This is a genomic window from Siccirubricoccus soli, from assembly GCF_024178315.1.
Taxonomy (GTDB): Bacteria; Pseudomonadota; Alphaproteobacteria; order Acetobacterales; family Acetobacteraceae; genus Siccirubricoccus; species Siccirubricoccus soli.
In genome coordinates this window covers 1-54,680 of sequence record NZ_JAMZIK010000136.1, presented here as the reverse complement: position 1 = coordinate 54,680, position 54,680 = coordinate 1, and the positions used below count along the sequence as shown (strand labels likewise).

Below are 54,680 nucleotides of genomic sequence, written 5' to 3'. Positions count from 1 at the left end.
GAGCCCGCGGCGGCCGAGCCGGCCATGGCATCGCCGGCCGCCGAGGCGCCGCGCCGGCAGGCCCCGCTGGTGGCCCAGCCGAGCGTCGCCCCGCCGCCGACGCCCGCCTCCGGTGGGCTGCGGGGGCTGTTCCAGACGGTCACCGGCCGGGCCGGCCCCTCCGCGCTGCTGAAGCGGACCCTGACGGAGCCGACCCCGCCCCCGGTCGCGCCGCGGGTGGAGCCGACGCCCGTCCGCGCCCAGCCGCGCCCCTCGCCGGAGGCCGAGGTCGGGCTGGAGATCCCCACCTTCCTCCGCCGCCAGTCCAACTGAGGCTGCCGGCCTGATGCCCGGCCCGGCGGGCCGGGATCGTCACGCTGCCACTTCCTGTCGTGCATGGTCCTCGGCCGCATCCCGGTGCCTTCCCGGCATCGGATGCGGCCGAAACCTTGTCTGGCCGGAGCGATGCCTGAGGAAGCCGCCGGCTTCCCTTCACGTACCGGAACGGTGTCCACGCGCCGGCGCCAGCCGCGGGCGCTGCCATTTTTTCGCCACTTGGCAGCCGCATTGCACTGCAAAAAAAGCTGATTCTTCAGGATCTTGCAGCGAAATATGAGGAAATAAGGCTTGACTCGCGGCCGGCCGTGCAGGGTGGCATGACCACCCTGGGCGGCTGCCATGGCAGCGCCCCAAGGCATACCGGGAACGGGTTACCAGGGCCTGGATGCCCGGCACAGGACAGGGGTTGGCATGGACGGTTTCTTCCCGCTCGAGACAGGTCGCCGCAAGACGCTGAAGGCCGCCATCGGCTGCGTCGGCACCGGCCTGCACAGCGGCCGCCGGGTCCGCCTCACCCTGCGCCCGGCGGAGCCCGGCACGGGCATCCGCTTCCGCCGCACCGATATCGGCCTCGAGCTGCCCGCGCTCTACGACCATGTGGTGGATACCCGCCTCTGCACCGCCCTCGGCATCCCCGGCGAAGACGCCGGCCGCCGCATCGGCACGGTGGAGCATGTGATGGCGGCGCTGGCCGGCAGCGGCGTGGACGATGCGCTGGTGGAGCTGGATGGGCCGGAAGTGCCCATCCTGGACGGCTCCGCCACCCCCTTCCTCTTCCTGCTGGACTGCACCGGCCTCATCGCCCATGGCGGCGGCGCCGTGCCGGCCGAGGCGATCGAGGTGCTGCGCCCGGTCCGCGTGACGGAAGGCGAAGGCCCCGACGCGGCCTGGGCCGAGCTCTCCCCCCTCCCCGGGGAGCGGCTGGAGGCCAGCCTGACCATCGACTTCCCCAACACCGCCATCGGCCGGCAGAGCCTCTCGCTGCGCCTGACGCCGCAGGCCTTCCGCGGCGCGCTGGCGGATGCCCGCACCTTCACCCTGGCGGAGGAGGTGGCGCGCCTGCGGGCCATGGGCCTCGCCCAGGGCGGCAGCCTCGCCAATGCCGTGGTGGTGGACGGCCCGCTGGTGCTGAACCCGGGCGGGCTGCGCCGGCCGGACGAGTTCGTGCGCCACAAGCTGCTGGACGTGGTGGGGGACATGGCGCTGGCCGGCGCCCCGCTGCGCGGCCGCTTCACCGGCCACCGCTCCGGCCATGCGCTGAACAACCGGCTGCTGCGGGCGCTCTTCGCGGACCGCGCCAATTGGCGCGCCGTGCCGGGCATGAGCCTGGGCGAGGGCGCCGCGCCGCGCCTGCCGGTCCCCGCTGCCGCCGCGGCGGCGGTGGCCTGAAAAGCGCGATCGGTTGCGGTCGGATCGACCGAAACTTGGATCACGGAGGATGAGCCGGGCGGGGCGGGTGAGCGGAGCTGGGCCAATCCTGCTCCAGGCCTCATCGCGCCGTACGGACTCGCCCGGCGCCCCGGACAGGCGACAAGGCAGAGCCCGCGGCGCGCCACGCCGGCTGTGGAGGGTTGCCTGTCCCGCAGTCCTTGCACCGCCCGCTGCGGCAAGGCCGCGCCAGGGCGCGGGCGCAGCAAGCGCCGAAGGCCCTGGGGCCATGCCGGGCGAGCGCCTGCAAGACGGCGCATCTCCGGCCCTGCGTCAGGAGGCGAACACCCCCCGTGTGCGGCCCCGCGGGAGCCATGCTATAGGGCACCCCTGCATAGCATGACCGGCCCCTGATGATCCGTCGCGCCCACCTCCTGCTTTTCCTCGGCCTCGCCGTGCTGCCGGGCTGCGGCATGTTCAGCGCCTGGGACGGCCGCAGTTCCAGCCTGGCGCCACGCGGCCAGGACCTGACGCGCGACCAGTCGGCCGAGGGCCTCTACGGCGCCGGCATCGAGGCGCTGCAGGCCCGGCGCTACCAGCAGGCGGTGGATTATTTCGACCGGGTGGAGCGCGACCACCCCTATTCCACCTGGGCCACCAACGCCAAGCTGATGGCCGCCTATGGCGAGTACCAGCGCAACCGCTACACCGAGGCCATCGGCGCGCTGGACCGCTTCATCCAGCTTCACCCGGCGCATCGCGACATCGCCTATGCCTATTACCTCCGCGCCCTCTGCTACTACGAGCAGATCAGCGACGCCCAGCGCGACCAGCGCGGCACGGAGCAGGCGATGGCGGCGCTGCAGGACGTAGTGAACCGCTACCCGGACACCGCCTATGCCCGCGACGCCCGGCTGAAGATCGACCTCGGCCGCGACCATCTGGCGGGCAAGGAGATGAATGTCGGCCGCTTCTACCAGCGCCAGCGCCTCTACGGCGCGGCGATCGGCCGCTTCAAGCGGGTGGTGGAGGATTACCAGACCACCAACCACGTGCCCGAGGCGCTGCACCGCCTGACCGAGATCTACCTCGCCCTCGGCCTGACCGAGGAGGCGCGGCAGACCGCCTCGGTGCTCGGCCATAATTTCCCCGGCAGCCCCTGGTACCAGGACAGCTACGCGCTGCTGGTGGATGACCCGAGCCTGGCGGCGCCCACCGGCGAGCGGCCGGGCTTCCTGCGCCGGACCTGGAACTGGCTGTTTTGACCCCGCCCGGCTGAGCACCCGCCGATGCTCGCCTCCCTCGCCATCCGCGACGTGGTGCTGATCGAGCGGCTGGACCTCGCCTTCGGCCCCGGCCTGACGGTGCTGACCGGCGAGACCGGCGCGGGCAAGTCCATCCTGCTGGACAGCCTCGGCCTCGCCTGCGGGGCGCGGGCGGAGGCGGGGATGGTGCGCGCCGGCCAGTCGCAATGCTCGGTCAGCGCCGAATTCGCGCCGCCGCCCAACCACCCTTCCTTCGCCATCCTCGCCGAGCAGGCGATGGAGCCGGAGGAGACGCTGGTGCTGCGCCGCGTGGTGCAGGCGGATGGCCGCAGCCGCGCCTTCGTCAATGGCCAGCCCGTGGCGGCCGGCGTGCTGCGCCGCCTCGCCGCGACACTCGTTGAGGTGCAGGGCCAGCACGACCAGGTCGGCCTCGCGGACCCGACGACGCATGGCGGGCTGCTGGACGCCTTCGGCGGGCTGGAGGGCCAGCGCCAGCAGGTGGCCGCCGCCCATCGCGCCTGGCGGGAGGCGGAGCGCAGCCTGGCCGCGGCGCGGGAGGCGATCGCCGCTGCGCAGCGGGACGAGGAATTCCTCCGCCACGCGGTCGAGGAGCTGTCCGACCTCGCCCCCGAGGAGGGCGAGGAGGAGCAGCTTTCGGCCGAGCGCCAGAAGCTGCAGCAGGGCGAGCGCCGGAGCGAGAGCATCGCCGCCGCCCTGGCCGAATTGCAGCCGCGCGACCGCCGCCGCGGCGGCCCCGCGGAGGCGCTGCGCAGCGCCGCCCGCTCGCTCGAACGCCTGCCGGCGCCGAATGAGGAGGCGCAGCCGATCCTCGCCCTGCTCGCCCAGGCCCAGGATGCGGTGGCCGAGGCCGAGACCCTGCTGGAGCGGATGCTGCAGGAAGGCGCGCCGGATCCGCGCCGCCTGGAGCAGCTGGAGGACCGGCTGTTCGGCCTGCGCGCTGCCGCCCGCAAGCATGCGGTCGCGGTGGTGGAACTGCCGGCGCTGCTGGCCAGCCTGAAGGACAGGCTCGGCGCGCTGGATGCCGGCACCGGCCGCGTCGCCGCGCTGGAGGCCGCCGCCGCCGCCGCCCGCCGCGACTATGTGGCGGCCGCCGAGGCCCTCTCCGGCGCCCGCCGCGCCGCCGCCGCGCAGCTCGAAGCCGCGCTGGGCAAGGAGCTGCCGCCGCTGAAGCTGGACCGCGCCAGGGTCTTCGTCGAGGTCGCGCCGCGCGAGGAATCCGCCTGGGGCGCCGATGGCATGGACCGCGTCACCTTCCTCGTCGCCACCAATCCTGGCCAGGCGCCGGGACATCTGCAGAAGATCGCCTCGGGCGGCGAGCTCTCCCGCCTGATGCTGGCGCTGAAGGTGGTGCTGGCCCGCGGCTCGCCCGTGCCGACCCTGATCTTCGATGAGGTGGATGCCGGCATCGGCGGCGCCACCGCGGCGGCGGTGGGGGAGAGGCTGGCCCGCGTGGCGGAACGGCTGCAGGTGCTGGTGGTGACGCACAGCCCGCAGGTCGCGGCGCGCGGCACGCAGCAGCTTCGCGTGGCGAAGCAGGTGAAGGGCGAGCGCGCCGCGACCACGGTGGAGCCGCTGGGCAAGCGCGAGCGGCGTGAGGAGATCGCCCGGATGCTGGCCGGCGAAAGGGTGACGGATGCCGCGCGGGCGGCGGCGGACAGCCTGCTGACCGGAGGGCTGCTGTGATCCGCGCGGCCGGGCCGCAGGACGCGCCGGCGCTCGCCGCCATGCTGCGCGCCCTGAATGACGAGCCGGGCCTGGCACCCGAGCGCATCACGCCGGAAGGCGTGGCGCGGGACCTGATCGGCGATGCGCGCTGCCGCGTGCTGCTGGCGGTGGAGGCCGACCGGCCGGTTGGCCTCGCCACGGCGCACCCCACCTATGACAGCGGGCAGAGCCGCTGGGGGCTGTTCCTGAACGATCTCTACGTGGTGCCGGCGGCGCGGCGGCAGGGCCATGGCCGGGCGCTGGTCGCCGCCATGGCGGCGGCGGCGCTGGCCGAGGGCGGCGGCTTCCTCTGGTGGAATGCGGATGAGGGCGACACCCTCGCCCGCGCCTTCCACCGGCGCCTGGGCGCGGGCAGCGCCATGGTGGAGGATTTCACCCTGGATGGGGAGGCGCTGGCCCGGCTGGCGCGCACGGCATGACCCCCTCCCCGCTCCGCGCCCGCCGCGTCGAGGACCTCACCGAGGAGGAGGCGGCCGGGGAGCTGGCGGCGCTGGCCGCCGAGATCGCCGCCGCGGACATCGCCTACCACCAGAACGACGCGCCGGAGATCACCGACGCCGAATACGACGCGCTGCGCCGCCGCAACGCCGCCCTCGAGGCCCGCTTCCCCGAGCTGAAGCGCGCCGACAGCCCGAGCGAGGCGCCGCCCGGCGCCGCCCCCGCCGCCGGCTTCGCCAAGTCCCGGCACGGCACGCCGATGCTGAGCCTCGACAACGCCTTCGAGGCAACGGATTTCGCGGAGTTCACCAGAACCATCCGCCGCTTCCTCCGCCTGGCTGACGCGGAGGTATTGCGATTCGTCGGCGAGCCGAAGATCGACGGCGTCTCGGTCAACCTCACCTATGAGAACGGCGTCTTCCTGCGCGGCGCGACGCGCGGCGACGGCACCGAGGGCGAGGACATCACCCGCAACCTCGAGACCTTCCCCGACTCCGAGCTGCCCCGCCGCCTCGGCCCCGACGCTCCGGCGCAGATCGAGATTCGTGGCGAGGTCTTCATGTCGAAGGCGGATTTCCTCGCCTTCCGTGACGAACAGGCGCGGCTGGCGGAGGAACGCGAGCAGCGCCGGGAGCGCGGCGAGAGGGTGGGGCCGGAGATCCGCATTCCCGCCAATCCGCGCAACGCCGCCGCCGGCTCGCTCCGCCAGCTCGACCCGAAGGTGACCGCCAGCCGGCCGCTGCAGCTTTTCGCCTATGCGCAGGGCGCCTCCAGCACCCCCGTCGCGGAGACGCACTGGGATTACCTGACGGCGTTGAAGCGCTGGGGCTTCCGGGTGAACCCGCTGTCGAAGCTGCTGCCCGACGAGCATGCGGCGGAGGCGTTCCAGGCGGCGCTCGGCGCCCAGCGGGCAGGGCTCGACTACGATATCGACGGCGTCGTCTACAAGCTGGACCGGCTGGATTGGCAAAGCCGCCTCGGCTTCGTCGGGCGCACGCCGCGCTGGGCCATCGCCTGGAAATTCCCTGCCGAGCAGGCCACCACCACCCTCCTGAAGATCGACATCCAGGTGGGCCGCACCGGCGCGCTGACGCCGCGGGCGGTGATGCAGCCGGTCAATGTCGGCGGCGTCATGGTGCAGCACGCAACGCTGCACAACGAGGACGAGATCGCCCGCAAGGATGTCCGCATCGGCGACACCGTCATCCTCCAGCGCGCCGGCGATGTCATTCCACAGATCGTCGGCATCCTGCCGGAGAAGCGCCCGGCGGACAGCACCCCCTTCGCCTTCCCGGAGATCTGCCCCGCCTGCGGCAGCCACGCCATTCGCCCGCCCGGCGAGGTGGTGCGGCGCTGCACCGGCGGCCTGATCTGCCCGGCCCAGACGGTGGAGCGGCTGAAGCATTTCGTCAGCCGCAACGCCATGGATATCGAGGGTTTGGGCGAGGAGAACATCATCGCCCTGCACGAGGCCGGGCTGGTGAAGAGCCCGGCCGACATTTTTCGTCTGAAGGGCCATGCCGAGACCATCCGGCAATGGGAGGGCTGGGGCCGCGCCTCCCGCGCCGAGTCGCGGAAGCTGGCCAATCTGCTGGCCGCCATCGAGAGCCGCCGGCAGCCGCCGCTGGAGCGCTTCATCTTTGCCCTTGGCATCCGCCGCATCGGGGCGCAGAACGCCAAGCTGCTGGCCCGCCACTACCACGATGTGGCGCATTGGCGCGCCCGGATGCTGGCCGCCACCACCATCGGCTCCGAGGCGCGGGAGGAGCTCGGCTCCATCCAGGGCATCGGCCCGGCCATCGCCACGGAGCTGGCGGAATTCTTCAAGGAGGCGCGCAACCTCGCCGCCCTCGACGACCTGCTGCGCGAGGTCTCGCCCCTGCCCGCCGCCAGCTTCGGCGACAGCGCCAGCCCCTTCGCCGGCAAGGTCATGGTCTTCACCGGCACGTTGGAACGCACCTCCCGCGACGAGGCGGAGGCGGTGGCGGAACGGCTGGGGGCGAAGGTGACGAAGAGCGTTTCGAAGAAGACCGATTTCGTCGTGGTCGGCGCGGAGGCCGGCAGCAAGGCGGCCAAGGCCGCCGAGCTCGGCATAAGGACGCTGACGGAGGCGGAGTGGCGCGAGATGGCCGGGCTGGAGGGCTGAGGCGACAGCCGATCAGGCAGGATCGCCTGACCGGATGCCTCGCTCCGGACGGAGCTCTGCCCAGGGCCGGTGCCGGCATGGGGCGCGGCCCCCGTCAGGCCGCATCCCCTAGCCCGCCGCGCCCGCCGATCGTCAGCCGCGGCCCGTTGCCTGGCAAAGGCGGGCCGCCCCGAGGGGCGCCCGCCTGCCGATCAGTTCCCGTGAACGCGCGGCTGCGGGGTCGGCGGAATGCCGGTGCCGCCCACGCCGCTGGACGCCGGGCCGGAATAGGTGATGGAGGGCCCGCCGCCGCGGCCATCGGCGCCGCCGCTGCTGCCGGTCACACTCGGGACGCCGGCGGAGGCGTTGGGGCTGCTGCCGCCGATGTCGCGCACCTGCTGCTGGATGGCCGGGGCGCCCGGGCCGGCGGCGGCGCCGGCCGGCGGCGGGCCGCTCGGCGCAGTCACCTGGGTGCAGGCCGAAAGGGCAAGCCCGGCGGCGAGGCCGAGCAGAAGCTTGGTTGGCTGCATGGCTTTCTTTCTCTCTCCTTCCCGCCCGCACGGATCCTGGCTGGCGCGTAACCAGGCAAGGACTCGGTCGGTTACCAGTATGTCATCCGGCGACGTCAGTCTGCCGTGAAATAGGCGGCGTTACTACCCTCCTGGCCGCAGAAGGATTCGCGGACGCACGAAGTTCGGCGCCTGTGGCCCGGCTGCGCCGGTGTCTGCCCCTTCCGCTGCCGCCGAATCGGCCCGATCTAGTGTCCTGCCCGCGAAGTCCGTGGGATTTCCCACGAACGCAGCGGATCAGCAGGCCACTGAAAACAATGCTAGTGGCCTGAGGACGAAGTCCGCAGGACTCCGAAATCAGGACAGTAGCGAAGGACAGGAAAGGAGACCTCCATGGCCGAGACCAACCTGCAGGTGCTGCTGCGCCGCCGCCCGAAGGGCGCCCCGGTGCCCGAGGATTTCGAGATCGTCGAGACGAAGCTGCCGGAGCCGGCGGAGGGCGAGGTGCTGGTGCGCGCCCGCTACCTCTCGCTGGACCCCTATATGCGCGGCCGCATGTCGGAGGCGAAGAGCTACGCCAAGCCGGTCGAGCTGGGCGCGGTGATGGAGGGGCAGACGGCCGGCGAGGTGGTGGCCAGCCGCGCCCCCGGATTCACGCCGGGCGACACGGTGCTGGGCGGCTTCGGCTGGCAGCGATTCTCCTGCGTCAGCCCGGCGCGGCTGTTCAAGATCGACCCGAAGGAAGCGCCGCTCTCCGCCAGCCTCGGCGTGCTCGGCATGCCGGGCCTCACCGCCTGGGTCGGGCTCGAGGATATCGGCCGGCCGAAGGCGGGCGAGACCATGGTGGTCTCGGCGGCGTCCGGCGCCGTCGGCCAAGTGGTCGGGCAGCTCGGCAAGATCCGCGGCTGCAAGGTCATCGGCATCGCCGGCGGCCCGGAGAAATGCCGCTTCGTGACCGAGGAGCTGGGCTTCGACGCCTGCATCGACCATCGTGGCGACCTCAACGCCCAGCTCGACGCCGCCTGCCCGGAGGGCATCGACATCTATTGGGAGAATGTCGGCGGCGCGGTGCAGGCGGCGGTCTTCCCACGCTTCCGCGATTTCGGCCGCATGGTGATGTGCGGCGTCATCAGCCAGTACAACACGGTGGAAGGGGCGGACAGCTTCGGCGGCGCGCCGGGCCCCAATCTCGGCGCCGTGGTGCGCAAGCGCCTGCACATCCAGGGCTTCATCGTCAGCGACAATGGCTGGCCGCGCTACCCGCAATTCCGGCGGGAGATGCTGGGCCACATGGCCGCCGGGAAGATGAAGTGGCGGGAGGATGTGGTGCAGGGACTGCGCAACGCCCCCACCGCCTTCATCGGCCTGCTGCAGGGCGCCAATTTCGGCAAGCTGGTGGTGCAGATCGATTGAACGAAAGGGATGAAGCGCTCGCCGAGGCGCTCTCCGGGTATCGCCTGCTGCTCTGCTACGGGCTGCTCGGGGAGCTGATGGTGCGGCTGCGCGTGGACTATATGGCCGGGCAGTTCACCTGGCTTCGCGGTCTCGGCGCAGCGGTGGAGGTGGTGCCGCTGCCCACCGCCGCGCCGGTCGAGGAGAATGCCGACCGCATCGCCGCCGCGCTGCTGGCGGGCGAGCGGCCGGCGATCCTGGTCGGCCACAGCAAGGGCGGGCTGGAAGCGCTGGCGGCGCTGCTGCGCCCGGGCGCGGCCGGCGCCTGCCGCGGCTTCGTCGCGCTGCAATCGCCCTTCCACGGCTCGCCGGTGGCGGATGCGGTGTGCCAGCAGAAGCCGCTGCACCTGGCCGCGCATCACGCCCTGAAGGCGCTCGGCCTCGGCAGCGGCGAAGGGGTGATGGACCTGACGACCGCGCGGCGCGGCGGCTGGATGGCGGCACATGCGGCGGCGATCGGCCGACTGGCCGGGGCGCTGCCCATGCTCAGCATCGCCACGGTGCTGCAGGCGGCCGAGGATTGGCAGGACAACATCTACCTGCCAGTGGCGCGCTGGATGGAACGCCAGGGCGCCGGGCCGAATGACGGGCTGGTGCCGGTGGCCTCCACCCAACTGCCTGGCGCCCGGCATGTGGTGCTCGCGGGCGGCCACCGGGCGCTGGTGACGGAAGGGCCGGGGCGGGACCCGATCGGCGTGCTGCGGGGAGCCCTGGCCGAGGTGCTGGGGACGCCGGAAGATTGGGGGCTTTGCCCCCAAACCCCCACCGGGGACCGGACCTGGCCCCGGACCCCGGTGTGAGTCTGCATCCGACAGGTCGAACCTGCCGCCTCGGGCGGATCAGGGGCGGAGCCCCCGCCCCTACTCCGCCGCCACCTCCACCATCACCAGCTCCGCATCCTCGGTCGCGGTGATGGCGATCTCCGCCTCATCGACGATGCCGACGCCGTCGCGGCGGTTCACCGCCTGGCCGTTCACCGTCACCGCCCCCTTGGCCGGCACCAGATAGGCGGCGCGGCCCTTGGCCAGCGGCTGGACCAGGGTCTGCCCCGCCTTCAGCGTGGCGGCCAGCACGGCACCGTCCACATTGATCGGCAGCGCCCCGCTCCCCGCATCGCCGGGGCGGCCGCTCGCCAGCACCTCGAACGCCGTGACGGCGGTGCCGTCACCGCGCTGCTCCTTCGGGAAGCGCTTGGCCCCCCAATTCGGCTTGGCGCCGCGGCGGTCCGGGATGATCCAGATCTGGAAGATCCGGGTCGTCTCGTCCTCGAGGTTGTACTCGCTGTGCACCACGCCGGTGCCGGCGGACATGATCTGCACGTCGCCGGCCTCGGTGCGGCCCTCATTGCCCATGTTGTCGCGATGGGTGATCGCGCCCTCCCGGACATAGGTGATGATCTCCATGTCGCGGTGCGGGTGCGGGTCGAAGCCGGTGCCGGCGGCGATCTCGTCATCGTTCCAGACGCGCAGCTTGCCCCAGTTCATCCGCGAGGGGTCGTGGTAATGCGCGAAAGAGAAATGGTGGCGCGCCTTCAGCCAGCCATGGTCGGCGCCGCCGAGGCTCTTGAAGGGCCGGATGTCGATCATCTTCGGTCTCCGTCGGACGGGTTTGTCGTCCGTTGGGTCGGAAGATGGGCGGGATGCCCTGCCGCCGCCATGCCGGCGCGGTGATCGCGGTCATTGGCCGCGCCTATTGGGCACCCACCCGGAATGATGGCGCCACGGTGCCACCCGCTGGCCTGAGGCGGCCTCGCCGCTTCAGGCCCGGCGCCGCGCCGCCGGCCGGGCGGCCTCCCGCGGCGTCAGCGGCACATCAATACCGGCATGTCGCTGTTCTCCAGCACATGCCGCGTCACGCCGCCCAGGATGAGCTGCCGCAGCCGGGAATGGCTGTAGGCGCCCATGCAGAGCAGGTCCGCGTTGAAGTCCCGCGCCGCGCCCAGCAGCCCGGCGCCGACATCCTTGGTCTGCGGCTTGAACATCACCGGCTCCGCCTCGATCTCGTGCCAGCGGAGATAGGCGCGGATGCCCTCCACCTGCGGCCCGCGGCGCTGGTACTCATCGGCATAGAGCAGCCGCACCGCCTGCGCCCGGTGCAGCCAGGGCAGCGCGGCGGCGACGGCGGCGGCGCTCTCGGCGCTGCCGTTCCAGGCGCAGCACACCCGCGTGCCGATGGTCTGGGGCACATGCCTCGGTGCGATCAGCACCGGCCGGCCGCTGTCGAACAGCACGGCATGCAGCGCGTCGGAGGAGGAGACATCCTCCTCCGCCTCCGGATGCGGCACCACCGCCATGTCGTAGAGGCGCGATTGCTGCGCCACCACATCCTCCTCCCGCCCCGCGATGCTCTCGAAGGACAGGGTGGGGCCGTCATGCTTCAGCGCGGTCTCCGCGCTGTTGGCCAGGGCGACGCCGCCGGCATGCTCGGTGAAGCGCTCGAACAGCGCGCGCACGCGGCCGGCGCGCTCGCCGCTCTCGCGCTCGGTCGCCGCCATCATTTCCTCGATCATGGCGCCGGACAGGCCCTCGCCGGCCAGCGGCGCCACGTCCCGCGCATCCACCCGCACATGCAGGCAGTGGACATGCGCATTCCAGATCCGTGCCACCATCAGCGCGGTGGCAAGGGCGGCTTCCCCGGCGGCGGTCCCGGTCAGCGGCAGCAGCAGGCGACGATAAGCCATGGCGCGTCTCCCCAACGGCGCTTCCGCAGACAGGCTAGAGCATTTTCCCGCCCGGCGGAAACGCTTGCCGTTTCGCATCAGGCCAACGATGCAGCCGCCCCTGCCGTTCCATGCCGTGACGCTGCGCCCTGCCGCAAGGCGGGATAGCGGCAGGGGCGGGGCGAATCGGGCGGGCTTCGCCCACGCGCCCGCTCCGGTCATACGACCGATCGCGCGCTTCAAGCCTTCCGGCGAGGGTGGTTCAGCACCCACGCTCCAGCGCGGCGCGGGCGGCGGGCAGTGGATCCTCCGTCGCATCCAGCCCATGCCAGGTGCTCTCGCCCATCTCCCGCGCCGCGGTCGCCGCCAGCACCGCCGCATCGGCATCCGAGGCGTCGCCGCGCCGCGCCGCGATGCGCGCCTCCAGCACCGCGCGCGGCGCGGTGAGCCAGAAGCCGGTGAAGGGCGCGCCGCCGGCGGCGCCTTCCAGCGCGGCGCGCTCGGATGGACGACCGAACACCGCATCCGCCACCACCGCATGCCCGGCGCCGATCACCGCCGCCGCCTGCGCGGTGAGTTCGGCGAAGACCGCCTCGTTCGCCGCCGGGGTATAGGCGGCGGGCGGCAGCCGCTGCTCCGGCGGGACGCCAGCCTGGCGCTTACGAATTTCGTCGCTGCGCAGCACCAGCGCCCCGGGCGCGGCGCCCAGCGCCGGCGCCAGCGCCCGGGCAAGGCGCGACTTGCCCGTACCCTGCAGCCCGCCCACCGCGACCAGGCGCGGCGGCGGCGGCGCCAGATAGGCCTCGGCCCGCGCCAGATAGGCCAGCGCCTCCTCTCCCCGCCCCCGGGCGCCCGCGACATGGGCGCGGATGATCGCCCGCAGCGAGAGCCAGGCCGGCAGCCCGGCCACCAGCCCGGCATCGCCGCTGCGCGCCACGTAGCGGTTCAGCACCCGGTTCGCCGCCGCGCGGCCGAGGCGATACTCAAGGTCCATCAGCAGGAAGGCGAGATCGTAGCCGGTGTCGATGGTCGCCAGCGCTTCGTCGAATTCCAGCGCGTCGAAGGGACAGACCCGCCCCTGCCAGAGCAGCAGATTGCCGAGATGCAGATCGCCATGGCAGCGCCGCACCCGCCCCGCCGCCTGGCGTGCCGCCAGCACCGGGGCCAGCGCTGCCAGCCGCGCCGCCAGCGCCGCATCCCAGGCGGCAATGCGCCCCGCCGGCAGCCCGGCGGCCAGCGCGGCGCGGCGATTCCCCTCCCGCACCGCGTCGAACTCGCCCAGCGGCGCGGCCGGGGGCAGCGCGTCGTGCAGGGCGAAGACGGCATCGGCCAGCGCATCCAGCCGGGCCCCGTCCAGCCCGCCCGCCGCGGCCACCGCATCCAGGAAATCCCCGGGCGGGACCGCGGCCATGCGCAGCACCCACTCCACCACCTCGCCATCCCCGTCCAGCTCCACCCCGCCCTCGGCGGTGCGGGTGACGGGCAGCACCGCCTGGTAGAGGCCCGGCGCATGCGGCGCGTTCAGCGCCAGCTCCCGCCGCAGGAAATGCTCCCGCGCCGCCAGGGAGGTGAAGTCGAGGAAGCCGAGGGCGACCGCCTTCTTCAGCTTGAAGGCATGGCCCCGCCCGACATGGATGGCGGAGATATGGGTTTCCTGCGGCTCCGCCCCGGTCAGCCGCCGCAGCAGCTCCGCGACGGGGCGCTGCGGCGCGGGGATCAGGGGTAGAGCGCCTCCACCCGCCAGCCCTCGCCCTCGCGGTGGAAGACCTGGCGGTCGTGCAGGCGGAACTGCATGTCCTGCCAGAACTCGATCCGCCGGGGGATCAGCCGGAAGCCGGACCAGAATTCCGGGCGGGGGATCTCGCCCAGGCCGAATTTCAGCGTGTACTCCGCCACCGCCTTCTCCAGCGCGTAGCGGCTTTCCAGCGGCCGGGACTGCTTGCTGGCCCAGGCGCCGATCCGGCTGCCCCGGGCGCGGGAGGCGTAATAGGCATCCGCCTCCGCCGCGGTGACCGGCTCCACCCCGCCTTCCACCCGCACGCTGCGGTGCAGCGACTTCCAGTGGAAGCAGAGGGCGGCATTGGGGTTGGCCGCCAGCTCCTGCCCCTTCCGGCTTTCCAGATTGGTGTAGAAGACGAAGCCGCGGGCATCGACGCCCTTCAGCAGCACCATGCGGGCGGAGGGAATGCCCTCCTTCGTCGCGGTGGCGAGGCAGACCGCGTTCGGATCGTTCGGCTCGGCCTTCGTCGCCTCCGCCATCCAGGCCTCGAAGCGGGCGATGGGGTCGGCGGCGCTGCTGCTCATGGCAAGGTCCCTGCGAGGGTGCTGGCGGGCACGGTCCCCCTTGCCCACCGGGCGGGGGTGTGCCACCACGACCGCCTCCCTGCAACAGTCCGGTCCCTTTCGCTCATGTCCGAAGCGCCGCTCGCAGACGCCCCCACCGGCACGCTCATGGCGGGCAAGCGCGGCCTCGTCATGGGGGTGGCGAATGACCGCTCCATCGCCTGGGGCATCGCCCGCGCGGTCGCCGCCCAGGGCGGGGAGGTGGCCTTCAGCTACCAGGGAGAGGCGCTGGAGAAGCGGGTACGGCCGCTGGCGGAGAGCATCGGCTCCAACCTGGTCCTGCCCTGCGACGTCTCGGACGAGGCGAGCATCGACGGCCTTTTTGCCGCACTGCGGGAGGAATGGGGCAGGCTGGACTTCCTGGTCCATGCCATCGGCTTCGCCAACAAGGACTATCTCCGCGGCCGCTACCTGGACACGCCGCGCGACGTCTTCGCCCAGGCGCTGGACATCTCCTGCTACTCCTTCGTCGCGGTCAGCCAGCGAGCGGTGCCGCTGATGTCCCCGGGCGGCAGCCTGCTGACGATGAGCTATCTCGGCGCCGAGCGCGTCACCCCGCATTACAACGTCATGGGCGTGGCCAAGGCGGCGCTGGAGGCCAGCGTCCGCTACCTGGCGGCCGATCTGGGCGGTGCCGGCATCCGGGTGAACGCGATCTCCGCCGGGCCGATCCGCACGCTCGCGGCCAGCGGGATCGGCGATTTCCGCTACATCCTGAAGTGGAACCAGCTCAACAGCCCGCTGCGCCGCAACGTGACCATCGAGGAGGTGGGCGGCGCCGGCCTCTACCTGTTGAGCGACCTGTCCGCCGGCGTGACCGGGGAGGTGCATCATGTCGACAGCGGCTACCACATCGTCGGCATGAAGAATCCGGACGCGCCGGACATCAGCACCGTCTGATCCCGTGTCCCACAATTCCTTCGGCCACCTCTTCCGCGTCACCACCTGGGGCGAGTCGCACGGCCCCGCCATCGGCTGCGTGGTGGATGGCTGCCCGCCGCGCCTGCCCCTGACGGAAGCGGACATCCAGCCCTTCCTGGACCGCCGCCGCCCCGGCCAATCCCGCTTCGTGACCCAGCGGCAGGAGCCGGACCAGGTCCGCATCCTCTCCGGCACCTTCGAGGGGATGACGACCGGCACCCCGATCGCGCTGCACATCGAGAACACCGACCAGCGCAGCCGCGACTATGGCGAGATCAAGGACCGCTTCCGCCCCGGCCATGCCGACCTGACCTATGAGCTGAAATACGGCATCCGCGACTATCGCGGTGGCGGAAGATCCTCGGCGCGGGAGACCGCCATGCGGGTCGCCGCCGGCGCCGTGGCGCGCAAGGTGCTGGGCGCCGGCGTCACCCTCCGCGGCGCCCTGGTGCAGCTGGGCGCGGACAGGGTGGACCGCGCCGCCTGGGACTGGGCGGAGGTGGAGCGCAACGAGTTCTTCTGCCCGGACCCCGCCGCCGCCGCGCGGTGGGAGGAGAGGCTGCTCGCCGCCCGCAAATCCGGCTCCTCGCTCGGCGCGGTCATCGAGGTGGTGGCGGAGGGCGTGCCCCCCGGCCTCGGCGCGCCGATCTACGGCAAGCTGGATGCCGAGCTGGCCGCAGCGCTGATGAGCATCAATGCGGTGAAGGGCGTCGAGATCGGCGAGGGCTTCGCCGCCGCTTCCCTCTCCGGCGAGGAGAATGCCGACGAGATGCGCATGGGCCCGCAGGGCGAGGTGCGGTTCGGCAGCAACCATGCCGGCGGCATCCTCGGCGGCATTTCCACCGGCCAGCCCATCGTCGCGCGCTTCGCGGTGAAGCCCACCTCCTCCATCCTGACGCCGCGCGCCGCGGTGGACCGCTTCGGGCAGGAGGTGGAGGTGCAGACCAAGGGACGGCACGACCCCTGCGTCGGCATCCGCGCCGTCCCGGTGGGGGAGGCGATGCTGGCCCTGGTGCTGGCGGACCACCTGCTGCGCCACCGTGCCCAGAACCCGGACGCGCCGGACCGCGCCCGCCTGCCGCGGAACTAGAGCAGATCGCCGCAGGGCGGCATCGCCCGAAGGCGTGACTCTGTTCTGCGAACGCTTAGAGCGTTTTCTGGAGCAAGGCATCCGATCAGCTGATTCCGCCTGATCGGATGTCTTGCTCCAAGGCTCAGGCCAGCAGCACATCCCCGGCCGCAAGGCCGGTGACGCCGTTCAGCACCACCAGGTCGCCCTGGCCGAAATCGATGGCACTATTGCCGCCGGCCACCACGAAATGCGCCATCACCTGGGCGAAATCCGCGAAGCCCAGGCCGATGAGCAGCAGCTTGTCCACGCCCGGGGCGAAATCCCCCACCACATCCGCGCCGGTGCCGCGGCGGAAGGCGAAGACATCCGCCCCCGCCTCGCCGAACAGCACGTCACTGCCGGCGCCGCCATCCAGCGTGTCGTCGCCCGCCCCGCCCAGCAGCCAATTTGCGCCGGCATTGCCGGCGATGCGGTTGGCCAGCCCGTTGCCGACGCCGAAGGGCGTGGGGCCCAGCAGCACCAGATCCTCGATCTCCTCATAGAGGTAGTAGCCCGCCCCCTCGATCGAGGCATGAACGGTGTCACTCCCCTCCCCCGCGAATTCGAAGACCAGGTCGGCCGGCGTATCGACGTAGAAGGCATCGCCGCCCGCGCCGCCATAGAGGTAGTCGTAATCGCCGAGGCCGCTCGCGCCCTCCAGCGTGTCATTGCCCTCGCCGCCCACCAGCAGGTCGAAGACGAAATCCGTTCCGCCGGAGAGGGAATCGTCGCCCGCCTCGCCATAGAGCGCATCCGCATCGGCGCCGCCCGCCAGCGTGTCGTCGCCCTCGCCGCCCAGCAGCACATCCAGCCCGGCGCCGCCCTCCATGCTGTCCCGGCCATCGACGCCGTAGAGCACGTCATCGCCCACGCCGCCCAGCAGGGTGTCGTCCCCGCCCCAGGCCATGAGCAGATTGGCGCCCGCATTGCCCTCCAGCCGGTTCGCCAGCGCATTGCCCACGCCGAAGATGTCGCCGGCGCCCTCCGCCAGCACCAGCGTCTCCAGCTCCGCATGGAGGTAGAAGCCGGCAGAGGCGATGACGCTGTCCACCCCGCCGCCCGGCGCTTCGAGGATCAGGTCGCCCTGGCTATCCACCAGATAGGTGTCGTCGCCGGCGCCGCCCGCCAGGGTGTCGTCGCCCGCGCCGCCATCCAGCGTGTCGGCGCCGCCATTGCCCTCCAGCAGGTTCGCCACGGCATTGCCGATGAGATGGTCATCCCCCGCGCCGCCCTTCGCATTCTCGATCACCGCGCCGAAGGCGATGGCGAGGTTGTCCACCCCGTCATAGCCCGGCGTCGGCGCCGCGCTCGCCCAGGCGGGAATCTCCAGCCGCCGCTCGGCCTCGGTCAGCCGCATGGCGATGCTGCTGAAATGCCCGTCCCGCAGGTCGATGACGCTCGGCAGCGCCTGGTTGCTCGCGTCGATGGTGTCGATGCCGCCGCCATCCCAGATGGTCTCGAGGATCCGCGCATCCGCCGCCCAGGCATAGGTGGTGGCGCCGGCATTGGTGGCCATGTTGGCGCCGTAGAGAAGCTGCAGGGCCGCGATGTCGTAGAGCATCGGCCCGCTCGGGTAGAGCGTCTCCGCCACCCAGGCATAGGCATGGGCATCGCCAGTGACGGTGACGATGCCGAGATTGGCTGGGGCGTCATAGGCCATGACGCTGTACCGCAGCGTCGCCTCCGCCGCCGGCAGCGGGTCGGCGCCCTCGAAGGGGTGCTGCAGGCCGAGGGCGTGGCCGATCTCGTGCAGCAGCGCCTGATAGCCATATTCGCCCGCCGCCAGCGCGGCGTTCTCCGGCGCATTGCCGAGATAGATGTCGCCCGCCCAGGGCACGGCGCTGGTGCCGGTGACGATGTTGGTGAGCGGGTCGTAGGTGTAGGCGTAGCCCGGCGCATAGGCGTAGCCGCCGGCATCGGCGATGCTCTCCTGGCCGAAGCGGAGCTGGCCGCCCGCCCCGGCATCGGCCACCTCGGTGAAGGTGAGGTTCGCCACCGCCGCCCAGGCCGCCAGCGCCCGCCGCGCCGCCGCCTGCAGCCCGGCATCCAATCCGGCGAAGCCCGGATGGTCGTCCGGGCTCTCATAGCCCGGCACCGCCGCCATGAAGCTGTAGGTCAGGGCGACGCCGGTGCCGAGCCCGGCCTGCAGCGAGAGCTCGGTGCCCACGGCCAGCGGGAAATTCCACCGCGCCGAGGCCTGGCCCGCCTCCAGCATCGTGAGCAGCGCGTCATAGACCGCCATCGTCCAGCCTCCGCCATTCCGTCGGCCCGGCATGGCGGCCCGGGCTGCGGCGGCGGGGCGGCCAGCCGGGCCTGTTGCCACGCGCCGCTCGCGCGGCCGGAGGTTTTCTCCCGCCCCTCCCCTACGCCCTCACTCCCGAAGATTCCGTTTCCCAGCCATGGCGAAACGCCGCTTGACCTCCGCCGCCGCTTGGCGCTTCTCGCAAACACCGAATTTCCGAACGAGGCTGGCCCATGCCGCGTGCCGTGCAAGCAGCCGCACCCAAGCCCTTGGATGCCTTCATCGCCCTGTGCGGCGAAACCGCCTGGTCGGGGCGCATGGCGGCGCTGGCCGGGCGGATGCAGCCCGGCTCGCTCTCCGCCCGCGCCGCGCAGCACCGTCACGCCCTGGAACTCGCCCTGGCGCGCATGGCGGATGGCCGTGCCCTGGCCCGCGCCGCCCCGGCGGAGCAGCGGCTCTGCGGCTTCGCCCGGGATGCGGTGGCCCTGGCCGAGACCCTGCCGCCCGCGGCGCGGGAGCGGCTGCGTGCCCGGCTGCAGGCCGGGCTCACCGGGGAGGCAACGCTGCTGCCCCTCTTCCACCTGCTGCGCACCGCCGCCCGGCTGCGCGCTCAGGGCTTCGCGCTGCGCTTCGACGGGCTGGCCGAGGAGGCGCCCTACGACCTCCTCGCCCGCCGCGGCGGGGCCACCGCCGAGGTGGTCTGCGAGACCGTCTCCGCCGAGGAAGGCCGCCCGGTGCATCGCGGCGACTGGCTCGCCCTGGTGGACCGCATCCATCCGGAGCTGCAGACCTGGCTGGCCGCGCATCCCGGCCGCTACCTGCTGAAGCTGACCCTGCCGGAGGGGATTTCCGGCCCGGAGCAGCTCGCCGGGCTGCAGCAGCGCATCAGCGAGATGCTGGCCGCGGAGAAGCGCCAGGATGCCGGCGCGGATGCCATGCTGAAGCTCGACCCGCTGGTGCTGGCCGGCGCCCAGCTCCAGGATGCGCCAAGCGGGCTGCCGGCGCGGCTGCGGCAGATCTTCGGGCATGAGGCGCATCTGGCCGTCACCACGGAGGCGAGCAGCGGCAGCGTCTTCGCCATGGCGGCGCGGGCGGGGCGCGGCAACGAGATCAGCGGCGCGGTCTGCCGCCGCCTCACCGCCACCGCCGCCGCCCGGCTGAGCGGCCAGCATCCCGGCATCCTGGCCGTCTTCCTGGAGGAGGTGGAGCGCGGCGAATGGCGCGCCCTGCGCGAGGAGCTGGAGCTGGAAGGCGCCGTGCGCCGCTGGTTCACCGGCGCTGCGGCGGCGGGAGTCGTCGCCGTCTCCTGCACCTCCCGCTTCGAGATGTTCGGCGCGGCGGACGCAGCGGGCGAGGAGGAGCTGCGCTTCCGCAACCCTAGGCACCCGGCAGCGCGGCATCCGGACCTCTCGCCGGCGATCCTCTCCTCCTTGTGACGCAGATCATCCCGGCGTCATCACGGCAACCGGCGCGATTCTGCCACGTTTCCCGGCGGAGATGGTCGCTGCCGACGAGGCCGGCGGCTGGCTGCATGGGGACCCGGATGAGCGAGAGCGAGATGGAGGCGAAGCTGGCCGAGCTGGACCAGCTTCTGAACGACCCTGACACGCGCATGGATCCTGACCGGGTCTGGGCCCTGCTGGCGGAGCTCAGCGGGGCGCGCCAGCCGCAGCTGGCGGGGGGCTGAGGCGCGAGGCCGCGCCGCGATCTCCGGGAAGAAAGCCCTTTGGCCGCGGGACGGACCTCGCCGGTCATGCCCCGCACGGCCGGCGGCACCAAGGGAGGGAGGCGGCGCCTCCCTCACCCCTCACCTGCCCCGCACCATCGCGCTGAACACCCCGTCCCGCCGCACCAGCGCGTGGAACAGCGCCGCGCCCAGATGCAGCAGCACGGTGAGGAAGAGCAGGTAGCCCAGCCAGCCATGCGCCGCCCGCAGCAGGGCGTAGAGCAGCGGGCTCACCGGCAGGATCGGCGGCAGCACGAAGCCGGGCACCACCACCACGGGATAGCCCGCCGCCGAGAGCATCGCCCAGCCCAGCAGCGGCATGGCCAGCATGAGCGCATAGAGCGCGAGATGCGAGGCATGCGCCGCCGCCTTCTGCCAGGCCGGCAGATCCACCGGCAGGGGCGGTGCGCCACGGCGCCAGCGCAGCCCGATGCGCAGCACCACCAGCAGCAGCAGGGCGAGGCCGAGCGGCCGGTGGATCGCCACCAGCGGGACATAGGAGCTGGCCGAGGCGACCATCGCCACGCCGATGAACAGCATGGCGAGGATCAGCACCGCCATCAGCCAGTGCACGCCCCGTTGCAGCGGGGAGAAGCCGCGCCCGCTCATCGGCCGGCTCCCGCGCCGCGCGCCAGCGCCGGCACCTGCCCCAGCTCCGCCTGCCGCCGCAGATAGGAGGCGGCATAGGCAGGCGAGCGCGCCAGCAGGATGGGATCGCGCGAGGGCTCGATGCCGGCGGGCAGCACCAGCGGGTCGTAATTCACGTCCCGGCAGGGGCCGCTCGCCTCCGGCTGCGCCTGTTCCACCACCAGCGTGCCCAGCGTGACCTGCTCGCGCTCCGCCGGCCAGGCCCGCGTCGGGTCATCCACCGGGTCGTCCGGCCCGGCGAGTTGCGCCACCATGCGCCAGCGCAGCGGGCCCTGGCCCAGCCGCGCCACCAGGTCCCGCCCGAGGAAATCCGGCCCCAGCGCCTGCAGCTCGGCCGGGCTCCGCGGCTCCGGCGGCACCGTGCCCAGCACGGCCCAGCGCACGGCGCGCCGCGCCCCCGCCGCATCGACGAAGAAGAAGGCGTTCAGCGCGTGGTAGTCCTCCTCCGCATAGCTCGGCGTCCAGGGCGCGCTGCCGGCCCAGCCAAGGAAGGCCCGCATCTCCGGATGCGCGGCGACGAAGCGCGGCACCGCCTGCGGATCGCGCGGCGTGCCGGTCGCCGGGTCGACCCGCGAGGCCAGGGTCAGCTCGTAGAAGGCCTCCAGCGTCGCCACCGGGAAGACTGGCATGTTGTTCATGCCGGTCCGCCACTCCTGCCCGTCCGGCGCCGCGATGCGGATCGCCATGCTGCGGACCCGGCCGCTGGCATCCGGCGCCACCGGGTCGCCGGTGCCGATGGCGAAGCGCCCCACCACCGGGTAGCGCCCCGCCGCCAGCATCGGCGCGGTGGAGAGGCGCGCCCCCTCCCCGCTCGCCTCGAAGCGGCCGGTGAAGCAGATGCCCTTGGCGTGGTTGCGCCGGTGCCCGGTCGGGTCGCCGCCGCGCTCGCTCAGCGCATCGACGATGCGGCCAGGCGTGATCCGGCCGGGGCTCAGCCAGCCCCCGGCATAGGCGAAGCCGGCGCCGAGCGTGGCCAGCACGGCCCCGATGGCAGTGAGGCGGCCGAGTGGGAAGGAGGGCGGCGCCCCCCGGGGCGGGGTCTCTGGCATGCGATGCTCCTGACCTGCACGGGGCTTGGGCTGCCCGTGAATGCCGCGGCGGGAAGGGAGATGGTTGCGGCGGCCCGGTCGGAAGCTCTTCGCACAGGGGCGGGCCGGGGTTACGGGCGGGACCGGATGCGCATGCCGCCATGGCCGGCCGCCCCGGCGCGGCCGGCGTGCGCCCTGCCCTGTCCCTGGTCAGACGAAGGCCAGCAGCCGCCGCGGATTGCCGACCATGATGGCCTCGATCTCGGCCTCGGCGAAGCCGCGCTCCCGCATCAGCGGCAGGACGTTCTCGAAGATATGGCCATAGCCATGGCCGCCCCAGCGCGTCAGCCGCGTGCGGTAGCAGATGTCGTGGCTGATCACGATCCGCTCCAGATGCCCGCGGGCGATCAGCGCCCGCATCAGCTTCAGCCGCACCGCGTCGTTCGGCATGTCGATCGGCGCCAGCGGGTAGTAGCTCGCCTCCTGCCCGAACAGGTCGAACTCGATGACCACACCGCTATCGGCCAGCCGCAGCAGCCGCGCCTCGTCGAAGACGGTGCGGTCGATATGGCTGATGATGATGCGGGAGGGATCGGCGCCATGGGCGCGGCTGAAGTCGGCGACCTCCTGCGGCTGGTCCGGGTGGCGACCGGGATGGACGTTCACCGCCGCGCCGGTCTCCGCCATGGCCAGCAGGGCGCCGGCCATCACCCGCTTTTCCTGCCCGGTCCAGGGCGCCTGGCAGCCGATCTCGCCGATGATGCCGGCGCGCACCGCGGTGCCCCAGGCGCCGAGCTGCACCTGGTCCACCATCTCCCGCGCGAAATCCTCGGCGCTGCGCCCGGCATTCGCCGCATCCTGGTATTCGTGCACGTAGTGGCCGCAGCCCATGACGATGTGCACGCCCGCCTCCGCTGCCAGCCGCGCCAGCGCCGCCGGGTCGGGGTCGAGGCCGCCGCTGCTCAGCTCCACCAGGGTGCGGCCGCCCGCCGCCTTCATCGCGGCGAGTTCGCCGGCCGCCGTCGGCTCGCAGCGGAAGCGGAGATTGCCCGGCACCTTGCGCTTCCGCCCGTAATTGATGGCGAAGCAATTGCACAGCGTGATCTCCGGCCCCTGGTCGGGATCGGCGCGCATGGCGGGGGTGCGGATGTCCCAGATCAGATGCTCATGCATCAGGGTCGGGCCCAGCGAAGCGGGCTCCACCGGCCCCAGCACCGTCTGCGCCCGCCCCCGCAACGCCTCCCGCGTCATGCGCCCGGTCATGTCCCGCCTCCCTGCCGCGCGGCGATGATCCGGCGGCTGGGCGGTGCTGTCCATGGCTTGCCCGCGCCGCGGCAGGGCGCTTAACCTTCATGGCCCCCCGGCATCGGGGGGCTGGCGGGTGGCACGGCCCCGCTGCGAGACCGGCCCGCAACAGGGCCGCAGGACCGAGGGGGCGCCGCAACAGGACGCGCCCGTGCCGCGGCACGGGTGCGCTGCCGAGGTGCCGCATGCGCTCTGTCCCCCGCCGTCCCCTCCTCCAGGCCACGCTCGCCCTGCCGGGCCTCGCTGCCGCCGGCCTCGCCGCGCCCGGCGGCGCGGGGGCCCAACCGGGCTGGCCGAACCGCCCCGTCACCTTCGTCATGCCGGTCGCGCCCGGCGGCCCCGGCGACGTCATCGGCCGGCCGCTGGCGCAGCACCTGCAGGCGGCGCTCGGCCAGCCCTGCGTCATCGACAACCGTCCGGGCGCCGGCGGCACCATCGCGCTGGACTACGCGCTGCGGAGCCGCCCGGATGGCCACACGCTGGTGGTGTACAGCAACAGCACCTACAGCATCGCGCCGCACCTCTACCCCATGCCCTATGACAACGCGACGGCCTTCGCCCCCGTCGCGCTGATCGCCCAGGCGCCGAGCTTCGTCTGCACCCATCGCAGCGTGCCGGCGGCAACCCTGCCGGAGCTGCTGGCGCTGCTGCGGCGGGAGCCGGAGACGCTGAGCTTCGCCACCGCCGGCATCGGCTTCACCAGCCACCTGGCGACCGAGCTGTTCATGGCGCTGTCCGGGACGAAGATGCTGCACGTGCCCTATCGCGGCGGCGCGCCGGCGGCGCAGGCGCTTTCGGCCGGCGAGGTGCAGGTGAATTTCATGGAGGCCGCACTGGTGCGCAGCCTGCTGCCGGCGGGCCATATCCGGGCGCTGGCGGTGACCAGCCGCACCCGCCACCCGCTGCTGCCCGACATCCCGACCATCGAGGAGGCGGGCGTGCCCGGCTTCGAAAGCGCGACCTACTGGGCGATGGTCGCCCCCGCCGGCGTGCCGGCGCCGGTCCAGGCGCGGCTGGCCGAGGAGTTGCTGCGCTGGATGGCGCTGCCGGCGACGCAGGAACGGCTGACCCAGGCCGGCTTCCTGCCGATCGGCGGCGGCCCCGCCGCCCTCGCCCGCCACATGACGGAGGACACGGCGAAATGGGGCGAGATCATCAGGGCGCGCGGGATCCGCATCGCATGAAGGTCTGCATCTACGGCGCCGGCGCGGTCGGCTGCTACCTGGCGGGGCGGCTGCACCAGGGCGGCGCGCGGGTCTCCATGGTGGCGCGCGGCGCGACGCTCGCCGCCATCGCCGCCGAGGGCGTCACCGTCCACACCCCGGCCCGGCAGATCCACGCCAGGATCGCGGTGGCCGAGGACCCGGCGGCGCTCGGCCCGCAGGACATGGTGCTGGTCACGGTGAAGGCGCCTTCCCTGCCGGCCATCGCCCCGGGCCTTGCCACGCTGCTCGGGCCGGAGACGCCGGTCTGCTTCGTCATGAACGGCCTGCCCTGGTGGTATTTCCACGCCCATGGCGGACCGCATGAGGGCCGGCGCCTGCCGCGCATCGACCCCGGCGACGTCACGTGGCGGACCGTGGGGCCGGAGCGGGCCCTGCATGGCGTCATCTTCGCCTCCTGCGACATCGAACGGCCCGGGGTGGTGCATATCGAGACCGCCCAGACCGCGCTCCATCTGGGCGAGCCCGCCGGCACCACGGCGCGGAGCGAGGCGCTGGCCGCGCTGCTGCGCGACGCGGATTTCACCGTGACGGCGGAGCCCAACATCCGCGCCCGCATCTGGTCCAAGCTGCAGACCAATATCTGCTCCGGCCTGTTCGGCTGCCTGGCCGACAGCCCGCCCAAGGCGATCTATTCCGACCCGGCCGTGGCGGAGGCGGTGCGCCGCGTGGTGGCGGAGGTCGGCGAAGTCGCCGCCGCCCTCGGCCATCCCAGCCCGCTGGAGGCCGAGGCGCTGCTCCGCCGCGCCCGTTCCCAGGGCCACAAATCCAGCATCGTGCAGGATCTGGCGCGCGGCGCGCCCATCGAATTCGAGGCGATGTTCGGCGGGCCGCAGGCCCTGGCCCGCCTCGCCGGCATCCCCACCCCCACCCTCGATCTGCTGATCGCGCTGGTGAAGGCCCGCGCCATCGCCGTCGGCGCCTATTCCGAAGGACCTGTCCACGGTTTTCCCGCGCATGTTTGAGGATTTCTGTAAGCTGGTGGTCCCGGAGCTGCAGCGCCGCGGCCTTTTCCGCAAGGAATACCGGGGCCGCACCCTGCGGGAGAACATGCTGAGCCCCTGATGCCGCACCCCGTCTTCCCGCCCGAGGAATTTACCGCCCGCCTCGCCCGGCTGCGCGGTGCGCTCGCCGCCCGCGGCGTCGCCGCGGCGATCTTCGACGAGATCGAGGCCATGGCCTGGCTCTCCGGCTATGGCTCCTCGCTCAATCGCTGGCGCTGCCTGGTGGTGCCGCTGATCGGCGAGCCCTTCATCCTGATCCGCGCCCACGACGCCGCGGTCTGCCGGGCGCGCGCCTCGGTGGTGGAGGTGATCCCCTACCGGGACTGGGAAGACCCGCTGCCGGCGCTGGCCGCCGCCCTCGCCCGGCGCGGCCTGGCGGAGGCGGCGATCGGCCTCGACCTCAACTCCTACGCCCTCTCCGTCAACCGCCACGCCGCCCTCGCCGCCGCCCTGCCCGGAGCGCGGCTGGTCGATCTCGGCCCGCTGGCGAATGAGCTTCGCCTCATCAAATCGCCGGCCGAGATCGCCCTGCTGCGCCGCGCCGCCGGCATCGCCGATGCCGCCCTCGCCCGCGCCGCCGCCACCTGCCGCCCCGGCGCCACCCGGCGGGAGGTGACGCGCGCCGCCATGGACTGCTTCCTGGAGCTCGGCGCCGACCCCGCCGCCCCCGGCCCCATCGCCGCCGTCACCGGCTGGGATTTCCTGCATGGCGAGCTGGACGACGCCCCGCTCCGCCCCGGCGGCGTGGTGCATATCGAGCTGACGCCGCGCATCGCATGGTACAGCGCGCGCATCATGCGCTGCGTCTCCATCGGGCCGCCGGAGCTGCCCCGCGCCCGGGCGGCCGCGGCGCTGGCCGCGCTGCAGGCCAGGCAGATCGCCGCCATGCGCCCCGGCGCCATTGCCGCGGAGGTGGACGCCATCCTCCGCCAGGGCGTGGTCCGCGCCGGGCTGCGCGCGAGCTACGACAACATCACCGGCCACACGCTCGGCCTCCACGCGCCACAGGCGCCGCGCACCAGCGACTTCACCCGCATCCTCCACCCCGAAGCCAACTGGCCGCTGGAGGCGGGGATGGTCTTCCATGTCCATGCCTCGGCCGGCGGCGCGGCGCTCAGCGAGACGGTGCTGGTGACGGAGCAGGGGCCGGAGCTCCTCACCGGCACGCCGCCGGAGCTGCTCATCGGCGGTTGACGCAGGGCGTGCGGCGGCTGCGCGGGGCGCGGCTGGCGGGGTAGGCGGGCCGGGACGCCCTCGCCGGGCATCGTATCGTACCCGGTGCGATATGGCCCTGCTCTTTACCCCCGTTTCACCCCTCCTCCCCTAGGACTCGGGGAGACAGGCGAAGTTGGCAATGGGCCCAGACCCGACCATGGCGATGAACGGAAGCACGGCGCCGCCCCGCCCGGGCAATGCCGCCGTCGCCTTCGCGCATGCCGCCATCGCCTCCATGCTGCGCTTCGGCATCCGCCCGACGCCCGCGCATTTCACCATCTGGTACGATTTCCACTCCGGCGAGCATCCGATGGTCCGCCGCGTGCTCGCCACCTTCATCGACAACGGCCAGTCCATCGACGAAAGGCTGATGTTCGAGGTGCATGAGCGCTTCTACCACCCGGGGCGGGAGATGCAGTCCTTCCTCGACGCCTCGCAGGACATCCACGCCGCGCTGCAGGAGGTGGTGAGCCAGGTGGCGGAGGCCGGCAGCAACGCCACCCGCTACGGCTCCTCCCTCCGCCGCTTCTCCGGCGCCCTGGCCGGGCCGCTGGGCGAGGTGCCGGGCCTGCTCGCCCGGCTGCAGGAGGAGACGGAGCTGCTCTCCCGCCGCTGCGACCGGCTCGGCGGCGACATCTCCGCCTCCGCCGAGCGGATCGGCACGCTGGAGCGGGAGCTGGCGGAGGCGCGGCGCGAGGCCACCACCGACGTGCTGACCGGCCTGCCCAACCGCCGCGCCTTCGAGGAGCATCTGCGCCACGCCGCCGCCGAAGCGACGGTGCAGGGCCATTCCCTCTGCCTGCTCATCGCCGACATCGACCGCTTCAAGCTCATCAACGACACCTGGGGCCATCCGGTGGGGGATGCGGTGCTGCGCCGCGTCGCCCAGACCATCCAGGCCTGCCTCGGCGAGGGCGCGGCGGCCGCCCCTCTGGCCGCCCGCATGGGGGGCGAGGAATTCGCCGCCCTGCTGCCGCATGCCAGCCTGGGCGCTGCGCAGCAGGCAGCGGAGCGGATCCGCCAGGCGGTGAGCGAGAAATCCTTCTCCCTCCGCTCCACCGGCAAGGATCTCGGCGTCGTCACCATCTCCATCGGCGTCGCCGCCTATCAGCCCGGGGAGCCGCTGCCCTGCCTGGTGGAGCGCGCCGATGTCGCGCTGTACCAGGCGAAGCAGGCGGGGCGGAACCGCGTCGCCAGCCTGCCCCAGCCGGCCTGATGCCAGCCAGCCGGTCCCGCCCGAAGGCCGGGGCCATGACGCCTCGCCGCCCGCTGCCGCCTCGCTGCCGGAGCGGATGACGCGACCGCAGGAGGCATGGAAGCGGAAGATGCATCGCGTCCCGCATAATGGGCGCCCGCGACCGCCCGCCGGTTCTCCGCTCCCTGCCGGCCCGGCCCGGGGGCCAGGCCCGCCTGGCGGCGCTGGCGCGACCGCCAAAGCAGCTTACGGTCCCGTCCTACAGAAGCGCTGACGGGCTTGTGAAATAAATAGCGGGTTTTCTATTTCAGCGCCCAGCTATGCTCTCCAAAGTTGTGGAGGGGACGATGACTACAACCAAGTCAGTTATGTTCCGGTGCAGATCCACCGACAAGAAGCTGCTCCTACATCTGGGGATGGCAACGGCTGTCCACTGGGAGCTACTTCCTGTGCCGTTGCAAAAACTCCTGCTGGAACAGGCGGCCCTGATCCAGGAAGCGCCCAGCCCCCAACTGGGACCCCCGGCCAACGACCTGCTGAATTCGCAGCGGGCCACGCCGCAGGATGCGACTTGTATCAGAAATTTCGATCTGGCCCGCGCCGCGCCATTTGCCCGAGCCCCCGGCGATGCTGCCCGGTCGCCAGCCGGCAGGCATGCCACCGGCGACCGCCCTGTCAGGACCAGCTGACACGACGCAATCCGCCTCCCTCCATGGCGGAGGGCCGGGAATCCCGGAGCAAGATATCCGGTCAGGTGATTCCACCTGGTCGGATTTTGCCCTGGTGGCCCCACGCGCCGCAATTCGAGACGTGCCCCTGCCTGACCATGCCGGTGCCGGGCCGACCTGACCAGGGCCAGGCATCCATTGCGCGGAGCAAGACGGGAAGCGCCCACGCGCCACCAACCGGCGGCGGGGCAGTTCAGCCCGGATGACGTGCCGCCGGCACCGACCAGGATGCGGGCCGCGCGCGGGCTGCCGGCATTTCCGCCCGCCGGCCGCACCTTCCCCGGGCCCCTCCGCCCCCGGCGGCGCCGGGGGCTCAGGCTGCCCGGTTGCGCCGGATCAGCCGCCCCGGCGTCGCCCCCGTCATCTCCCCGGCGCGGTAAGTGGGCACGCCATTGGTCCACACCTCCTCGATCCCGTCCGAGGGCTGCTTCGGATCCTCGAAGGTCGCGCGGTCGACCACCTTGTGCGGGTCGAACAGCACCAGATCCGCATAGGCGCCCGGCTTCAGCACGCCCCGATCCATCATGCCGAAGAGCGAGGCGGTGCGCCCGGTCATCTTGTGGATCGCCTCCTCCATCGTCAGCAGGCCGAGCTGGCGGGAATAGAAGCCGAGCACCCGCGGGAAGGTGCCCCAAAGGCGCGGATGCGGATGCGCGTCATGCGGAATGCCGTCGGAGCCGATGACGCTCATCGGATGCGCCATGATCCGGCGCACGTCGTCCTCGTCCATCTGGAAGGTGATGGCGCCGGCGGGCAGCAGCCGCTCCGCCGCGGTGCGGATATCGGTGTTCCAGCCCCGCGCCACCTCCTTCAGATCCTTCCCCGCGAATTCCGGATGCGGGATGGACCAGGTGATGATGACGCGCACATCCTCCCGCAGCCGGTCCGGCATCAGCACGGTGGAGCCGGCCGGGTAGGGATACATGTCATAGGCCACTTCCTGCAGCGAGGCCGAGGCCTCCAGCAGTGCCAGGGTCTGCACGGAACGCCCGTAATTCTCCGGCATCGAGCATTTATGGTGGCTGATCCAGACCGGCACGCCGACGCGCTTGCCGATCTTCAGCGTCTCCTCGATGGAGGCGCAGACCCGGTCCGCCTCGTCCCGCATATGGGTGAAGTACATGCCGCCCGCGGCGCGCAGCGGCTCGGCGACGGCGATCACCTCCTCCGTCGTCGCATGCATGTTCGGCTTGTACCAGAGGCCGGTGGAGAAGCCGGAGGCGCCTTCGGCGAGGCTCTCCGCCACGATGCGGCGCATCTCCGCGATCTCGTTGTCCCTGGCCGGGCGATAGAGATCCTCGCCCATCACCCGGTAGCGCAGCGTCTGGTGGCCGACGATGGCGTAGGTGTTCACTGCGGCGGGTGTCTTCCGCAGCGCCTCGGCGTACTCGGAAAAACTGCCGAAGCGCCACCAGCCATCCTCCCCCACCAGGTCGAGCGGCGGAACAGGCCGCTTCTGCGAGACCAGCGGCGCGAGGGAGACGCCGCAATTGCCGACGACAACGGTGGTGACGCCCTGGCTGGATTTGCAGCGCAGGCATTCGCAGCCCATCAGCACGGCGCGGTCGTCATGGGTGTGCGCATCGATGAAGCCGGGAGCCAGCGCGCGGCCGGTGGCGATCACCTCCCGATCCGCCGTCGCGCCGCCGAGGTCGCCCACCGCCGCGATGCGGTCCCCGGTGACGCCGAGATCGCCGACCCGGCGCGGCGCCCCGGTGCCGTCGAACAGGGTGGCGTCGCGGATGATGAGGTCGCAGCGAAGGGCCATGGCGATGCGCGTCCGGATCGGTCAGTGAAGGGCCGATGATGTCCCGCCGCGGCGCGCGACGCCAGGGGGAGAGGCCGGTGGCTGCCCGGGCTTGCCGGCGGGCAGTGGCGGAGGGCAGGATTCGCCCGGGCGGGCCAGGACCTGCCGGAGGAACGCCATGACGCAGAGCTTCACCGGGCGCCGCCAGGCGCTGGCCGGCGCCGTCGCCGGCCTTGCCGCCACCGCCCAGCCGGCCGCCGCCCAGCCCCTGCCGCGCCCGCCCGCCGCGCCGCCCGCTGCGCGCCCGCCCGCGTCGTCGCCGCTGGTGCGGGGCTTCTCGCGTGAACGCCTCGGCCGCATCGCCGGCGTGATGCAGGCGGAGGCGGAGCGCGGCTCCTTCCCCGGCGCCGTCACCCTCATCGCGCGCCAGGGCGAGATCATCCATTTCGAGGCCTATGGCCATCAGGACGCGGCGAAGACGAAGCCCATGCCGCGCGACGCCATCTTCCTCCAGGCCAGCATGACCAAGCCACTCACCTCCGCGCTGGCGCTGATGCTGGTGGAGGAAGGGCGGATGAAGCTGGACGACCCGATCGCCGAGGTGCTGCCGGAACTGCGCGACCTGAAGGTGGAGCAGCGGCAGGACGACCAGAGCGAGCTGGTCCCGGCCACGCGCCAGCCCGCCATCCACGACCTGCTGCGGCACACGGCGGGCTTCGTCTATTCCGGCGCCTCGCCCTCCCCGCGCATCAAGGCGGCCTATGAGGAGGCGAATATCGAGGCCGGGCGCGGCCCGATCGGCGGCGAGGAGATGCTGCGGCAGCTCGGCGCCATTCCGCTGGCCTTCCAGCCGGGCACCACCTTCTTCTACTCCATCGCCACGGATGTGCTGGGACTGCTGGTCTCCCGCGTCGCCGGCAAGCGGCTGGACCAGGCGATGGAGGAGCGGCTGCTCGCCCCGCTCGGCATGCGGGACACGCATTGGTTCGTGCCGCCGGAGAAGCGCGCCCGGCTGGCGGAGGCCCCGGACAGCGACCCGCAGAAGGCGACGATGTGGGCGCAGTACCGCATCCTGACCGATGAGCGCGCGACCAGCTACCTGAAGGGCGGCGCCGGCCTCGTCTCCACCGCCGCGGACTACATCCGCTTCGCGCAGATGATGGCGAATGGCGGGGTGCTGGAGGGGCGGCGCTACCTGGCGGCGCCGGTGGTGAATTTCATGATGTCCAACCACATCACCGGCATGGCGGGCAGCCCCACCGCCTCCACCGGGCCGGGCTATGGCTTCGGCCTGGGCTTCGGGGTGCGGCTGGCGGATGGCATGGGCACGGCGCCGGGCAGCCCGGGCGATGCGATGTGGGCCGGCGCCTGGGGCACCAGCTTCACCATCGACCGGGCGGAGGGGCTGGTGGCGATCCTGATGGCCCAGGGCCCGAGCAACCGCGTGCGGACGCGGATGATCTGGAAGGATGTGGTCTATGGGGCGATGGTGGAGAGCCTGCGGCGGGGGTGAGGCAGAAGGGGCGCCGGGGCAAGCCCCGGCGCCCGCCCGGCGCTACACCTCGACGCCGTAGATCTCCTTTGCCGCGGCGCGGGTGATCAGCCCATCCACCACGTCGCGCCTCACCAGCTCCGGATCGCGCGCCTTCGGGTCTCCCATGCCGCCGCCGCCCGGCAGCTTCAGCAGCAGCCGCCGCCCCTTGGGAACGATCTGGAACCCCTTGGTCCGCAGCGGCGTGCCATTGGCGTCGTTCAGCCCCACCCAGCCGGCCGCGCCCTCGCCGCCGCCATCGCGGCCCTTCGGCGGGTTGGCCACGCGGTCGAAGATCGCGTTCACCGCGAATTCCGCCTCGCCCTTGGTGCCGATCTCCATGACCTGGCCGAAGCCGCCCCGCGTCTTCCCCGCCCCGGCGGAATCCGGCCGCAGCTCCTTCTTCCAGAAGATCACCGGCGCGACATTCTCCGTCGCCTCCACCGGCATGGTCCTGACGCCGGAGGGGAAGGCGATGCCGTCCAGCCCATCCTTCTCCGGCCGCGCGCCGGTGCCGCCGGAGTTGAAGGTGATGATCTCGAAATCCTCCACCTCCGCCGCCTGGCCGGAGACCTGGGAGCCACCGCGGAGCGGCGGATTCCACAGGGCGGAGGCGCCCTCGGCATTCACCCGCCCCGGCACCGCCTGATGCAGGCACCCCATCATCAGGTCCGGCAGCAGCTGCCCCACCACATGCCGCACGCTCACCGGATAGGGCCACGGCGCGTTCAGGATGCAGCCTTCCGGGATCTCCATCTGGAAGGGCGACAGCGAGGCCCAGTTGTTCGGAATCTCCGGCGCCACCACGCATTTGATGCCGAAGCAGGAATAGGCGCGGCAATAGGCCGGCGGCACGTTGATGCCGCGGGTGGAGAGGCCGGAGGTCCCGGCGTAATCCACCACGATCCGCTCCTCCTCGATGGTCATGGCGGCGTTCAGCGTCACCGGCGCCTCATAGCCGTCCGACCTGATCTGGGCACGGAAGGTGCCGCGCGGCAGCTTGCGGATCTCCTCGATGGTCGCGCGCAGCGAGCTCTCGAAGATGTACTCGGCCAGCGGGTCGATGCTGTCCATGTCGAACTCGTCCAGCATCTCCACCAGCCGCTTGGCGCCGGCGTCGTTGCAGGCGCAGAGGCTGTAGATGTCGCCCTCCAGCTCCACCGGCGTGCGGCTGCCCGCGCGGATGAAGTCGAAGAAGGTCTCGTTCGGCACGTTGCGGTCGAAGCACTTCACGATGGGGATGTAGAGCCCTTCCTCGAAGACGCTCCGCCCCTCCGGCCCCATGCCGAGCCCGCCGATATCGATGATATGCGCGGTGTTGGCGAAGAGGCCGACGATCTTCCCGCGGCGGAAGGCCGGCGTGACCACGGTGAGGTCATGCAGGTGGCCGGTGCCCAGCCAGGGATCGTTGGTGATGTAGTGGTCGCCCGGCTGCATCCCCGCGGCGGGGAATTTCGCCAGGAAGTGGCCGACGCTTTCCGCCATGGAATTCACATGGCCCGGCGTGCCGGTGACGGCCTGGGCCAGCATCCGGCCCTGCAGGTCGAAGATGCCGGCGGAGAGGTCGCCCGCCTCCCGCACCGTGGTGCTGAAGGCAGTGCGGATCATGGTCTGCGCCTGCTCCTCCACCACCGCGATCAGGCGGTTCCACTGGATCTGGCGCTGGATGGTGGCGAGGGCTCCGGTTTCCTTCATCACGCGCTCTCCTGCGTCAGATCCAAATACCCCAGCCCATCCATCCGGCAGGACCAGCCGCGCCCCACCAGCGTGCTCGTCTCCGCCTCCGCCACGATGCAGGGCCCGGCGACGACGGCGCCCGGCGCCATCGCCGCGCGGTCATACACCGCCCATTCCGTCACCTCGCCCGTGGTGGTGTCCCGCACCTGCTGCTGGCGGATCGGCGCGGGGGCAGGCGCCGCCTCCACCTCCGCCGCCGGTTCCACCGCCGGCACCTCGGTCGCCACCGTCACGGCGAAGCTCAGGATCTCCACATCGCTGCCCGGCACCGGCCGGTCGTAGAATTTGATGTACTCGGCGTCGTAGGCGGCGCGGATCGCCTGCACATCCGCCGCGGTCAGGTCGCGCGCGGGCAGCTTCACCGCGATCTCATGCCCCTGGCCGACATAGCGCATATAGGCGAGGCGGCCCTCCACCGTCCGCGCCCCGAAGGCGCCCTTCGCCACCACCGCGGCGGCCTCCCGCGACATCTCCGTCAGCAGCGCATTCACCGCGCCGACATCGAAACTCGCAAAACGCTGGTAGAGGCTGCGCACCACCTCATAGGCCACCGGCGCCCGCAGGAAGCCGATGGCGGAGCCGACGCCGGCGCCGCTCGGCACCAGCAGCCGCTTCACCCCGATCTTCTCCGCCACGCGGTAGCCATGCACCGGCCCGCCGCCACCGAAGGCGATGATGGTGCGGCCCTCGAAGCCCTTGCCGCTCTCGATGGCATGGACGCGGGCGGCATTCGCCATGTTCTCGTCCACCATCTCGACAACGCCAAGCGCCGCCATCTCCGCCGAGAGGCCGAGCCGGCCGCCCACCTCGGCCACCAGCGCATCGCGCGAACGTTCCGGGTAGAGGCGCAGCGCGCCGCCGGCGAAATGCTCCGGGTCGTAGCGGCCGAGCGCCAGGTTCGCATCCGTCACCGCCGGCTTCGCGCCGCCGCGGCCATAGCAGGCCGGCCCCGGATCGGCGCCGGCGCTCTCCGGCCCCACGGTGATCCGCCCCATGCTGTCAACGGCAGCCAGGGAGCCACCACCGGCGCCGATCTCCACCATCTCGATGACCGGGATGCGCAGCGGCAGGCCGGAGCCCTTCTTGAAGCGGCCCACCCGCGCCACCTCGAAGGTCCGGCTGGCCTGGGGCTGGTACTGGTCGATCAGGCAGACCTTCGCCGTGGTGCCGCCCATGTCGAAGGAGAGCACTTCCGTCAGCCCGCGCTGCTTCGCGACATGCGCGGAGAAGATGGCACCGCCGGCCGGCCCGCTTTCCACCAGGCGGATGGGGAAGCGCCGCGCCGTCTCCAGCGTGGTCAGCCCGCCGCCCGAGAGCATCATGAAGACCGGGCAGGCAAGGCCGCCCTCGCGCAGCCCCACTTCCAGCCGCTTCAGGTAGCTGGCCATCAACGGCTGCACATAGGCGTTGGCGGCGGTGGTGCTGAACCGCTCCCACTCCCGCATCTCCGGCGAGACCTCGCTGCTCAGCGAGACCGGCACCTCCGGCCAGAGGCGCTGCAGGATCGCCGCCGCCTGCTTCTCATGCGCCGGGTTGACGAAGGCGTGGAGGAAGCCGATCGCCACCGCCTCGATGCCCTCGGCGCGCATGAACGCCACATGCCGCGCGACGGCCGCCTCATCCAGCGGCAGCAGCACCTTGCCGGTATTGTCCAGCCGTTCCGTCACCGGCAGGCGCCAGCGCCGCGGCACCAAAGGCTGCGGCAGCTCAATGTTCAGATCGTACTGGTCGTAGCGGCTCTCATTGCCGAGGGCGAGGACGTCGCGGAAGCCCTCCGTCGTCAGCAGCGCGGTCTTCGCGCCCTTGCGCTCGATGACCGCATTGGTCGCCAGGGTGGTGCCATGGATGACGAGGGCGATGTCGGCGGGTGCCAGCCCGGCCTTTTCCAGCACCAGCTTCACGCCCTCCAGTACGCCGAGCTCCGGCGCCTGCGGCGTGGTCAGCACCTTGCCGGTCCAGCGGCGCTCGCCCTGCTCCACGGCCACATCGGTGAAGGTGCCGCCGATATCCACCGCGAGACGGGCGGCTCCGCCACCCTGGGCAGCCAGACGCGCGCTCATGCGCCGTACTCCGCCGCAAAGCGCTGCGCCACCTTGCACGCTTCCGCAAAATCCTCGATCCGCATGGCTTCCTTCGGGTTGTGACTGCCGTGCTGGTTGCGCACGAAGAGCATGCCCGCAGGAATGCCCGCCTGCGCGAAGGCGACCGCGTCATGGCCGCCACCGCTCGGCATGATGAGATGGGGGATGGAGAGCGCCTCGGCGGCGCGCTTCAGCGCTGCCTGCACGCCGTCATCCATGGACGAGGGCCGGCTGCCGCCCTCCTCGCCCAGTTCGAAGCGCACGCCGCGCCGCGCCTCGATCCGGGCGACGGCCTCGTACAGAACCTCGTAGATCCGGTCGGTGCAGCGCAGATCCTGGCTGCGGACGTCGAGCTGGAACACCGCCTCGCCGGGGATCTTGGTGAAGCCCGCCTCCGCCGTGGTGCCCATGACGCAGAAGGTCACCACCAGCCGGTGGCCGCGGGCTTCCAGCCGCACCCATTCCTCGTCCAGCGTCACGGCGAGCTCCGCCAGCGCCATGGCAGCGTCGCGGCGGTACTTCCGCGGCGTGCCGCCGGAATGGTTGGTCTCGCCCAGCACCCGCGCCGCCCGCAGCCGCCGGCTGCCGGGGATGCCGGTGACGATGCCGATGGGGATCCCCTCCGCCTCCAGCACCGGCCCCTGCTCGATATGCACTTCCAGATAGGCGGCGACGTTATCGGGGCCCAGCACCCGCTCGCCGCGCCGGACGAAGCCGGGGTCGAACCCCTCCTCCGCCATATGGTCGGCGAGGCTGCGGCCGGTATCCATCCGCTTCACCTCCAGCTCGGCCGCCGCCAGCCGCCCCAGCGCGCCGCGGGAGCCGGGGAAAGAGGTGGGGAACCACGCCCCCGCCTCCTCGGCGCGGGTCACCATCACCGTCACGTCCCGCGCGGGCGTGAAGCCGGCCCGCTGCATGCCGGCCACCGCCGCCAGCCCGGCCAGCACGCCCGCCGCGCCGTCGAAATTCCCGCCCTGCTGCACGCTGTCCAGGTGGCTGCCGAGGATCACCTGCTTCGCCGCCCGGTCCGCGCCCGGCAGGGTCATGTAGAGATTGCCGACCGGGTCGGTCCTGCGCTCCAGCCCCAGCCGGTCCGCCGTCTCGGCCATCAGGGCATGCGCCATGCGCTCCCCCGGCCCATAGGCTTCGCGGGTGATGCCGACACCGTCGAAGCTTTTGGCCCGCAACTCATCGAACAGCTTCGCCGCCAGCGCGACATCCGGCGTCAGATTGGGGAGCACCACCAGCCTCCAGAACAAGCAATTCCACACCGCCGGGCGCCCCGGACCCGGAAGGCCCGAAGCACCCCGGAACCGCTACACCATGCCGCGCACCCGCCCGCCATCGACGCGGATCAGGCTGCCGGTGATGTAGCCGGCCTTCTCGCTTGCAAGAAACGCGCCCATCGGCCCGTAGTCGTCCGGCACCCCCAGCCGCCCGGCCGGGATCTCCGCCGCCGCCTGGGCCAGCGCATCCTCGAAGCTGATGTTGAGCTGCTGCGCCCGCTTGGTGGTGGTCTGGGTCACCCGGTCGGTCTGGATGGTGCCGGGCGCCAGGACGTTCATCGTCACGCCATCCTTCGCCACCTCGCCGGAAAGCGTCTTCAGCCAGCCCCAGATCGAAGCGCGCAGCGTGTTGGAGAGCGCGAGCGTCGGGATCGGATGCTGCATGCCGGTGCTGCCCACCACGATGATCCGCCCCCAGCCCCGCTCCCGCATTTTCGGCAGCAGGGCGTTGGTGATGCGGATGGGGGAGACGACGATGTGCTGGAACCACTCCAGCAGGGCCGGTTCGGTGATCTCGGACGCGGTGCAGGGCGGCGGGCCGCCATGGTTCAGCACCAGGATGTCGACGCCGCCCAGTGCCTTCTCGGCGGCTGCCGCCAGCTTGTCCATGTCGGCGCTGCTGGCGACATCGGCCACCACGCCGGAGGCGCTCGGCGCCCCCTTGGCCTTCAACTCCGCCGCCGCCTGGTCCAGCCGCCCCTGGTCGCGGCCGCTGATGACGATGGACGCGCCCTCCGCCGCCAGCGCATCGGCGATCGACCGGCCGAGCCCCTTGGTGCCGCCCATCACCAGGGCGCGCTTGCCCTGCAACCCGAGATCCATGGTCTCTCTCCCTGTTCCGCCGCGGCGGCACCATCACCGGTGCCGGCCGACCGGCTGGCCCTGCCGCCGAATCCGCCAGCTCCAGGGCCATCGCCGCAGCGACCTGCCCTGGGCCGGCGACCCTGCCCTTCGGCCAGGGCGCTGGCAAGCCTGGCGCCGCCGGCACCTCCCGCGCTGGCAAGCCGGCCAAGCCCTGCTACACCAAGGGCCACGCGAAGGAGACGCCCATGGCCAAGCCCCCCCTGCTCGTCACCCGCCACCTGCCGGAGGCCATCGAGGCCCGCGCCGCCCGCGACTATGCCGCCGCGCTGAACCCGAATGACGAGCCCTGGTCCACCGACGCCGCCGAGATCATCCGCCGCGCCGCCGCCATCTCCGCCCAGGGCATCCTCTGCGCCGCCGGGGACCGGCTGGACGCCGCCTGCATCGCCGGTCTGCCCGCCTCGGTGAAGCTGCTCTCCACCTTCTCCGTCGGCACCGACCATATCGACCTGGAGGCCGCCCGCGCCCGTGGCATCCAGGTGGCGAACACGCCGGACGTGCTCTCCTTCGCCACCGCCGAGATCGCCTTCACCCTCCTCCTCATGGCCGCCCGCCGCGCCGGGGAGGGGGAGCGGATGGTCCGCGCCGGGCAATGGCAGGGCTGGGCGCCGACCCAGCTCATGGGCGTGACGCTGGAGGGCAAGACGCTCGGCATCCTCGGCCTCGGCCGCATCGGGCGGGAGATGGCGGCGATGGCCCGCGGCGTCCGCATGGAGGTCCACTATCATGGCCGCCGGCGCCTGGCCCCGGAACTGGAGCAGGGCGCCATCTGGCACGCGGATGAGGCCGAGTTCCTCGGCGGCATCGACGTGCTCTCCATGCACATCCCGGGCAGCGCGGCCACCCGCCACTGGCTGAACGCCGCCCGCATCGCCAGGCTGAAGCGCGGCGCCATCGTGGTGAATACCGGCCGCGGCACCACGGTGGACGACGCGGCGCTGATCGCCGCGCTGCAATCCGGCCAGGTCCGCGCCGCCGGCCTCGATGTCTATGACGGCGAGCCGCGGGTGAATCCGGGCTATTTCGCGCTGGAGAACGTCGTGCTGCTGCCGCATCTCGGCAGCGCCACGGTCGAGACGCGGGACGCCATGGGCCACCGGGCGCTGGACAATCTGGACGCCGTGCTGCTGCGGGGCGAGAAGCCGCCTTTTCCGGCCTGATTTCCGGTGGAACCGTCGGGTGCAAAACCCGGACCGGGGCCCGGGGAGGGGTCCCCTCCCCGGCGGGGGTTCGGGGGCAGCGCCCCCGATCTTGTTCAGTTCACCCCCAGTAGAGCCGCGTCGGATTCTCCACCAGCACCTGCCGCCGCAGCCCCGCATCCGCGGTGAACAGCGCGAACAGGTCCACCAGCTCGCCGTCATTCGGCATGTCGCCGCTGATATTCGGGTGCGGCCAGTCAGTTCCCCACAAAACGCGATCGGGCGCCGTCTCGATCAGCGCCGCGGCGAAGGGCACGGCATCGCGGAAGGGCGCACCGATGGAGGAGACGCGTTCCGCCCCGCACACCTTCACCCAGGCCAGCGGGTTCTCCATCAGCCGCAGCAATTGCCGGAAGGGCGCCTGGTCCAGCCCGCCCTTCGCCTTCACCCGCCCCATATGGTCGATGACGAAGGGCACCCGCAGCCTTTCGATGCGCGGCGCATGCGCGATGATGTCCTCGGCATCCAGATGCAGCACCACATGCCAGCCGAGCCGCTCGATCCGCCCGAGCACCGCGTCGAACACCGCAAGGTCCGGCGTCCCGCCGAGATGCCGGACGAAGTTGAACCGCACGCCGCGGATGCCGCCGGCATGCAGCCGCGCCAGCTCCGCGTCGGTGACGCTGCCATCCAGGATGGCGACGCCGCGATACGCCCCGCCGCTTTCGGCGATGGCATCCAGCATGGCGGTATTGTCCGTCCCGTGGCAGCTCGCCTGGACGATGACGGCCCGCTCCACCCCGATGGTGCGATGCACCCGGCGCAGCTCAGCCACCGGCGCATCCGGCGGCGTATAGGCGCGGTCCGGCGCATAGGGGTAGCGGTCGGCCGGGCCGAAGACATGGCAATGCGCATCGCAGGCCCCGGGCGGCAGGCGGAAGGCCGGGATTCGCGTGGCCGGATCCGGCGGCTTGCAGCTCTTGTCGCTCATGGACGGGCTCCCTTCGGAGGGGAGAGGAGAGGCCGCCGCCCCGGCCCGGGTCAAGCCGTCGCCGCCCCCTGCCCGTGCCCCGGTCGCCTGCTCTGGCCCAGGCGCCTCCTGGTCCATCCGCCTTGCCCCGGCGGCCCGGCCCGCGCCTCAGCCCGGCAGCGGCCCCGGCCGGCCGAACAGCCAGCCCTGGCCGAACTCCACGCCCAGCTCCTGCATCAGCGCGGCTTCCGCCTCGGTCTCCACCCACTCCGCCACCACCTGGGCCCCGACCGTCCGTGCCAGGTCCACCATGGAAGCGACGATGCCGCGGTCCACCGGGCTGCGCATGGCGTTCTGCACATAGAGACCGTCGATCTTCACGTAATCCACCCGCAGCGTCCGCAGGTAGCGGAAGGCCGCGGCGCCCGCGCCGAAATCGTCGATGCAGAGCGGCACGCCCAGGCCGCGCAGCGCCTCCACCGTCCGCACCGCCTCCGCCTCCTCCTCGATCTCGGCGGTCTCGGTGATCTCGAACAGCAGGCGGCGGGCCAGCAGCGGCTCGCTCTCCAGCAGCTTCACCAGCGCCGCGCGGAAGCCCGGGCTCTGCAGCGAGAGGCCGGAGAGGTTGGCGGCGATGCGCGGCCCGCCGGAACGCCGCGCGGCGCTGCACACCGCCAGCAGCACCGCCCAGTCCAGCTCCTCGGAAAGGCCCAGCGCCTCGGCGAAGATGACGAAATCCTGCGCCATGACGAGCGGCGCCTCGATATCGGCCTCGGGCCGCAGCAGCGCCTCGTAGTGATGCGGGCGGCGATCCGCCAGCCGCACGATGGGCTGGAAGGCCAGGCGGAATTTCCGCTCCGCGATCGCCTGGCGCAGCCGCACGGTGCGGGCGCAGGCGCCGGCGACGAAACCGGCCAGCCCGCCATCGAACCCGGCCTCCGCCAGCGCCGCCGCCCCACCCCGGCCGAAGACGGAGAGCGCGTAGCGCAGCGCCCGCGTCATCTGCATCGGCGTCAGGCTGGCATCGTCCAGCGCCAGGGCCTCGGTGGCGACGGAGGCCGCGAGGCCGGAGGCCCGGGCCAGCGCCTCGATCTTCGCCCCCACCGCGGCAAGGTCCGCCCGGGTGCGGGAGATCACGCCGAAGCGCCCCGCCGCCAGCTCCCCCGCCAGGCTGTCCGGGGCGATGCTCGTCGCCAGCTCCTCCCGCACCAGCCGGGTCAGTTCGCCATCCGGCGCCAGGCTGCCCTCCGGCGCATGGATCTCCAGCAGGCCGAGCGTGCCGGCCGGCGCCACCCCCCGCGCCAGGGCATTGGCCGCGTCGCGCAGCGGGGCCGGGCCACCGATGCGCGGCCCCTCTGCCGCCCCGGCCAGGGGCAGGGCAGCGAAGGTCAGGCAGAGCCGGTCCGCATCCCGCCCCAGCAGCCGCAGCCCGCTGCAGGCCATGGCGGTGGCGCCGGCATTGGCCAGGTGGAACAGGGTGGGCGGCAGCCGGTCCCGGCTCAGCAGGATGTTGAAGGCGATCTCGAAGGCGGCGTGGTCCGGCAGGGCCAGCACCTCCCGCACATGCGCCCCCACCAGGGAGTCCGGGGAACGGCCGAGCCGGCTCTGGAAGGCTCCTGCGGCGAAGAGGATGCGGCCCGCCGAGGAGACTTCCAGCAGCATTTCCGCCGCGGCCAGGGCGAAGGTCAGGAACCGCTCCCGGTCGGTCACCGGCCTCGGCCGGTGCGGCGGCTCGCCCTCCTCGCTCTCCATCCCGCTGCAGGACCTCTGTCGCCCAAGGGCAGCATGGCACGGGCCGGGTGAACCGGCCGTGAACGGGAAACAGGGAGGTATCGGAGGCGGAGGGGGCTCCCGCGCCCGGCCCCTTGCCACATCGCAGGCCCCGGCGCCTCGCGCCAAGCCGGGCAAGCCCGCCTGCCGCGAGGACGCGCAGCGTCGCCGCGGAACGCCCTACAGCCCCGCCCGCATCCGCCCCGGGTTGAGGATGCCCGCCGGGTCCATCACCGCCTTCACCCGGGCACCGATGGCCGCCAGCGCCGGCGGCTCCGCCGGTAGCACGGCGACGGCGGCGCGCAGCGCCTCCGGCGCGCGGAACAGGGTGAAGCTGCCGCCCGCCGCCGCCGCGGCCGCCATCACCGCCGCATGCCGCGCCTCGGTCGCCGGCCCGGCCAGCCAGACCAGCCCGCCCCCCCAATCCAGCAAGGCCTTCGGGCAGCCGGCGGCAGCGACCACCCCCGGCCCCTCCCCCGGCGCCACGGAGACGCGCCACACCGCCTCCCCTGGCTCGGCGCCGAGCGGCGCCGCCTCCCGCACCGCATCCCAGAGGGCGCGGCTCGCCGCCCCCTCCAGCCACTGCACGGCGCCGAACCCCGCCAGCTCCGCCCGCAGCCGCGCGCCGCGATAGGCGACGGACTCCGCAAAATCCTCCAGCCGCAGCACCGCCTGCATCCCGGCCAGCCCGCCACCGCCCGCCGGCAGCAGCGCGGCGGCGGAGACGCCATAGGGGCTGCCCAAGCCCGCCGAGAGCACCTGCACCCCCTGCGCCAGATCGGCCACGGCAACCGCCACCGTGCCCGTCGCCTCCGGCCCCGGCAGCACCTTCAGCGTGATCTCGGTCAGCACGCCGAGGGTGCCATGCGCCCCGGTCAGCAGCTTGCAGAGATCGAGGCCGGTGACGTTCTTCAGCACCCGCCCGCCGCTGCGGAACACCTCGCCCTTCCCGTTCACCGCGCGGATGCCCATGACATGGTCGCGCATCGCGCCGCCCGAGATGCGCCGCGGCCCGGAGAGGTTGGTTGCCACCAGCCCGCCAAGGGTCGGCGGCCCTTCCGTCCCGAACAGCGCCGTCAGCGAGGGTGGCTCGGCGATCAGATGCTGGCCATGCTCGGCCAGCGCCGCCTCGATCTCCGGCAGGGGCGTGCCGGCGCGGGCGGAGAGGATCAGCTCCTGCGGCTTGTAGAGGGTGATGCCGGACAGCCCGCGCAGGGAGAGCGTCCGCGCCGCCTGCACCGGCCGCAGCAGGCCCCGCTTGGTCCCGGCCCCCTCGATCGCCAGGGGCGTGCCGGCAGCGGCAGCAGCCGCCACCGAAGCGGCCAGCTCCGCCTCATCCGCCGGCGCCAGCACCGAATCGCTCATGCCGCGCGCTGCAGGGCGGGGTTGCCGTCCAGCGGGAAGACCTTGGCCGGGTTCAGCAGCCAGGCGGGATCGAAGGCGGATTTGATCGCCCGCTGCTGCGCCAGCTCGGCCTCGGTGAATTGCACGCCCATCAAATCCCGCTTCTCCACGCCCACGCCATGTTCGCCGGTCAGGCAGCCCCCCACCTCGACGCAGAGCTTCAATATGTCCGCGCCGAAGCTCTCCGCCTTGTGGAAGCTCGCCGGGTCATTGGCGTCGAACATGATGAGCGGGTGCAGATTGCCGTCGCCGGCATGGAACACATTGGCCACCTGCAGCCCGTATTGCGCGCTCATCTCGCCGATGCGCTTCAGCACGAAGGGCAGCTCCCCGGTCGGGATGGTGCCGTCCATGCAGAGATAGTCGGGGGAGATGCGGCCGACCGCCCCGAAGGCCCCCTTGCGTCCCTTCCAGATGGCCAGCGACTCCTCCGCCGTCTGCGCCACCTTCAGGCTGATCGGGTCGAAGCGGTTGCAGATCTCCTTCAGCTTGCCGAGCAGCATGTCCTGCTCCGCCACGCTGCCCTCCACCTCGATGATCAGCATCGCCTCGGCATCCAGCGGATAGCCGGCATGGGCGAAGGCCTCGCAGGCATGGATGCAGGGCCGGTCCATGAACTCCAGCGCCACGGGGATGATGCCGCTGCCGATGATGGCATCCACCGCCTGGCCGGCGATCTCCGTGCCGCGGAAGGCCGCCAGCATAGCGCGCTGGCCTTCCGGGCTGCGCAGGATGCGCACCGTGACTTCCGTGACGATGCCGAGCTGTCCCTCGCTGCCGGTGATCAGGCCGAGCCAGTCATAGCCGGCCGCATCCAGGTGCCGCCCGCCGATCTCCACCACTTCCCCCGCCATGGTGACGAGCTTCACCCCGAGCAGATTGTTCGCGGTGACGCCGTATTTCAGGCAATGCGCGCCGCCGGAATTCATCCCGACATTGCCGCCGATCATGCAGGCGAGCTGGCTGGACGGATCCGGCGCGTAGAAGAAGCCATCCGCCGAGACATGGTTGGTGATGCCGAGATTGGTGACGCCGGCCTCCACCACCGCCAGGCGGTTGGCGTAATCCACCTCCAGGATGCGGTTCATGCGCATCAGGCCGATGACGACGGCATCCGCCAGCGGCAGCGCGCCGCCGGAGAGGGAGGTGCCGGCGCCGCGCGGCACCACCCGCACCCCCTCCGCCTGGCAGAGGCGCAGCACCGCCGCCACCTCCTCGGTGCTGGTCGGCAGCACCACGGCCAGCGGCGGCTGGCGATAGGCGGAGAGCCCGTCCGTCTCGTAGGGCTTCAGCCGGAGCGGCTCGCTGATCACCCCGCCCTCGGGCAGGATGGCGCGGAGGCCGGCCAGGATTGCCTCCCGCCGGGCGAGCACTTCGGGCTTCGGATCTGGCAGCCGGATCATGCGCGCGCTCCGTTTCACCTCGGGCCGGGAAGATGGGCCGGCGGCGGGCGGCGGACAAGCGGCTTGCCGGATGCGCCCGCCGCCGCCACTCTCCGCCGCCCTTGCCATCATTATGACGTGCCACGCCGCCAGCCCCGGCGGCGGCGCGCCGAGGAGAGTTCCCGTGCGTCCCTTGCTTCGCCTTGCCCTGCCGGCCCTGCTCGCCCTGCTCCTCTGGGGCGCGCTCGTCGCGCCGGCCGCGGCGCAGATCCGCGAAGGCCGCTACGCCGTGGAGGGCAACAACCCGGATGGCGCGCCTTATACTGGGCAGTTCGCCTTGCAGGCCGGCCCGGGTGGCGCCTGGATCGCGGTCTGGCAGGTGGGCAATGTCCGCCTCGCCGGGCTCGGCATCATCGAGGGCGGGGTGCTCTGCATCGGCTTCGCCGCGGAGGGCCGGCCCGGCGTCGCCGCCTATCAGGTGGAGGCGGATGGCAAGCTGCGCGGCAGCTGGACCACCGGCGGCGGCGTCGGCCAGGAGACCCTGACGCCCGAGTGACCCCCGGGCGGGATCAGCCGCCCGGCGCCGCCCGCGCCTCCAGTACGCAGCGGGTGAGCGAGGCGGAATCGTAGTATTCGTGGAATTCGGCGAGGCGGTCGCCGTCGAGGCGGAGCAGATCGACCTTGGCGAAGGCCTGTTCCGGCCCGCCGCGGAAGCTGGTGCGGACGCTGGCCTGGACGGCGACCCACCCGCCCTGCGCGATGATCCGCTCGCAGCGGTAGAAGGTGACCTTCAGCTCGGCGTCGAGCTGGCGGAAATAGGCCTCGACGCCGGCGCGGCCCTCATGGCGGCCGCTCCAGGGCAGCAGCTCGCCGCCATGGGAGGTCCAGACGACATCCTCGGCAAGGGCATCGAGCACGCAGTCGCGGTCGCCGGCGGCGTAGCGGTCGTAGAGCTCGGTGACGCGCTGGACGGGCGTGGGATCGGCAGGCGATGAGCACATGCGCGGACCTCCCTGGCGGTGCCGCAGCCTGGGCCGGGCGGTGGCGCCCGCTCAAGCGGAATCGCACGGGAGGGGCAGCCGACACCAAGCCGGCGCGGCGCCTTCCGCGCGGGGCGCGAAGGCGGCACCGGGGCATTCAGGGTGCCAGCGGAGTGCCGAACATGGAAAGCCGCCGCGGCGGGGCCGGCGGCGGCACGGAACCTCGGGCGCCGGGCGGCATCGCCCGGCGGCAATTCAGCCCTGGCGGGCCTTCAGCCGGGGGTTCTTCTTGTTCAGCACATAGAGCCGGCCGCGGCGGCGCACCACCACGCAGTTCTTGTCGCGCGTCTTCGCGGTCTTGAGGCTGTTGCGGATCTTCATCTGACCAAATCCAGGAGAGGCGGCGCGTTTAAGGGCGGCGGGCGGCGCTGTCAACCGCGCGGCGGGCTCAGTGCGCCGGGTCCTCCTCCTGCAGCATCAGCGTGTCCTTCAGCAGGGCGAGGCGCAGCCGCTCCAGCGCGTCGCGCAACACCACGGTCGCCTCATGGAACTGCTCGTTCGCCGCATCCTCCACCAGATGGTCCAGCCGGCGGATCAGGCTGCGGCGGCGGTTGAGCAGGCTGAAGGCAGCCGTCACTTCGGCATCGGGCCAGAGCGAGGCCTGTTCCTTCCGGTCAGGGGCGGGCCGGCTGCGCCGCGACATGGATATCACCTCAGGGTTGCAGGGCCGGGGGGGTCGACACGCCAAGGAATCCATGGGCCGCGCCGCATCACAACCATGAAATCCCGCATCCGGGCGCCGTCGAGTCGGTTTAACGGAGTAATGACACGAGAACAGAATGAGTTCGCCCTATGTTCCGGGCGCATGGCATTGGCTTCACGCAGCCGCTTCGGTTCACTTCCCGTCCAGGGCACGGCCGAGGTGATGGACATCGTTGCAACGACCGTGGCACCTTCCGCCCATGCCGTTCCGTGATGACCCCGCCGACCCGGAGCTGGTCGAGGCGCTGCGCGGGGCGGTGAGGCTTCTGGCCCTGCGGGCCAGGGATCCGGACGCGGCCCTGGACGCCCTGCGCACCCAGCTGCCGCAGCTCCTGCAGCCCGGGCTTTGGCCGGACAGCGAGATCCTGCGCGCGCTGGAACAGGTGCTGGCGGAACCGCTGGAGGGGGACGGGGCGGGCTGACACCGGGGGTGGTTGCGCCCGCACCCCCTCGGTCGCCGGGGCGGGCGCATTCGCCGCCTCGGCACTGCACCGGCGCCATGCGGCCCGCGCGGCGCGCCGCCGCCCCGGCCTTTCCTTCCCCGCAAGGTCCGGGAAGGCCGGGCAGGTCCGCCCGGCGCTGGCATGCCCTATTCCGCCGCCAGCTTCCGCGCCGCCAGCTTCAGGAAGCCGTCGCGGGTCTGCGGCAGCTTGCGGCCGAGGAGCTGTTCCGCCACCTGGGTGCGCAGCACCTGCGCCGTGCCGCCGGCGATCGCGAACATCCGCGCATCGCGCACCGCCCGCTCCATCGGGTTCTCCCGGCTGTAGCCGGCGGCGCCCCAGAGCTGGAGCGCGGCATTCGTCACCTCGATGGCGCCGTCCGCCGCCAGCACCTTGGCCCGCGCCGCCAGCAGCCGGTCCGGGAAGCCGAGCTGCCCATCCCCCGGCCCGGCCGAGCGCGCCGCCTGCCAGATCAGCGCCCGCGAGGCCTCCAGCTTGATGGACATGTCCGCCAGCATCCAGCCGAGGCCCTGGAATTCCGCGATGGGCCGGCCGAATTGCTCGCGCCGCTGCACGAATGCCAGCGCATGGTCGAAGGCCCCGGCAGCGATGCCGAGCGCCGCCGTCGCGGCGCCGACGCGCTGGCCGTTATAGGCCTCCATCAGCCGCCCGAAGCCGCGGGCGAAGCCCCCCGGCGGGCGCAGCACCATGGCGTCCGGCACTTCCAGCCCGCGGAAATGCAGCTCCGCCTCCGGCATGCCCTTCAGCCCCATGGAGGGGATGCGGCGATGCACGATGAGGCCGGGCGGGTCGCCCTCCCCGTTCCGCACCACCAGGAAGCCGCCGATGCCCTTCTCCTCGCCATCCTCGAAGGCGCGGGCGAAGATCAGATGCAGGCGGGAGACGCCGCCGCCGGTGATCCAGTGCTTCACCCCGTCGATCACCCAGGTGTCGCCGTGACGCACGGCGCGGGTGGTCATCTCCGTGGCGGCGGAGCCGGCCTCCGGCTCGGTGATGCAGATGGCGGGCTTGTCGCCGGCCAGCACCAGCGCCGCGGCCAGGCGCTTCTGCGCCTCCGTGCCATAGGCCATGACGGCGCCGATGGCGCCCATATTGGCCTCCACCGCGATGCGGCCGCAGACGGCGCAGGCCTTGGCGAATTCCTCGATGACCAGGACCGCGTCGAAATAGGAGAGGCCGGGGCCGCCATAGGCGCGCGGAATGGTCAGGCCGAAGAAGCCGGCCTCCGTCATGCGGCGTACCATGGGCCAGGGGTACTGCTCCGTCCGGTCGATCTCGGCGGCCTGGGCGGCGGCCTCCCGCGCCAGCTCCCGGGCGCGGTCGCGCAGGCGCGCTTCGGCTTCGGTCAATTCGGTCATGTGCGTTGTCCTGCCCTTTGCGGGCATGGTTGCCGGAAATTCAGGGGAAATCGAGAGGGGCTTTGCCCCTCTCGAGCTCACCCCGCCAAAGGCCGAAGGGCCTTTGGAAACCATGAGACTTGGACCCGTCGGCCGAAGCGCAGAACTCCAGGGTTCCAAGGGCCCTTCGGCCCTTTGCGAGGGGGAGCTTGAGGGGGAGCCGAGCTCCCCCTCAACCCGCCGTATGCACCGCCGCCGCGATCGTCGGCGCCAGCCCGCGGAATTCCGCCGCCCTTGGGCTGCGCGCCCGCCAGGCCAGCGCCAGGCTGCGTCCCGGCTCCGCCTCGCCCTCCGCCTCCAGCGGCCGCACCTCCACCGCCGCCCCGGCCAGCACGCCGCCCTCCACCGAAAGCTTCGGCAGCAGCGTCACGCCAAGGCCGCTCGCCACCATCTGCACCAGCGTATGCAGCGAGGTGGCGGCGAAATTCTCCTCGATGGGCGCCACGGCACGCGGCAGGCCGCAGGCATCCAGCGCGTGCTCCCGCAGGCAATGCCCGTCCTCCAGCAGCAGCAGCCGCTCCGCCGCCAGCGCCGTGGCCGGCACCTTCTCCCGCGCCACCAGCCGGTGGCCGGCGGGCAGCGCCGCCAGGAAGGGATCGGCCGCAATGGGCAGCGTCTCCGCCTCGCCGCAGGCGCAGGGCAGGGCCAGCAGCAGCAGGTCCAGCCGCCCGGTCTCGAGCTGATGCACCAGCCGCTCCGTCTGGTCCTCCCGCAGCCAGAGCCGCAGCCGGGGGAAGGCCTGACGCAGCGCCGGCATCAGCCGCGGCAGCAGGAAGGGGCCGATGGTGGGGATGACCCCCAGCCGCAGCGGGCCGGACAGCGGCTCCTTCGCCGAGGCGGCGGTCTCCGCCACCGCCTCCAGCGCCGCCAGCGCCGCCCGGGCGCGCTCCACCACCTCCAGCCCCAGCGGGGTGAAGATCGGGCGCTTGGCCGTCCCCCGTTCCAGCAGCGCGGCGTCCAGCTGGCGTTCCAGCGCGATGATGCCAGCCGAGAGGGTGGATTGCGTCACCGCGCAGGCCGCCGCCGCCCGGCCGAAATGGCCATGGTCGGCCAGCGCCAGGAGGTAGCGGAGCTGCTGCGGGGATGGCAGGGCGATCATCGAACAAAGCGATCAAAATCGTCGGAATCTTTTGTTAGCACCGCTTGTCGCCCTGTGCCATAGATCGGCCCGTGGGCGATTGCCTGCCAATGGAACGGGCCACGCCCCCAAAAGAACGACGGATCGGTTCCGCAGGAGGAAATCATGGCCTCGCTCAAGGGCTCCAAGACCGAAGAGAACCTCAAGGCCGCATTCGCGGGCGAATCCCAGGCGAATCGCCGCTACCTCTATTTCGCGCAGAAGGCGGATGTCGAAGGTTACAACGACGTCGCCGCCGTGTTCCGCTCGACCGCGGAGGGCGAGACGGGCCATGCGCATGGCCACCTGGAATTCCTCGAGGAATGCGGCGACCCGGCGACCGGCCTCGCCATCGGCAAGACCACCGACAATCTGAAGGCCGCGGTGGCGGGCGAGACCCACGAATACACCGACATGTATCCCGGCATGGCGCGCAGCGCCCGGGAGGAAGGCTTCGACGAGATCGCCGACTGGTTCGAGACCCTGGCCAAGGCCGAGCGCAGCCATGCCGGCCGCTTCCAGCGCGCCCTGGACGAGCTGAAGTAGCACCCCGGCCGTCCTCCCGAACCGGCCGCAGGTCCCGCGGGCCCTGCGGCCCCCGGCGGGGGCACCCGAGGAGGACGCCGCAGGCGGCGCGCCACGGGGCGCGGTGCTTCATGCGCGCCTTGCGGCCTGTGCCGTGGCCACGCCCGGTGGCCCGGGCCGCGGGGCGCCCCGTCGCGCGACATCCTCGACACCGCGGCGCCAACAAGGAACGAGAAATGCGCGAAGGCAGCCTGGAAGCCCCCACTCGCCACCCGCTTGCCTGGCAGGACCCGGATTTCTACGACGAGGCCAAGCTCGATGCCGAGATGCGCCGCGTCTTCGATATCTGCCATGGCTGCCGCCGCTGCTTCAATCTCTGCGACAGCTTCCCCCGGCTGTTCGACCTGGTGGACGCCGCGCCCTCCGAGGAGCTGGACACCGTCAGGAGCGAGGATTTCAAGCAGGTCGTGGATGCCTGCACGCTCTGCGACATGTGCTTCATGACGAAGTGCCCCTACGTCCCGCCGCACAATTTCAACCTCGACTTCCCGCATCTGATGCTGCGCTACCGGGCGGTGGAGGCGAAGAAGCACGGCGTGCCCCTGGTGGACCGGGAGCTGGCGAAGACCGACCGCAACGGCAAGCTCGCCGCCCTGGCGCCGGCGGTGGCGAATTGGGCGAGCGACGCGGGCAACGGCCTGACCCGCCCCTTGCTGGAGAAGCGGGCCGGCCTGCACCGGGAGGCCGCGCTGCCGAAATATGCCGGCACCAGCCTCACCGCCCAGGCCCGCGCCCAGGCCCCGGCGGTGAATGAGGCGGCGCCCGGCTTCGGCCGCCGCGCCGTGCTCTACGCCACCTGCTTCGCCAACTACAACGACCCCGGGATCGGCCGGGCCGCCCGCGCCGTGCTGGCCAAGAACGGCGTGGCGACGGAGGTGGTGCATCCGCGCTGCTGCGGCATGCCGCTGCTGGAACAGGGCGACATCGCCGGCGTCGCCCGGGCGGCCGCGGAGGTCGCGGCGGCGCTCGGCCCCTGGATCGAGGAGGGGCATGACGTCATCGCCCTCACCCCTTCCTGCGCGCTGATGCTGAAATTCGAATGGCCGCTGATCCTGCCGCAGGATCCGGCCGTGGCGCGCCTCGCCCGCGCCACCTTCGACCTCAGCGAGTATCTGGTGGACATCGCGCGGAAGGAAGGCCTTGCCCCCGGCCTGGCGCCGATGACGGAGCCGGTGACGCTCCACATCGCCTGCCATTCCCGGGCGCAGAACATGGGCCAGAAGGGCGCGGAGCTGCTGCGGCTGATCCCGGAGGCGAAGGTGACGGTGGTCGAGCGCTGCTCCGGCCATGGCGGCAGCTGGGGCTTCAAGAAGCGGAATTTCGAGGTGGCGCTGAAGGTCGGCAAGCCCGTCGCCCGGCAGGCGGCGAAGCAGGCGGGCGGCTACCTCACCAGCGAATGCCCCCTGGCCGGCGTGCATATCGGCCAGGGCATGGAGAAGCTGGGCGGCGAGGCGCCGAAGCCCGCCCTGGTCGCCCACCCCGTGCAATTGCTGGCCCGCGCCTATGGGCTGATGGAATGAGGAGGGAGCGATGCCTGGCCGCCACGCCCTGACGGAAGCGGATATCCTGCCCCGCGCCGCCTATGCCCCGATCCGCGCCGCGCGGCGGCGGGAGATCGCGGCGCTGAAGCGCAACCGCCGCGTGGAGGTGGGGCCTTTCATCACCTTCTACTTCGAATCCTACGAGACCATGCGCCACCAGGTGCAGGAGATGTGCTGGATCGAGAATGGCGGGCCGGCGCAGATCCCGGATGAGCTGGCGGCCTACAACCCGCTCATTCCCCAGGGGCAGGAGCTGGTGGCGACCTTCATGATCGAGATCGACGAGCCGGACCGCCGCAGGCGCCTGCTCGGCCGGCTGGGCGGCATCGAGGAGACGGCCTTCCTGAAGGTCTTCGGCGAGACCATCCAGGGCATGCCGGAGACCGACCAGGACCGCACCACGGCGGAGGGCAAGGCGAGCAGCGTGCAGTTCGTCCACTTCCCCTTCACCGCCGCGCAGATCGCCCGCTTCCGCACCCCGGGGGCGGAGGTGGTGCTCGGCCTCGGCCACCCGAATTACGGCCATATGGCCATGCTGCCGGAGGCCGTGCGCGCCGAGCTGAGCCGGGACTTCGATTAGATCCCGGCGTCTCCGCCCCATGAAGCCGGTGGGCGGCTTCACGGGGGCGGAGTTGCGCCCGGCGATCTGCGGCGCCCACAGCCTGCCACGGCAAAGCGGCGGCGCGGTGGGTGCCTGACGCGGCGCCTCGAGGCGGTGTTCCGCCCCAGGCTGCTTTCGGGGGCGCCCCGGGACGCTCGCACCGCCGAATGCGCGCCGGGCCCGGCCATGGGGCTTTTCCGGGCCAGGAAGGCCGTGCCACGGCCGCGCGGCCAAGGCCGTGGCGCGGAAGCAGCCGCGTGGCCTGCCGCGTCATCGTCATTTTCGATGGAAACGAAAAAAACTATTCATTGGATCATCGATGCGCATCGGGGCATATCTGCTGCACCGCAGCAGGGCGGCCCTCGCCCTGCCGGTTCCATGGCGACCAATCCCGGGGAAGAGACACGCATGCTGACCGTTGGCGACAAGTTCCCGTCCTTCAAGCTCACCGCCGTGAAGGCCGGCCCGGAAGGCCTGGGCGGCCCCGGCAAGTCCTTCACCGAGATCACCTCCGAGTCCAACCCCGGCAAGTGGAAGATCGTCTTCTTCTGGCCGAAGGACTTCACCTTCATCTGCCCGACCGAAATCGCCGCCTTCGGCAAGCTGGCCGGCGAGTTCGCCGACCGTGACGCAGTGGTCTACGGCGTCTCCACGGACAGCGAGTTCGTCCACCTGAACTGGCGCGTCTACAACGAGGACATCAAGAACCTCGAGATCCCGATGCTCGCCGACACGAAGAAGGAGCTGTCGGAGGCCCTCGGCATCCTGGCGAAGGATGAGGGCGTGGCGCTCCGCGCCACCTTCATCGTCGATCCGGACGGCACCATCCAGTGGGCCTCGGTGAACGGCCTCAATGTCGGCCGCAACCCGCAGGAGGTGCTGCGCGTGCTGGACGCGCTGCAGACCGACGAGCTCTGCCCCTGCAACTGGGAGAAGGGCAAGGACGCCCTGAACCCGCAGAAGCTGTTCGAAGCGGCGGCGGCTTAACTCTGTCGCCGGCGCAGGCAGCCGCCACACCAACCCTGCCTGCGCCGGCGAAGGGGGGCAATCAGCCCCCCTTAAGCCCCCCTGCTCTCCCGCACCCATGGCGCGGGAGAGCGGGTCGGCCGAGCCGAGGTCCGCGCGGCCTCGGCTCCGCCCACCCGCAACAATCAGAAGCTTTGGAAGGATCCGCGCCATGTCGCTGGAAGCCCTGCGCAACCGCCTGCCCGAATATGCGAAGGACCAGAAGCTGAACCTGGGCAGCCTGGCGACCGAGCCGGTGCTGACCGAGCAGCAGCGCGCCGGCACCTTCATCGCCAGCGCCCTCGCCTCCCGCAACCCGCATGTGATCCGGGCGATCGTTGCCGAGTTCGGCCCGAAGCTGAGTCCGGAGGCGCTGAACGCCGCCAAGGCGGCCGCCTCCATCATGGGCATGAACAACATCTACTACCGCTTCACCCATCTGGTGCATGGCGACTACGCCCAGATGCCGGCCAAGCTGCGCATGAACGTGATGGCGAAGCCGGGCGTGGACAAGGTGGATTTCGAGCTCTGGTCGCTCGCCGTCTCCGCCATCAACGGCTGCGGCATGTGCATGGAGAGCCACGAGAAGGTCGTGGTGCAGCATGGCGTGAGCAAGGAGGCGGTGCAGGCCGCGGTCCGCATCGCCGCCGTCGTCCACGCCGTCGCCGCCACGCTGGATGGCGAGGACGCGCTGGCCTAAGCCTTATGACCCCTCCCCATGACGTTGCTGTGCAGCGCCATGGGGGCCCCGGATGGCGCCTGACGACTGGCGCCTCGCACGGCCTGCCGCGGCAAGGCCACAGCAGGACGCCGGGCAGCCCGGGGCCAGCTGGGGCGCAGCTACCGCGCCCCTGCTTGCCCTTCGGGAGAAGGTCAGGGAGGACATGCCGCCTTCCCTACGACGAGCCGGGCAACGCCATAGGCCCGGATAGCGCCTGACGGCCGGCGCCTCGCGCAGCCTGCCCGGCAGGCTGCGTCAGGGCACCGCGGTCCGGCGGGGGCGCCCAGCGCAGCAAGGTCAGGGTGGCGGTGCCGCTCCTGCCGCCCCGCGCCGCAGCACGAACAGCACCCCGGCGACCGGCCGCCCCTTCTCCTGCCGCAGCACCGCCTCCTGCCGCGCCAGCTCGGTGAAGCCCGCCGCCTTCGCCAGAGCCGCCACATGCGTCGGATCGTGCCGGTAGCGCATCCCCTCCCCCAGCGCGAAGGGCGCGCCCGCTCCCGCCTCCACCGAAAATGCCGCCAGCCCGTCCGGGGCCAGCGCCTGCGCCATGCCGGCGAGGGCCTGCGCCAGGTCGCCCAGGTAGTTCAGCACATCCACCGCCGCCACCAGCCCATAGGCGCCGGGCCGCGAGGGCAGGAATTCCACCAGATCCGCCTCGTGCAGCGCGGCGTAGAGGCCGCGCTTCCCCGCCTCCGCCAGCATGCGGGGCGAAAGGTCGAGCCCCTCCAGCCGTGTTGCGAAGGGGGCCAGCGCCGCCCCCGAAAGCCCCGTCCCGCAGCCCAGATCCAGCACCACCGCCCCGCGCGGCGCCGCCGCAGCCTCCACCAGCGCCGCCAGCGCCGCCGGGGTGCGGTAGTCCAGCCGGCCGGTCAGTTCCGCCTCGAAGCGCGGGGCGAATTGATCGAACAGGTCCCGCACATAGGCGGCTGGCGCCCGGTCCGGCGCCGCCCCCACGCCCAGCGCCGCCAGCAGGAAGCGCGCCTGCCCGGCCAGCGCCGCATCCGCACCCGCCCGCGCCAGCGCCGCCCGC

Annotated in this window: 49 protein-coding genes and 1 pseudogene; 26 read left to right on the top strand and 24 right to left on the bottom strand. The window is 72.2% G+C overall.

Annotation, left to right across the window (positions count from 1 at the left end; all coding sequences use genetic code 11):
- From NJ376_RS20700 to ligA, 6 genes and pseudogenes are all read left to right on the top strand, one after another.
- A pseudogene (locus NJ376_RS20700) lies at positions 1–312 on the top strand (cell division protein FtsZ); the annotation flags it as partial.
- 417 nt (positions 313–729) lie between these two features.
- Entirely contained in the window at positions 730–1,707 is a 978-nt protein-coding gene (gene lpxC, locus NJ376_RS20695; RefSeq protein ID WP_252955187.1) for a UDP-3-O-acyl-N-acetylglucosamine deacetylase, read from the top strand.
- Between the two features lie 392 nt (positions 1,708–2,099).
- Positions 2,100–2,951, top strand: a complete 852-nt coding sequence (locus NJ376_RS20690) for an outer membrane protein assembly factor BamD (RefSeq protein WP_252955186.1) — start codon at positions 2,100–2,102, stop codon at positions 2,949–2,951.
- Positions 2,952–2,975: 24 nt separating this feature from the next.
- Positions 2,976–4,655: a DNA repair protein RecN gene (gene recN / locus NJ376_RS20685; RefSeq protein ID WP_252955185.1), complete on the top strand. Its 1,680-nt coding sequence runs from the start codon at positions 2,976–2,978 to the stop codon at positions 4,653–4,655.
- Positions 4,652–5,116: a GNAT family N-acetyltransferase gene (locus NJ376_RS20680; RefSeq protein ID WP_252955184.1), complete on the top strand. Its 465-nt coding sequence runs from the start codon at positions 4,652–4,654 to the stop codon at positions 5,114–5,116. The genes recN and NJ376_RS20680 overlap by 4 nt, the downstream gene beginning before the upstream one ends.
- A complete protein-coding gene (gene ligA, locus NJ376_RS20675) occupies positions 5,113–7,281 on the top strand; it encodes an NAD-dependent DNA ligase LigA (RefSeq protein WP_252955183.1) in 2,169 nt (722 codons plus the stop codon). The genes NJ376_RS20680 and ligA overlap by 4 nt, the downstream gene beginning before the upstream one ends.
- Before the next feature lie 191 nt (positions 7,282–7,472).
- Here ligA and NJ376_RS20670 read toward each other — a convergent pair whose 3' ends face one another.
- Positions 7,473–7,790 carry a hypothetical protein gene (locus NJ376_RS20670; protein ID WP_252955182.1) on the bottom strand — a complete coding sequence of 106 codons (318 nt, stop codon included), beginning with the start codon at positions 7,788–7,790 and terminating at the stop codon, positions 7,473–7,475.
- A gap of 372 nt (positions 7,791–8,162) precedes the next feature.
- On the opposite strand from NJ376_RS20670, the gene NJ376_RS20665 reads away from it, so the two are divergent.
- Both NJ376_RS20665 and NJ376_RS20660 read left to right on the top strand, forming a co-directional pair.
- On the top strand, positions 8,163–9,182 hold the full coding sequence (locus NJ376_RS20665; protein WP_252955181.1) for an NADP-dependent oxidoreductase: 1,020 nt from the start codon (positions 8,163–8,165) through the stop codon (positions 9,180–9,182).
- The gene (locus tag NJ376_RS20660; protein WP_252955180.1) at positions 9,179–10,021 is read left to right on the top strand and encodes an esterase/lipase family protein; all 843 of its coding nucleotides are present in this window, start codon (positions 9,179–9,181) and stop codon (positions 10,019–10,021) included. The genes NJ376_RS20665 and NJ376_RS20660 overlap by 4 nt, the downstream gene beginning before the upstream one ends.
- 60 nt (positions 10,022–10,081) lie before the next feature.
- On the opposite strand, the gene NJ376_RS20655 is transcribed toward NJ376_RS20660, so the two are convergent.
- The 4 genes from NJ376_RS20655 to pdxH all read right to left on the bottom strand — a co-directional run bounded on the left by NJ376_RS20655 (position 10,082) and on the right by pdxH (position 14,232).
- Positions 10,082–10,807, bottom strand: coding sequence for a pirin family protein (locus tag NJ376_RS20655; RefSeq protein ID WP_252955179.1), 726 nt, complete (start codon positions 10,805–10,807; stop codon positions 10,082–10,084).
- Positions 10,808–11,022: 215 nt separating this feature from the next.
- Positions 11,023–11,901 (bottom strand): universal stress protein, encoded by an 879-nt coding sequence (locus tag NJ376_RS20650; RefSeq protein ID WP_252955178.1) that lies wholly within the window; start codon positions 11,899–11,901, stop codon positions 11,023–11,025.
- A gap of 241 nt (positions 11,902–12,142) precedes the next feature.
- On the bottom strand, positions 12,143–13,369 hold the full coding sequence (locus tag NJ376_RS20645; RefSeq protein WP_252955177.1) for a bifunctional aminoglycoside phosphotransferase/ATP-binding protein: 1,227 nt from the start codon (positions 13,367–13,369) through the stop codon (positions 12,143–12,145).
- A gap of 227 nt (positions 13,370–13,596) precedes the next feature.
- Entirely contained in the window at positions 13,597–14,232 is a 636-nt protein-coding gene (pdxH, locus tag NJ376_RS20640) for a pyridoxamine 5'-phosphate oxidase (RefSeq protein ID WP_370288494.1), read from the bottom strand.
- A gap of 57 nt (positions 14,233–14,289) precedes the next feature.
- Here pdxH and fabI point away from each other — a divergent pair, with 57 nt between their 5' ends.
- A complete protein-coding gene (gene fabI, locus NJ376_RS20635) occupies positions 14,290–15,123 on the top strand; it encodes an enoyl-ACP reductase FabI (RefSeq protein WP_252955175.1) in 834 nt (277 codons plus the stop codon).
- Between the two features lie 4 nt (positions 15,124–15,127).
- Positions 15,128–16,234: a chorismate synthase gene (aroC, locus tag NJ376_RS20630; RefSeq protein WP_252955174.1), complete on the top strand. Its 1,107-nt coding sequence runs from the start codon at positions 15,128–15,130 to the stop codon at positions 16,232–16,234.
- Between the two features lie 124 nt (positions 16,235–16,358).
- Here the strand turns inward: aroC and NJ376_RS20625 are convergent, their stop codons facing one another.
- Positions 16,359–18,497 carry a M10 family metallopeptidase gene (locus NJ376_RS20625; protein WP_252955173.1) on the bottom strand — a complete coding sequence of 713 codons (2,139 nt, stop codon included), beginning with the start codon at positions 18,495–18,497 and terminating at the stop codon, positions 16,359–16,361.
- A 233-nt stretch (positions 18,498–18,730) separates the two neighbouring features.
- Between NJ376_RS20625 and NJ376_RS20620 the strand changes: the two genes are divergently transcribed.
- Entirely contained in the window at positions 18,731–19,933 is a 1,203-nt protein-coding gene (locus NJ376_RS20620; RefSeq protein ID WP_252955172.1) for a hypothetical protein, read from the top strand.
- Positions 19,934–20,040: 107 nt separating this feature from the next.
- The gene (locus NJ376_RS20615) at positions 20,041–20,184 is read left to right on the top strand and encodes a peptide chain release factor 1 (RefSeq protein ID WP_252955171.1); all 144 of its coding nucleotides are present in this window, start codon (positions 20,041–20,043) and stop codon (positions 20,182–20,184) included.
- A 120-nt stretch (positions 20,185–20,304) separates the two neighbouring features.
- Here NJ376_RS20615 and NJ376_RS20610 read toward each other — a convergent pair whose 3' ends face one another.
- The 3 genes from NJ376_RS20610 to NJ376_RS20600 form a co-directional block, all read right to left on the bottom strand.
- Entirely contained in the window at positions 20,305–20,832 is a 528-nt protein-coding gene (locus NJ376_RS20610) for a cytochrome b (RefSeq protein WP_252955170.1), read from the bottom strand.
- On the bottom strand, positions 20,829–21,920 hold the full coding sequence (locus NJ376_RS20605; protein WP_252955169.1) for a catalase family peroxidase: 1,092 nt from the start codon (positions 21,918–21,920) through the stop codon (positions 20,829–20,831). The genes NJ376_RS20610 and NJ376_RS20605 overlap by 4 nt, the downstream gene beginning before the upstream one ends.
- Positions 21,921–22,109: 189 nt before the next feature.
- Positions 22,110–23,162, bottom strand: coding sequence for a phosphotriesterase family protein (locus tag NJ376_RS20600; RefSeq protein WP_252955168.1), 1,053 nt, complete (start codon positions 23,160–23,162; stop codon positions 22,110–22,112).
- A gap of 227 nt (positions 23,163–23,389) precedes the next feature.
- On the opposite strand from NJ376_RS20600, the gene NJ376_RS20595 reads away from it, so the two are divergent.
- The 5 genes from NJ376_RS20595 (at position 23,390) to NJ376_RS20570 (ending at position 28,530) form a co-directional block, all read left to right on the top strand.
- Entirely contained in the window at positions 23,390–24,388 is a 999-nt protein-coding gene (locus NJ376_RS20595; RefSeq protein WP_252955167.1) for a Bug family tripartite tricarboxylate transporter substrate binding protein, read from the top strand.
- On the top strand, positions 24,385–25,392 hold the full coding sequence (locus NJ376_RS20590; protein WP_252955166.1) for a ketopantoate reductase family protein: 1,008 nt from the start codon (positions 24,385–24,387) through the stop codon (positions 25,390–25,392). The genes NJ376_RS20595 and NJ376_RS20590 overlap by 4 nt, the downstream gene beginning before the upstream one ends.
- A gap of 99 nt (positions 25,393–25,491) precedes the next feature.
- Positions 25,492–26,625 carry a M24 family metallopeptidase gene (locus NJ376_RS20580; protein WP_252955165.1) on the top strand — a complete coding sequence of 378 codons (1,134 nt, stop codon included), beginning with the start codon at positions 25,492–25,494 and terminating at the stop codon, positions 26,623–26,625.
- A 160-nt stretch (positions 26,626–26,785) separates the two neighbouring features.
- A complete protein-coding gene (locus tag NJ376_RS20575) occupies positions 26,786–27,862 on the top strand; it encodes a GGDEF domain-containing protein (protein WP_252955189.1) in 1,077 nt (358 codons plus the stop codon).
- A gap of 326 nt (positions 27,863–28,188) precedes the next feature.
- Positions 28,189–28,530, top strand: coding sequence for a hypothetical protein (locus tag NJ376_RS20570; protein ID WP_252955164.1), 342 nt, complete (start codon positions 28,189–28,191; stop codon positions 28,528–28,530).
- 352 nt (positions 28,531–28,882) lie between these two features.
- Here the strand turns inward: NJ376_RS20570 and NJ376_RS20565 are convergent, their stop codons facing one another.
- On the bottom strand, positions 28,883–30,337 hold the full coding sequence (locus tag NJ376_RS20565; protein ID WP_252955163.1) for an N-acyl-D-amino-acid deacylase family protein: 1,455 nt from the start codon (positions 30,335–30,337) through the stop codon (positions 28,883–28,885).
- 157 nt (positions 30,338–30,494) lie between these two features.
- On the opposite strand from NJ376_RS20565, the gene NJ376_RS20560 reads away from it, so the two are divergent.
- Entirely contained in the window at positions 30,495–31,829 is a 1,335-nt protein-coding gene (locus NJ376_RS20560) for a serine hydrolase domain-containing protein (protein WP_252955162.1), read from the top strand.
- 42 nt (positions 31,830–31,871) lie between these two features.
- Here the strand turns inward: NJ376_RS20560 and NJ376_RS20555 are convergent, their stop codons facing one another.
- The 4 genes from NJ376_RS20555 to NJ376_RS20540 all read right to left on the bottom strand — a co-directional run bounded on the left by NJ376_RS20555 (position 31,872) and on the right by NJ376_RS20540 (position 37,773).
- Positions 31,872–33,542, bottom strand: coding sequence for a hydantoinase B/oxoprolinase family protein (locus NJ376_RS20555; RefSeq protein ID WP_252955161.1), 1,671 nt, complete (start codon positions 33,540–33,542; stop codon positions 31,872–31,874).
- Positions 33,542–35,644 carry a hydantoinase/oxoprolinase family protein gene (locus NJ376_RS20550; RefSeq protein ID WP_252955160.1) on the bottom strand — a complete coding sequence of 701 codons (2,103 nt, stop codon included), beginning with the start codon at positions 35,642–35,644 and terminating at the stop codon, positions 33,542–33,544. The genes NJ376_RS20555 and NJ376_RS20550 overlap by 1 nt, the downstream gene beginning before the upstream one ends.
- A complete protein-coding gene (locus NJ376_RS20545; RefSeq protein ID WP_252955159.1) occupies positions 35,641–36,906 on the bottom strand; it encodes a hydantoinase/carbamoylase family amidase in 1,266 nt (421 codons plus the stop codon). Before NJ376_RS20545 ends, NJ376_RS20550 begins: the two co-directional genes overlap by 4 nt.
- Positions 36,907–36,981: 75 nt before the next feature.
- Positions 36,982–37,773 carry an SDR family oxidoreductase gene (locus NJ376_RS20540; protein WP_252955158.1) on the bottom strand — a complete coding sequence of 264 codons (792 nt, stop codon included), beginning with the start codon at positions 37,771–37,773 and terminating at the stop codon, positions 36,982–36,984.
- 227 nt (positions 37,774–38,000) lie between these two features.
- Here NJ376_RS20540 and NJ376_RS20535 point away from each other — a divergent pair, with 227 nt between their 5' ends.
- Positions 38,001–38,975, top strand: a complete 975-nt coding sequence (locus NJ376_RS20535; protein ID WP_252955157.1) for a 2-hydroxyacid dehydrogenase — start codon at positions 38,001–38,003, stop codon at positions 38,973–38,975.
- Between the two features lie 100 nt (positions 38,976–39,075).
- Here NJ376_RS20535 and NJ376_RS20530 read toward each other — a convergent pair whose 3' ends face one another.
- From NJ376_RS20530 to NJ376_RS20515, 4 genes are all read right to left on the bottom strand, one after another.
- A complete protein-coding gene (locus tag NJ376_RS20530) occupies positions 39,076–39,945 on the bottom strand; it encodes an amidohydrolase family protein (RefSeq protein WP_252955156.1) in 870 nt (289 codons plus the stop codon).
- 147 nt (positions 39,946–40,092) lie between these two features.
- Positions 40,093–41,676 (bottom strand): EAL domain-containing protein, encoded by a 1,584-nt coding sequence (locus NJ376_RS20525; RefSeq protein WP_252955155.1) that lies wholly within the window; start codon positions 41,674–41,676, stop codon positions 40,093–40,095.
- Between the two features lie 198 nt (positions 41,677–41,874).
- Complete coding sequence (locus NJ376_RS20520) at positions 41,875–43,059, bottom strand: FAD-binding protein (RefSeq protein WP_252955154.1); 1,185 nt, start codon at positions 43,057–43,059, stop codon at positions 41,875–41,877.
- Entirely contained in the window at positions 43,056–44,501 is a 1,446-nt protein-coding gene (locus tag NJ376_RS20515; RefSeq protein WP_252955153.1) for an FAD-linked oxidase C-terminal domain-containing protein, read from the bottom strand. The genes NJ376_RS20520 and NJ376_RS20515 overlap by 4 nt, the downstream gene beginning before the upstream one ends.
- 163 nt (positions 44,502–44,664) lie before the next feature.
- On the opposite strand from NJ376_RS20515, the gene NJ376_RS20510 reads away from it, so the two are divergent.
- Positions 44,665–45,036, top strand: a complete 372-nt coding sequence (locus NJ376_RS20510) for a hypothetical protein (protein ID WP_252955152.1) — start codon at positions 44,665–44,667, stop codon at positions 45,034–45,036.
- Between the two features lie 13 nt (positions 45,037–45,049).
- Here the strand turns inward: NJ376_RS20510 and NJ376_RS20505 are convergent, their stop codons facing one another.
- The 3 genes from NJ376_RS20505 to NJ376_RS20495 form a co-directional block, all read right to left on the bottom strand.
- Positions 45,050–45,481, bottom strand: a complete 432-nt coding sequence (locus tag NJ376_RS20505) for a nuclear transport factor 2 family protein (protein ID WP_252955151.1) — start codon at positions 45,479–45,481, stop codon at positions 45,050–45,052.
- 234 nt (positions 45,482–45,715) lie between these two features.
- Positions 45,716–45,841 carry a type B 50S ribosomal protein L36 gene (ykgO, locus tag NJ376_RS20500; protein WP_043337704.1) on the bottom strand — a complete coding sequence of 42 codons (126 nt, stop codon included), beginning with the start codon at positions 45,839–45,841 and terminating at the stop codon, positions 45,716–45,718.
- A gap of 67 nt (positions 45,842–45,908) precedes the next feature.
- Positions 45,909–46,163 carry a hypothetical protein gene (locus tag NJ376_RS20495; protein WP_252955150.1) on the bottom strand — a complete coding sequence of 85 codons (255 nt, stop codon included), beginning with the start codon at positions 46,161–46,163 and terminating at the stop codon, positions 45,909–45,911.
- A 259-nt stretch (positions 46,164–46,422) separates the two neighbouring features.
- Here NJ376_RS20495 and NJ376_RS20490 point away from each other — a divergent pair, with 259 nt between their 5' ends.
- On the top strand, positions 46,423–46,644 hold the full coding sequence (locus tag NJ376_RS20490; protein ID WP_252955149.1) for a hypothetical protein: 222 nt from the start codon (positions 46,423–46,425) through the stop codon (positions 46,642–46,644).
- A 167-nt stretch (positions 46,645–46,811) separates the two neighbouring features.
- Here NJ376_RS20490 and acdA read toward each other — a convergent pair whose 3' ends face one another.
- Both acdA and NJ376_RS20480 read right to left on the bottom strand, forming a co-directional pair.
- Complete coding sequence (gene acdA / locus NJ376_RS20485; RefSeq protein ID WP_252955148.1) at positions 46,812–48,041, bottom strand: 3-sulfinopropanoyl-CoA desulfinase; 1,230 nt, start codon at positions 48,039–48,041, stop codon at positions 46,812–46,814.
- A 211-nt stretch (positions 48,042–48,252) separates the two neighbouring features.
- Positions 48,253–49,179, bottom strand: a complete 927-nt coding sequence (locus tag NJ376_RS20480) for a hydrogen peroxide-inducible genes activator (protein WP_252955147.1) — start codon at positions 49,177–49,179, stop codon at positions 48,253–48,255.
- Positions 49,180–49,323: 144 nt separating this feature from the next.
- Here NJ376_RS20480 and NJ376_RS20475 point away from each other — a divergent pair, with 144 nt between their 5' ends.
- The 5 genes from NJ376_RS20475 to NJ376_RS20455 all read left to right on the top strand — a co-directional run bounded on the left by NJ376_RS20475 (position 49,324) and on the right by NJ376_RS20455 (position 53,629).
- On the top strand, positions 49,324–49,743 hold the full coding sequence (locus NJ376_RS20475) for a rubrerythrin family protein (RefSeq protein WP_252955146.1): 420 nt from the start codon (positions 49,324–49,326) through the stop codon (positions 49,741–49,743).
- A 215-nt stretch (positions 49,744–49,958) separates the two neighbouring features.
- Positions 49,959–51,302 (top strand): heterodisulfide reductase-related iron-sulfur binding cluster, encoded by a 1,344-nt coding sequence (locus NJ376_RS20470; RefSeq protein ID WP_252955145.1) that lies wholly within the window; start codon positions 49,959–49,961, stop codon positions 51,300–51,302.
- A 10-nt stretch (positions 51,303–51,312) separates the two neighbouring features.
- Positions 51,313–51,903: a DUF3501 family protein gene (locus tag NJ376_RS20465; protein WP_252955144.1), complete on the top strand. Its 591-nt coding sequence runs from the start codon at positions 51,313–51,315 to the stop codon at positions 51,901–51,903.
- Between the two features lie 429 nt (positions 51,904–52,332).
- Positions 52,333–52,911: a peroxiredoxin gene (locus tag NJ376_RS20460; protein WP_252955143.1), complete on the top strand. Its 579-nt coding sequence runs from the start codon at positions 52,333–52,335 to the stop codon at positions 52,909–52,911.
- A 190-nt stretch (positions 52,912–53,101) separates the two neighbouring features.
- The gene (locus NJ376_RS20455; protein ID WP_252955142.1) at positions 53,102–53,629 is read left to right on the top strand and encodes a carboxymuconolactone decarboxylase family protein; all 528 of its coding nucleotides are present in this window, start codon (positions 53,102–53,104) and stop codon (positions 53,627–53,629) included.
- Positions 53,630–53,947: 318 nt separating this feature from the next.
- On the opposite strand, the gene NJ376_RS20450 is transcribed toward NJ376_RS20455, so the two are convergent.
- On the bottom strand, positions 53,948–54,680 hold a 733-nt coding region (locus NJ376_RS20450), incomplete at its 5' end, for a class I SAM-dependent DNA methyltransferase (protein ID WP_305880005.1).

Excerpts from the sequence above, each read along its gene's own strand:
- ligA (WP_252955183.1), top strand. The coding sequence starts at position 5,113 with ATGACCCCCTCCCCGCTCCGCGCCCGCCGCGTCGAGGACCTCACCGAG.
- NJ376_RS20455 (WP_252955142.1), top strand. The coding sequence starts at position 53,102 with ATGTCGCTGGAAGCCCTGCGCAACCGCCTGCCCGAATATGCGAAGGAC.
- NJ376_RS20490 (WP_252955149.1), top strand. The coding sequence starts at position 46,423 with ATGCCGTTCCGTGATGACCCCGCCGACCCGGAGCTGGTCGAGGCGCTG.
- NJ376_RS20665 (WP_252955181.1), top strand. The coding sequence starts at position 8,163 with ATGGCCGAGACCAACCTGCAGGTGCTGCTGCGCCGCCGCCCGAAGGGC.
- NJ376_RS20615 (WP_252955171.1), top strand. The coding sequence starts at position 20,041 with ATGAGCGAGAGCGAGATGGAGGCGAAGCTGGCCGAGCTGGACCAGCTT.
- NJ376_RS20555 (WP_252955161.1), bottom strand. The coding sequence starts at position 33,542 with ATGAAGGAAACCGGAGCCCTCGCCACCATCCAGCGCCAGATCCAGTGG.
- fabI (WP_252955175.1), top strand. The coding sequence starts at position 14,290 with ATGTCCGAAGCGCCGCTCGCAGACGCCCCCACCGGCACGCTCATGGCG.
- acdA (WP_252955148.1), bottom strand. The coding sequence starts at position 48,041 with ATGACCGAATTGACCGAAGCCGAAGCGCGCCTGCGCGACCGCGCCCGG.
- ykgO (WP_043337704.1), bottom strand. The coding sequence starts at position 45,841 with ATGAAGATCCGCAACAGCCTCAAGACCGCGAAGACGCGCGACAAGAAC.
- NJ376_RS20575 (WP_252955189.1), top strand. The coding sequence starts at position 26,786 with ATGGGCCCAGACCCGACCATGGCGATGAACGGAAGCACGGCGCCGCCC.
- NJ376_RS20540 (WP_252955158.1), bottom strand. The coding sequence starts at position 37,773 with ATGGATCTCGGGTTGCAGGGCAAGCGCGCCCTGGTGATGGGCGGCACC.
- NJ376_RS20495 (WP_252955150.1), bottom strand. The coding sequence starts at position 46,163 with ATGTCGCGGCGCAGCCGGCCCGCCCCTGACCGGAAGGAACAGGCCTCG.
- NJ376_RS20550 (WP_252955160.1), bottom strand. The coding sequence starts at position 35,644 with ATGAGCGCGCGTCTGGCTGCCCAGGGTGGCGGAGCCGCCCGTCTCGCG.
- NJ376_RS20520 (WP_252955154.1), bottom strand. The coding sequence starts at position 43,059 with ATGAGCGATTCGGTGCTGGCGCCGGCGGATGAGGCGGAGCTGGCCGCT.
- NJ376_RS20515 (WP_252955153.1), bottom strand. The coding sequence starts at position 44,501 with ATGATCCGGCTGCCAGATCCGAAGCCCGAAGTGCTCGCCCGGCGGGAG.
- NJ376_RS20605 (WP_252955169.1), bottom strand. The coding sequence starts at position 21,920 with ATGCCAGAGACCCCGCCCCGGGGGGCGCCGCCCTCCTTCCCACTCGGC.
- NJ376_RS20590 (WP_252955166.1), top strand. The coding sequence starts at position 24,385 with ATGAAGGTCTGCATCTACGGCGCCGGCGCGGTCGGCTGCTACCTGGCG.
- NJ376_RS20470 (WP_252955145.1), top strand. The coding sequence starts at position 49,959 with ATGCGCGAAGGCAGCCTGGAAGCCCCCACTCGCCACCCGCTTGCCTGG.
- NJ376_RS20580 (WP_252955165.1), top strand. The coding sequence starts at position 25,492 with ATGCCGCACCCCGTCTTCCCGCCCGAGGAATTTACCGCCCGCCTCGCC.
- NJ376_RS20650 (WP_252955178.1), bottom strand. The coding sequence starts at position 11,901 with ATGGCTTATCGTCGCCTGCTGCTGCCGCTGACCGGGACCGCCGCCGGG.
- lpxC (WP_252955187.1), top strand. The coding sequence starts at position 730 with ATGGACGGTTTCTTCCCGCTCGAGACAGGTCGCCGCAAGACGCTGAAG.
- NJ376_RS20610 (WP_252955170.1), bottom strand. The coding sequence starts at position 20,832 with ATGAGCGGGCGCGGCTTCTCCCCGCTGCAACGGGGCGTGCACTGGCTG.
- NJ376_RS20525 (WP_252955155.1), bottom strand. The coding sequence starts at position 41,676 with ATGGAGAGCGAGGAGGGCGAGCCGCCGCACCGGCCGAGGCCGGTGACC.
- NJ376_RS20620 (WP_252955172.1), top strand. The coding sequence starts at position 18,731 with ATGCCGCGTGCCGTGCAAGCAGCCGCACCCAAGCCCTTGGATGCCTTC.
- NJ376_RS20655 (WP_252955179.1), bottom strand. The coding sequence starts at position 10,807 with ATGATCGACATCCGGCCCTTCAAGAGCCTCGGCGGCGCCGACCATGGC.
- NJ376_RS20595 (WP_252955167.1), top strand. The coding sequence starts at position 23,390 with ATGCGCTCTGTCCCCCGCCGTCCCCTCCTCCAGGCCACGCTCGCCCTG.
- NJ376_RS20570 (WP_252955164.1), top strand. The coding sequence starts at position 28,189 with ATGACTACAACCAAGTCAGTTATGTTCCGGTGCAGATCCACCGACAAG.
- NJ376_RS20465 (WP_252955144.1), top strand. The coding sequence starts at position 51,313 with ATGCCTGGCCGCCACGCCCTGACGGAAGCGGATATCCTGCCCCGCGCC.
- NJ376_RS20480 (WP_252955147.1), bottom strand. The coding sequence starts at position 49,179 with ATGATCGCCCTGCCATCCCCGCAGCAGCTCCGCTACCTCCTGGCGCTG.
- NJ376_RS20460 (WP_252955143.1), top strand. The coding sequence starts at position 52,333 with ATGCTGACCGTTGGCGACAAGTTCCCGTCCTTCAAGCTCACCGCCGTG.
- NJ376_RS20565 (WP_252955163.1), bottom strand. The coding sequence starts at position 30,337 with ATGGCCCTTCGCTGCGACCTCATCATCCGCGACGCCACCCTGTTCGAC.
- NJ376_RS20530 (WP_252955156.1), bottom strand. The coding sequence starts at position 39,945 with ATGAGCGACAAGAGCTGCAAGCCGCCGGATCCGGCCACGCGAATCCCG.
- NJ376_RS20505 (WP_252955151.1), bottom strand. The coding sequence starts at position 45,481 with ATGTGCTCATCGCCTGCCGATCCCACGCCCGTCCAGCGCGTCACCGAG.
- NJ376_RS20535 (WP_252955157.1), top strand. The coding sequence starts at position 38,001 with ATGGCCAAGCCCCCCCTGCTCGTCACCCGCCACCTGCCGGAGGCCATC.
- NJ376_RS20670 (WP_252955182.1), bottom strand. The coding sequence starts at position 7,790 with ATGCAGCCAACCAAGCTTCTGCTCGGCCTCGCCGCCGGGCTTGCCCTT.
- NJ376_RS20690 (WP_252955186.1), top strand. The coding sequence starts at position 2,100 with ATGATCCGTCGCGCCCACCTCCTGCTTTTCCTCGGCCTCGCCGTGCTG.
- NJ376_RS20560 (WP_252955162.1), top strand. The coding sequence starts at position 30,495 with ATGACGCAGAGCTTCACCGGGCGCCGCCAGGCGCTGGCCGGCGCCGTC.
- NJ376_RS20600 (WP_252955168.1), bottom strand. The coding sequence starts at position 23,162 with ATGACCGGGCGCATGACGCGGGAGGCGTTGCGGGGGCGGGCGCAGACG.
- recN (WP_252955185.1), top strand. The coding sequence starts at position 2,976 with ATGCTCGCCTCCCTCGCCATCCGCGACGTGGTGCTGATCGAGCGGCTG.
- NJ376_RS20475 (WP_252955146.1), top strand. The coding sequence starts at position 49,324 with ATGGCCTCGCTCAAGGGCTCCAAGACCGAAGAGAACCTCAAGGCCGCA.
- NJ376_RS20625 (WP_252955173.1), bottom strand. The coding sequence starts at position 18,497 with ATGGCGGTCTATGACGCGCTGCTCACGATGCTGGAGGCGGGCCAGGCC.